Source organism: Moorena sp. SIO4A1 (assembly GCF_010672065.1).
Taxonomy (GTDB): domain Bacteria; phylum Cyanobacteriota; class Cyanobacteriia; order Cyanobacteriales; family Coleofasciculaceae; genus Moorena.
Genome location: NZ_JAAHHX010000052.1, coordinates 1 through 46,544 on the forward strand (window position 1 = coordinate 1; position 46,544 = coordinate 46,544).

Here is a 46,544-nt window from a genome sequence, read left to right on the forward strand (position 1 = left end):
ACATAGGCTCTTTGGCTAAATACATCGTAATGGTTGTGTTCAATCACATTGAGAATTTTCTGATAGAGCATCAACGCAGACCAAACCGGCCAACGGGCATCACGGCTTAGGGCTCTAATACCTCTTTCTGCTTTGGTATAGTAATCCCTTGCCCGTTGAATTTGGAAACGCATTAGTTCCTGCCAACGGTCATCAACCACACCTTTGAACAAATCATCCTCAGTGTAATTAAACCGTTGCAAATCTTCTAAGGGTATGTAAATACGACCTCGTCTAGCATCCTCTCCAATATCTCGGAGGATGTTAGTTAGCTGATTGGCAATACCTAATGCGATCGCTTCTCCCACCGGATTATAGGAGTTTGTTTGCTGATCCCAGGGTGCTTTACTAGTGGAGTTGTCAACCCCCAGCACAGCACTAGACATTAACCCCACCGTACCCGCCACCCGATAACAGTAAAGATTAAGTTCATCAAAGGTTTCATAGCGACTACGGTAGAGATCCATCTGCTGACCTGCAATCATATCCCGAAAGGGTTGAATATCTATTGGAAACCGTTCTAGGGTATCGACCAAAGCCACATCATAGTCATCGATGGGATGTCCGGCAAATATAGATTCCAGATGTTCTTCCCACTGATCTAGGGTTTCAGGGGTGGTTAAAGCCGCCTGGGGACCATCAACTAGTTCATCAGTTCGTCTGCACCAGACGTATATTGCCCAGATGGCTCGACGTTTGGCTTCTGGCATTAGTAGGGTGCCAAGATAAAACGTCTTAGAGTACTTCGCCGTAATCTGGCGGCATAATTCGTAGGATTTTGACCGGGAGGCCAGGTTTCTCATGGGCTGAGATTTGGGCAGTTGGAGCATTCTTAGCAACGTTGGAGATTGGAAGCTTTCAACTTTCATCCTTCAGCCCTCAGTACTCGCCCTTGGCATGGGTGAAGAGACTAACGGGATGTCAATCTCTGCTTTCTGATTGCCGGCTAGTGGTTGAGCGCTGGTTTGTGAAAGCCTAGTGCTGTTGTTATTTATTGCCTGCGATGTCAGCTTACCAGAAAGTACGGCTCCTTCCATACTTGCTAGGTATCGTTGCATAGTGTAATCCCCGCTTAGGAAGAAGTTGGCAATGGGTGTTTCTTGGGAGGGACGGTGCTGCTGCCGTCCTGGAGTTGCCTTATATACCGAACGGGGAGTCTTAACCACGTGGTATTTTAGCAGTTGAGCTGAGTTATCAGTACCAAAATGCTTGGGGAACAGTTTCTCCAGTTCTGCTAGGGTGGCATTCACAATTTCGAGATCGGATTTGCCAATCCAATATGACGCAGGTGCTAAGACCAATTCCAACATTGAGCGGTCAGGATTAGCGTACTCTTTGCAGGTATTGCTCATGTCAGCATAGACACTAAGCAGGGGTGATCGGGAAAATAACAGATGGTCAATATCCGTCAGTTTGCGGTCAAACCACATCTGCAGGTTAATTACCGGTACCCCCTCTAGCCCATCCAGCTGTGTGAAAAATTCCATGTCACCCCAAGGTTTGGGTATCATCAGCTTTAAAGGGTCTACCGGCATAGCTGATACATAAGCATCCGCTGTCAGAACTTGATCGGGTGCTCCATTCAATCCCCGGATCAAGAACCCACTGACAGTGTTGTCTGAATTGAGTAAAAATTCTTTAACTGGGGCATTCAAGCGTACTTCTCCACCCCGCTGTGTGATATAATCAACTAATGGTTGACAGAGTCGCTCCGTGGGAGAACCATCCAAGAATGCCATCTTGGAACCGTTTTTTTCCTGTAGGAAGCGGTTAAGAGCAGTCAAGATTACAGTGGACGAAATTTCATCAGGCCCAATAAAGTTTAGTGCCTTAGACATGGCGATGAAGACTTCCTTCTCTACTCGCGGTGGTACGTTCTGTTTTTTCAGCCATTCGGAGAAGGAGTATTTGTCCATTGCTTCCACATACTTTTGCCCTTGAAGCATGGCCGGAATCAACCCTATCCCAAAGCTAATCTTCTCGGGCCAGGTCAGCATGTCGTTATTGCGCAGAATTGCCACAATCCCATTGAGGGGAGCTGGTAGATCTGGGAAGTCAAACCGGGAGTAAGTTCCAGGTTGATTTGGCTGATTAAAAATCATGGTGTGCTCTTTCCACTGCAGCCGGTCTTCAATACCCAGTTCTTTAATTAGCTGCAGCATATTGGGATAGGCACCAAAAAATATATGGAGACCAGTTTCATACCAGTCTCCATCTTGATCTTTCCAGGCTGCCACTTTACCGCCTAAAACATTTCGGCGTTCTAGGACAATCGGGGTGTGACCAGCGTCTGTTAGATATTTAGCACAGGAAAGCCCTGCTAGTCCGGCTCCAGCGATCGCAACTCGCATGTGATAGTAATACTGTAAATTTTTCGCTTAGGGGTGTTCTTTTAATTATACTTTGCATTTCGTTACATTTTACATCTGACCCCCAGGTTTTTCCGGGGGGTGGTAAGAGCGGGAAGAGGGGGAAGAATGAAATTCTCTGGTCTGATCGAATCTTCCTGACCTCCTGTGACACTCTTTCTGCAACCATGGCATGCTCCCCCCTGTTAACTCAGGTTCGAGTTAAACCCTAGCGCTAGCTTAAATCACACGGAATATAAATGGGTAGCGGTAGGATACATTGGGATCCCCAAGAATCTTGAGAATTGCCATAATCGGCAGTACCAAACTTAAAATAAATAACAGAGGCAGGAAAAGCCAACCAATCAGGATAATAGTCAAAGTCCCAAAAATTACCTCATATAGCCAGACATTGAAGTGAAAATTAAGGGACTCTTTGGCATTATCTTTGACTACTTGATCATCGGAGATTAACAAGATAGCCAGGGGAATTAACACGGAGATAAATGAGACACTAATGAAAATTGCTCCGTGACATAATGCTGATAAAAGCTTGCGCTTGTCGGGGTCATAGTCGATGTTATTTTTTTGGTCATAAACCATAATAGAGCTCCTTTATTTCGATAATGTATTCAATTTTACTTACCTATAATCATAGCATTTATCTCCCTATACTATAGGTAGTAAATTCCGTCCAAAATCAGGTATGAAATCACCACATTATTGATTAGTTATTATTTAGTATAATTAGCAAAAGTATAGAACAGGGAATGGGAAAACGGGAATAGGTGAATTCGCCTCAGGGCTCAATTATCAAGACTAGTTTTGGACGGCAAGCTAATGGTCTATTAGTCATTAGTCATTTGTAACTACGAGCAGACTCTGGTCAATCAGAAAGGACTAATAACCATAAAATTATGTCAGAATGTAAAGGAAAGTCCCCTATCTAGTCTTTTCGGATGTCCACTGAACTTGAGGCAGAATTGCTCAACGCTGTTGAACACCGCCGTAACTTTGCGATTATTTCCCACCCGGACGCGGGTAAAACTACATTGACAGAAAAATTATTACTCTATGGTGGAGCAATTCACGAAGCCGGAGCAGTGAAGGCACGGCGAGCTCAGCGCAAGGCAACCTCGGACTGGATGGAAATGGAGCAACAACGGGGAATTTCGATTACCTCGACGGTGTTGCAGTTTGCCTATGAGGACTGTCAGATTAATTTACTGGACACACCCGGACACCAAGATTTCAGTGAAGATACCTATCGCACTCTGGCAGCAGCTGATAATGCGGTGATGCTGATTGATGCAGCAAAGGGTCTAGAGCCCCAAACCAGGAAATTGTTTGAAGTGTGCAAAATGCGATCGCTTCCTATATTTACCTTTGTCAACAAGCTTGACCGTCCCGCACGAGAACCCCTAGAACTACTCGATGAGATTGAGCAGGAGCTGGGGTTACAAACCTATGGGGTCAACTGGCCGATTGGCATGGGCGATCGCTTTAAAGGAGTTTTTGACCGCCGAAGACAACAAATCCACTTGTTTGAACGCACCGCTCACGGCTCCCGGGAGGCGAAGGATACGGTAGTTAATTTGGGGGACCCCCAGATTGAACAGCTGCTAGAACAAGACTTATATTATCAACTCAAGGAAGAGTTAGAAATTCTCGATGGTGTTGGTCCAGACCTGGATTTAGAGCTGATTCATGCTGGTCAAATGACCCCTGTGTTTTTTGGCAGTGCCATGACTAATTTTGGGGTGCAGCTTTTTCTAGATGCTTTTTTGGACTATGCCCTGAAACCAGAATCTCGGAAATCCACAGTGGGCGAGATTCCTCCAACTTATCCAGACTTTAGTGGCTTTGTGTTTAAGCTGCAAGCGAATATGGATCCCAAGCACCGGGATAGGGTGGCCTTTGTGCGGGTGTGTACGGGTAAGTTTGAAAAGGATATGACTGTCAGCCATGCTCGTACTGGTAAAACCGTTCGTTTGTCAAGACCCCAAAAGCTGTTTGCTCAAGACCGAGAATCCATTGATGTTGCCTATGCAGGGGATGTGATTGGTTTGAATAATCCGGGGGTGTTTGCGATTGGGGATACGATTTACAACGGTAAGAAGTTGGAGTATGAAGGTATTCCTTGTTTTTCCCCAGAATTGTTTGCTTATTTGAAGAATCCTAACCCCTCTAAGTTTAAGCAGTTCCAGAAAGGAGTCAAGGAGTTGCGGGAAGAAGGGGCTGTGCAAATTATGTATTCCGTTGATGAGTCGAAGCGGGACCCAATTCTGGCAGCAGTGGGACAGTTGCAATTTGAAGTAGTCCAGTTTCGCCTCAGAAATGAGTATGGCGTAGAAACCAGGTTGGATATGTTGCCCTATAGTGTGGCTCGTTGGGTAGCCGGTGGCTGGGGAGCCTTGGAAAAAGCTGGGCGTTTGTTTAATACTGTGACAGTCAAAGATAATTGGGGACGTCCAGTGCTATTGTTTAAAAATCAGTGGAATTTGCAGCAAGTCGCAGAAGATCATCCAGAGTTGGATTTGAATTCTAGCGCTCCTGTGGTGTCTGGTTCTGAACCCAAGTCTACATAGCATTTATGTGACGGGGTGATAAGCAGCCTTGTTAGCCTTACTGGGTGTGGGGTGTAGGGTATGGTTTCTAGCCAACGAATCCCACTACCCCTCTAGAAACTAGAGGATCCTAGGCACGAACGAGCTGCACACCGTTAATCCTTAACAAAACTCGCGGAATTCCCCACCTTCTTTCAAGGTGGGGAAAGAAGTTAGCGTAAGGTAGGGTCGCGGCTTGAGCGTCGGCAGGTTATGCATAAAAGGTAACGGCGCTTTTGTAATAAGGCGACCCAACAATCAGGTTTCGTCTCCGGGATGGATAGCGAAACGACAACCTATGAGATTGGTGCTAAAATGAACATGGTTGCTGACCCGCCTGACTGACTAAAAGGCTACCTTAAAAACGGTCTAATTATCGGATGTTTTAGATCCCAAGGTATAAAAGTACTAGCAGAGCTCAGGGAAGAGACTTGCCCCAGCTGGTTAGCCATAGATGCTGTAATTCCAAGGTAAGTCTGTCGTAAAAGTTATACGTCTGCGGAAGGCGGATGTCTGCCTGTGGACGCTGAGTAAGACCAACGCTAGCAGGCGTGCTTTCCAATGGCTGGGAAACCCGGCCTTGGCTTGCGCCTCTGGTTGAGGCATCGGCGGATGAAGCGGGAAATCCCAAAGACGAATAAAACCGTCCCTGATTAGATCTGAGAATTGGAAGCCCCAACCTCAGTGAAACAGGTTGGGGTACTTCACTAAGACCTTCGACGCCTAGAACTACGGGGACGTTGTCTCGAATAAGAGCGCTCTTCATCCCTCAATTTACGACTAACTTGGACAAAGACATCTCGTTGCACGTAAGGATAGTCATTTACCCAAATGTCTAAGCTAGGAATATATATATCACTGGTCTGGGCAATCTTCCCTAAGTCAGGCTGATTGGACATAACCAACATCTGAGCAATTTGTCCAGGTGAAATATTTTTGTGGAGGCGTTCTAGGGGAACTTGCAGCTGACTTATAAATCCAGTTTCATCTTCGACTTCTAGATTTAACCGTCTCTCCCGGTGTTCCACAATTACCAACTCACCCCGCTGATTGACTTGTTCTTCTGTACCAATCAACTCCTCCGTCACAAATACATCCTCGATTCGACCCTGCCAGAAGCCACTATAGCCATATCGGCGCATCTTTAGGTTTCGCATACTTGCCCAATATACGGGACCCCACAACCAGTAAAGCCCTGCAGTGATCTCGAATAATACCCGGAAGGGAGCAAAAGCTGAACCAAGCATCAAAGCTAAAATTAAAATCACCACAACTGCGATTAAAGAAATTAACAGTCGCCTTAAAAAATCTCGAAACTTGCCCCAGTAGTAGCGATACTGGAGCCCCGTGGCTAGGACGGGAACGATTTGTTCAAACTTCTGGCGAGTGATCGGAATTAGCATGGGTTTTGTACTTAGTTCTTAGTCCTTAGTCTTTAGTTAATTAATCTGTCTTTAGTGTTTAGTTTTTAGATTTATTGTGATTGATCTCAATTTTGACAAATCACGAATGACTAATGACTAATGACCAATAACTCGTCACAAGATTTTCTCTAACCCATATAGTAGACCTTTGAGCTGGGTAACTTTGCGAATCGCGAGCAGTACTCCTGGCATATAGCAGGAACGGTCGCTGGTGTCGTGACGTAGGGTGTAAATTTGACCAGGGGCACCGAAGATGACTTCTTGGTGAGCAATTAAGCCAGGTAAACGCACGCTATGAATCCGAATATTGTCTTCTGCAATACTTCCCCTGGCACCTTTTAGTTTTTCGGTTTCTTCCACCATTGCCGGATTATAGGTTTTACCTGCTCCAGCCATTCGTTGGGCGGTTTGAATGGCAGTACCGCTGGGAGCGTCGGCTTTTTGGTTGTGGTGGAGTTCTATGATTTCTAAGTGGTCAAAGTATTGGGAGGCTTGCACAGCTGCTTGTTGCAGTAATGCCATACCAATGGAGAAGTTGGGGATAATTAGGCAGCCAGTGCTGGCTTTTTCAGCAAATTCTGAGAGGTCTTTGATTTGGTCGGGACTAAGACCAGTGGTGCCAACTACGGGGCGGACACCGTATGCGATCGCAGTTCGGATGTTCTCGTATATGCTATCAGGGTGGGTAAAGTCTACCATCACCCCTTGGGTTTTTTCTTGGGTAGCAAGAACTAGATTGGCTTGCAGGTCATTGAGAATGGGAATTTCAACTGGTTCGCACCCCGCAACTTCTCCGGCGTCTTGACCTAGATACTTAGGATTGGTATCGATGGCACCGATTAGGGTTATGTCTTGGGCTTGAGATACAGCCTTAATCACCTCTCTACCCATTTTTCCGGCGGCACCGTTTACTACTACTGGAATGGGATTTGAATTGGACATGGTTTCAGGATAGTTTGGGGCTCTGCCAAGGTAATTCTAGTGTATATTGGGAGTTTTGGTGGGAGTGGGCTTAGGGGATGGAACCGTGAAGACCCGAGCGGACACCACGGATAGCACTAAGGGTAGATGGGTTCAAATCTTGCTTGTAGTTATAAGCCCCCGTTATTAGCCCCCAAATTCATCCCAAATTCAAGTTTACTATGCTCTTTATCGGTGAGGCTAATCCTGAAAGAAGCGATTAGTGCTGTAGTGGTAGGGTAGGGCGTGGGTCAGCATCTGGCTGAAATGAATTGTCACGGCTATACTAGCAAAGTCAGTATATGTTTGTAACTAGCTTAATTTGGTATATGAGTAGTGCTGTTAAAGTAGTTCAACCCACAGGCATTCTAGATGGTACACAAGCTGCCAGTTTTCGTCAAGAGGTTGCTGAGCTGGTGGAATCTAACGCAGATATTATTTTGATTGATTTTAAAGATGTTACTTTTATGGATAGTTCTGGTTTGGGAGCGTTGGTACTTGCTCTGAAAACTATTCGTGCTGCTGGGAGCAAGATGTATATCTGCTCAGTTAATGAGCAAATCAAAATGTTATTTGAACTGACCAGCATGGACAGAGTTTTTGAAATCTTTTCTACACGAGAAGATTTTGAAAGCGAGGTGCTTTCTACAAGATAATTCCAGGGAAGTCTATAGGGCGATCGCCCTTGGGCGTAGCCCTTTTCAAATCCTAGGTTTTGTTTCAGTAAAGGTAGGAAGATGGTTTAGGAAAATTCCCTAACCCTTAATTAACCTGAGTTCGACATAACCAACTATCCTCCGATTTAGGATTGAGGAGTCAGGATTATCCAGTCAAAAGTCAGGATTCATAATAATTAGTTCTCCAGTAATTTTGAACATAAATTGGCAAAAAAAGCCACCAATCGTTCTTTATCGGCCCACTAACCTGGCTGAATGCTTCTGATGATTGACTGCCATTGATTATCCTGTCTCCTCATTAAAATATGCCAATTTATTTCAGGTAAATGAGGTTGATTATTCCAGGGAAAGTGTTCATAAAAAATTGATTTCCAGTAACGATAAATCATCATCAAAATAGTGTTTAGGGTTCACGGCTTCCAGAGATTTCAAAATCAAATCTAGGTGACAAGCACCATTGTGATTTTGCTTACACTCTGCCAGTAACCTAATGAAGGGCTCAAGTCCCCAAACGTTCCCATTGGATTGGTTAATCTCGTAAATCCCATCGCTGAATATATATAGGGTGCTCGATTCAGTAATTTCACAGCACTGATCAATGTAATCGGCATCTGGGAACATACCAACGGGTAAGCCAGGGGTTTTTAGACGTTGTACTTCCATCAAGGAACCATGGGTCTGAGCAATTAATATTGCGGGTGGATGTCCTGCACTAGCATAGACCAGTTGACGCTTGACCTGGTTATATACCCCATACCAGACCGTGAAGTATTTATCATTTCGCTCAGTGATCTGGAAGGTTTGGTTCAACCCTCGTAGAACATCACTCGGTTGATAGTAGTTAATCGACTTTAGAGCCCGCGACCTGAGTAAATTTAGCACTGAAAGTGTGGGCAAGGCAGCTCGTAAGCCATGTCCAGCAGCATCCAGCAGATAAATTGCCAAATGCTCTGAGTCTAGCCAATAATAGTCAAAGCCATCACCTCCCAGTTTTCGGGAGGGAATAAATCGGGTGTCGATGGTCACCGATGGTTTGATCATCCGGTCTGGAAGAATCGAACTAACATACTCTGCTGCCTCGGCTAATTCTCCCTCCAACAACTGCTTTTGGTGCTGCAAATCATGACTTAGTTGATGTAACCTCAAGCCAGCTCTGACTCGTGCGTTCAACTCTGCTATTTCGATCGGCTTACACAGAAAGTCATCTGCTCCAGCATCTAACCCCTCTACCCGGTCTTCAATGGAATTTCGAGATGTCACCAGAATAAATATGGTGGTTGAGAGTCCCGGTGTTGCCTTGAGTTGACGACAGACATCCAATCCATTCATACCGGGCATAATCCAATCGCAAATGACTAGGGCTGGACGTAACTTTTGTACCTGCACCAAACCTTCTTCGCCGTTGCTAGCTACAGCTACCTCATAACCCTGCTTGTAAAGGGTTCGTTTCAGTAACATCTGAATGGCTGGATCATCATCAATAATCAGAATTTGGTTCATGGCACTGAGGTTGTACAAATTACTCTAGGATTTATCAATACACTGACTTACAATCAGGACAGCAAGTAGATTCTGACCGGCTGAATTTCACGAAACCTTGATCAGACCCCAAGGTAAGTTAGACTGAGTTACTTTTATTGATGGCATTCCCTATTGGCATACCGGATTTATTTGTTCCTAACTTCCTTCTCTTGCACCGCTTCCGGTTTCTTCCCCCTTTTCGCGCATCTCAATCAATCTTTCCGATTTTGGGCAACAGCTTCTAGGGGGCAAGACCCCCTAGAGGGCGAGACCCCCTGGCTTGATAGAAAACGGGAAAAGAAACCCCATTTGCCCCAATGGTTTTCCCAGTGCTTCTGGCAAAGCTTCTGGAAAAAATTTTCTTTGAAGGCATTGAGTATTAGTCCATGGTAGAGGGAGATATAAATCTAGGTTAAACTGGATTCCTTGATCTTAGAGTACCCTTTGGAGAGAATCAGGCTTCAATGTGGTTGATGTATGTGGTTGATGTATGTGGTTGATGTAAAAGATTTTGAGGAATTGAAAAAATTGAAAACATCTATCCAAAAATTTCCTAGCGACCTTAAGGCGTTAGAAAAGGCTTTGGGATGGTTTGACCAGTTCAAACCATCGTCTGTTCGCCAAAAAGTCTGGTTGCAGTGCCAATTAGCTCTCGCTGAAGGATTTACCAATGCTGTTCGCCATGCTCACAAAGATTTGCCAGAAGACGTTTCCATTGATGTTGAAGTTACTTTATTCCCCCAGCGCTTAGAGTTACGCATCTGGGATCAAGGACCTCCCTTTGATTTAGAACAGCGGCTGACAGACATCAAGCAGCAAATGAACCTTGAATCTGGTGGTGGACGTGGCATCGCAATACTAAAAAAAATTGCTGATCATCTCAGCTATACCCGTACCGATGACAACCGGAACTGTTTGTTAATTGTGAAGTGTTATCAGGAATTGGGAAAGAGCGATTTAAAAACTTTTTGTAAAGAAAATGTTAACGAGTCTCGATTACCAATTGTCCGACCGATGGAGTAGGATAGTTAGATGGGTGACCTAAGTGCCTGAAACTCTGATGCTGTGCTAGTTAGACTTTTGTTGACATTTATTTATACTCAGCAGAGAATAACACAAAATCTTTAATATTCTGAGTAATTCACTATTTTGTTTGGCAACACCATACCGGGTTTGGAAGAGTATGCTCACAAAATGCGATTGACGTTCCGTCACGCTACGCGATCGCATCCAACCGCCCTTTTCGGTAACCTTACTGGCCGCAAAGACTCTCGGTTATCACGGATAACCGTTTCTGTTGCTATGGGACAGTTACTTGCACAATTATTTTGATCCTAAATAGAATTTACGGTAGCAGGCTTTGGTGAATCCTTAGCAACACGTTGACCTGTCATCACCATAGGAACCCCATTTTCAGGAGCAATCGCGAATCCACGACGAGCTGGTTTAATGATTTTGTCTTGTGCTAGGGCTAAGTGATAATTAGACAATACCTTAGCCAAAACCAGTTTCATTTCCAACATCGCCAAAGTAGCACCAATACAGCGTCGGTTTCCACCACCAAAGGGAAAATACTCATAGGCAGAGTATTGACGCTCAAGGAATCGTTCTGGTTTAAACTGATCGGAGTCTGGATAGAGGTCTTCTCGACGATGGGTTAAATAGGGACAGGCAAAAAGGGTAGTATTGGCCTGATAGTGGTGACCCATAATAGTAATTGGGGCTGTGGTAATGCGGGCGAAGATCACAAACGCCACTGGGTAAATCCGCAGGGTTTCGTAGGCTACTGCTGTGAGATAGGGCAGTTGGGCAATTGCCATCGGGTCTGGATTATCCCCTAAGCTATCAATTTCCTCTAGCAGTTTTTGGCGCACTGTCGGTAATCGATGAATCCAGTAAAATGCCCAAGCTAAAGCGGTTGCAGTAGTCTCATGACCTGCAAACAAGAGAGTCATCAACTGATCTTGTAACTCGTGATCACTCATTAACTCACCATTTTCGTCCCGAGCGGACATCATTAAACTGAGAATGTCATTGCCCATATGCTCGGGTTGCTCTCGGCGCTGATTAATCTCTTCCTGAAGGAGGTTATAAATTTCCTGCCTACGCCGCACCAACTTGCCCCAAGGACTCCAAGCCCCTAAATCTCGTTGCAGGAACTTAAAAAACAGCATACTAGAGCGCAGGGGGGAACTAGTCATATCTAGCATGGCTGCCAGGAGTGGCTTCAGTTTTTGGTAACGGGGTCCGTGACCTAGACCGAAAACCCCCTGCATGATTACCTGGATGGTAATGTCTTGCATGGCAGTACGGGCAGTAAAGGCTTGACCGATTACCCACTGACTCGCTACTTGCTCAGTAATATCACAAATCAATTGACTGTAGGAATTAATTCGTTGCCCATGAAAGGGAGGAATCAAAAGTTTACGCTGCCGCTGGTGGGGTTGACCATCGAGTAAAGTCATTGAGGTTTCCCCCAGCAAGGGTCGTAGCAGCTTATTTCGTTCACCAGACTTAAACTGGCTAGGAGGAGCGGTCAAGACTTCCTGAATTGCTTGGGGATGGCTGAGGATGACTAACGGTCCGAAACCACTTAGCCGTATGGTAAATGTATCTCCATAGCGTTCTACACACTGATCCAAATATTTCAGAGGGTCAGCAACCCAATAGATTAACTGTAACCACTCAGGGATTTGAGGACCTTCAGGCAATTTACTCACACTCGTTTTCCTCTGTTACTTTCTTAAGACAAATTCATGGTCTAACCTAACTACCATATTGCAACAAAACCTTCGGTTAGCTCATTACTATCAGAAAAGCGCTTATTGACAAGCTATTAATAGGATTAAGGGTAATCAAAACTAGTCGATTAATCCTATTCTGTTAGTCTCTGGGAATTCAAATGAAGCAAGATTTGATCACAATCTCGACAAGGCAGGTATGACAATGGATCTAGAGTTGCAGATTCTCAAGTCGTCTCAATAGTAGTCTCAATCAATCTCATCCATAAGACATTTCACTGGTTAAAACCCCAAATTTACCCTTTATACTAATTCCGCACCAAGCCAGCTGATTGTAATATTTGTTTAATACTCGTAATAATTAGAAAAGGTTTCTGAGACTATGACAGTTGGTAGCAGGGTTCCGACATTTTGTCAAGGAATTCAGTATTTTGGCAACACCATACCGGGTTTTGATGCGGCTTCTGACCAATACGGGCAACAAGCAGCGATTGCCCTGGGGCAAAATGCGATCGCATCTCCTGAGGATCCAGCAGCTGTCTTCCAGACCTTACTGGCTGCTGATGCCCTACGCTACCTAACCCTGCACATCACTGCTAGTAAATCTTCTGGTCATCCAGGGGGATTTGCCAGCATTGCGGACGGGATTGCAGCTTTGGTGATGCTGGGTTACAAAAACATTATTACTGAAGTGGGACATCATGCCCCAGGCTTCTACAGTAACATGTTTCTGGACGGCTCCCTAGAGGAGATGGGCATTAAGACTGTAGAACAGATGGGGGAACGCTTCCGAGAAATGCACGGATTGCTCGGACACCTTTCTGGTCAAATTCCCGGACTCCTCAATCCGGCTGGCCCCCTCGGACAAGGGCAACACTTTGCCATGGCCGGGGCTTTGCTTCATCCAGGGGTACTATTCCCAGTTACCATAGGGGATGGGGGCTTGGGTGAACCTTATGTGATGAGCAGTTTTGGTCACTTCTCTACGGCTTATCCCCAGGTGACTAATTTTCTGCCCATATTAGTGTGGAATGGTTACAGCCAGGAACACCATAGTATGGTTTCCACAAAGTCCAATCAAGAGATGATTGCATACTGGCAGGGGAATGGTTTCCAAGAAGTAATCTTAATCAATGCTAAGGATTACGATGATGCTGACCAACCCGGTGAGTATATCGATAGCACAGAGTTTTCGTTCCAGAAGCGGTTGGCATTTACCCAAGGGGTTTTGGAAGCTACGGATAAAGCGGCTAAATCAGCGTTGAGTGGTAAGTTAACGGTGCTGATTGTTAAACAACTCAAAGGAGCGGGAGTCCACAAACGGGGAGCGAAAGCTCACAATCTCTACCCAGGAGATACCCTGGAAAAAGATTATATTGTTAGTGCCCTTAAAGCTCGGGCGTTGCCTTCTAAAGCCTGGGAATTAGTCAGGACAAATTTTGAGCGTTCTGGAGGAGGGTCAGCAGCCCATACTGTAGTCACAGAAAAGGAATTGCCTTTACCAGATTTAGGTGAATTACCTTTAGAGGAATTTGTGATTGACGCAGACAAGAAAATAGCGACTACCGCTATGGGAACGATAGTTGCTCATGTGGGGCAAAAAGACCCTAATTTTATTATTTCCAATGCTGATGGCAATGCTGCTTCTGGAATTAATAATATTAACCAAGCCCTAAAAATTATCCACCCCACCCCGGATGAAATTTACTTCCAAGGCCCAAAAGGTCAGGTGTACGAACCCTTGAGTGAAGATGCTTGTGCTGGATTAGCGGTAGGGTTAGCTTTGTTTGGCGCTCGTACTCTGTGGTGTTCTTATGAATCCTTTGCTATCAATGGGTTACCCATTTGGCAAACCGTTACCCAAGCCATGGCAGAATTGCGCCGTCCTACTCCGTCTACTATTACATTATTTACCGCTGGGGCACTGGAGCAAGGACGCAATGGTTGGACTCACCAGCGTCCTGAAATTGAAAATTACTTTGCTGCTATGATGCGCAATGGCAATATTTTCCCCTTGTTTCCCTGTGATGCTAATAGTATCCAAGTGTGTTATGAGTGGGCGCTGAGTACTAAGAATAAAGGAATTACCATTACTGCTAGTAAGTCACCCTTACCGGTGCGCACGACCTTTGAGCAAACCCGTCAAGGATTGCGAGATGGTGCAGTGGTGTTGCATGAAACTAAAGGTAGTAAAACTGTTGTGTTTGCGGTGATTGGGGATATGAGCCTGATGCCAGTGTTTGATGCTGCTTCGGATTTGGAAGAGCAAGGGATTGGGGTGCGGATTGTTTCGGTAATCAGTCCCCGCCGCTTGTACCGTCCTGATGATACGGCTTGGAAAACCTGTACTGAAGCTGATGGCGGTTTCTTAGATGATCAGGGGTTTGAACAGCTGTTTGGTGGGGATGGGTTGATTGGTGTTACTGGTGGTACCAGTGCGATGCTGGAACCGATTATGTTACGTAGTACTTGCCAGCGGGATGTGGTGGCTTGGAAGCGTGGTGAAACGGCTGGCAGTGCTGGTCAAATTATGGCGTTTAATGGTTTGACTGCTGAGGCTTTGGCTAAACGAGCGATTGACTTGGTTGGTTAAAATTTAGTTGGCTAGAATTTTTTGGTGTAGCCCTATCTTTAAGGATGGGGCTGCACTAATCAAGCCTCGCTGCCCGGAGCCAAGACTAAACGTTAATAGTTGTTAAATTAAGGCAGATTCATGTTCCAAGAGATTGCTGCTCAGATTGCTTTTTCCCCCTCCTTTCCCTATTTAGCCACAGCTCTAGGGATTACTAGCATCGGGGGACTACTGGGCTGGGGCTGGTGGCAACGAAAAAATACTTACAAATCTCTAGAGTTACTGCCGTGTCCTCCCAAACACTGGCTATTGGGAAATCTTCCTCAGGTATTAGCAGCAGTTAAACAGAAAAAATTCTTCCAATTATTGTTTGATTGGAGCAAGCAGCTAGGCCCGATTTATGTTTTATGGATTAACCCTCCAGTTCTGGTTTTGAGTCAACCAAAGGTGATAGAAAACACCATTGTGAATGGCATCAAAGATGGCAGCTTAGGTAGGTGTAAGCAATTGCGCCAAGTTTTCAACGACCTTGCTGGTGCTCCCGTTCTTATCGGAGAAAACGGGAGTGAGTGGCAGTGGCGACGGAAGGCTTGGAATCCTCAATTCAATTCTAGTGGTCTGTCCAAATACTTTGAGATTATTAACCTTGCCTGCGAACAAGTAATTGCCAGACTTCTGCAAGATGCACCGCAAACAGAGGTAAAGGTCGATTTCCTGTTTGTGGAACTAACTATGAGGGTGATTTTCTGTTTAGTGGTGGGAATTCCTGTAGATGGAAAATCCTCTAGTTCTGAAGGTCCACCCCTCGATATTCTTAAGGCTCACGAGGCGATGTCTATTATAGGATATCGGGTCTTACGGTTATTCGCTGGGGAGAAGATATGGATGAAATATTTGCCCACTAAGGCTTCACGAGATTACTGGAGAGCAATGGCATATTTAGAGGGTTTGATTGGTCCGAGAGTGGAATTAGCCTTGAAGATGAGAGCACAAAACCCGACTAATTGGGGGCAGGTAAGTCCAAACTTCCAGGAATCGATGTTAGTGAAAATAGCGGCTAAGGAACCAAAATACACTCGGAAAACACTGATAGCAGAAGCGATTGAAATCTTGATTGCTGGTACTGATACCACAGCTCATACTTTATCCTTTGCGGTAGCAGAGTTAGCATTAAATGCCAGGGTTTTTCAGAAAGCACAAGCTGTGGTTGACCAGAGTTGGCAAAGTAATGGTGGTATTAATACAGAAAGTCTGAAAAAACTGACTTACATCAGTGCCATTATCAAAGAAACTTTGCGCCTTTATTCAGTCGCCGAAGGTTCCACTTCCTTGGAGGCTGAAGGTGAAACCGTGATTGAGGGCAACTTGATTCCTCGTGGCACGATTATCTCCTGGTCAATACTTGGTGCTGGGCGAGACCCAGAGGTCTATGGCAACCCCGAGGAATTTTGGCCAGAGCGTTGGTTAGACCAGGGCAAGGGCAGCAGCCCACTTCCAATGATCACCTTTGGCTCAGGTTCTCATCGTTGCTTGGGAGAGCATCTGGCCATGGTGGAAGCAACGGTAATGCTAGCCATGCTGCTCCGTTATTTCGACTGGGAGTTGGTCAATGGTCGTTCATCTGTTGAACAGTTAGAACAGAACCTTTTGATTTATCCGTCCGATGGGATGCCAGTGCGTTTTAAGCCTAGAGACTTGCAGTGTATTGAGGAAACTTACTAGGTTTTAGGGAGTAGGGAGTAGGGAGTAGGGAGTAGGGATTAAGGGCAGTCATGGGGGTTTCCACGGGGCTGATAATGGTTTTTGGGTAACCTATCTCTTAATAAGAGACCTTCATGATATACCCAGTCGTGCCCCTGACCGTTAACAGGTGTGCTCCTCTTAACGGTAAGGTGTTAAGAGCATGTTAAGCTTATAGATTAAAAGGCTCCCGACCACTATCTTATCATAGGCACGGACAACTATGCGACCTGATTTGCAGGACTTGGTGATTTCAGAGGATTATCTAACCAATTTGATTGGGGAGAAGCCAGAGCGAGTCAGAGGTTTTTTCCTAGAGAAACCAAAAGAACCAGGAGATTTCCTGATCAAATTGGGTAGAGGGTCCTTTCTATGGCTGAAATATAAGGCAGTTAGACGGCTGGTGAAAGAGGTGGATCGATACAATACGGTGATTAGAGCTGTACACATTAATGATCAATTGGAAGAAGCTGGGAATCCAGGTGTTGGTCTCAGTAATCGGGAGCGAGTGCTCGAAGCCCTTAGGGTGATGAAAACGGATTTAGTGCGTGCCTTGAAGACAGAACGAATTCTCAGGGAGAATAAGCAGTTTATTACTAAGAATCCTCAGCTATTTACTACTAATTTAACCACCTTGACCGCCCTGCACTTGAGTGATCAGGCCAGTGAGTATGGACGAGTGCTAGACCAAGCCTTGCAGGTGGCAGTGGGGGTGCAAGAGGAAATGAGAAAATTGCAGAATCAGCGTTAGTGGACGCTAAAGTATTTAGTTTAGGGAGTCGGGAGTCGGGAGTCGGGAGTCGGGAGTCGGGAATAGGGAATCGGGAATCGGGAATCGGGAATCGGGAATCGGGAAAAATCCTGTGTACCTGAGGTGCGACCCGTGGGGAATTTAATTCTTAATGGGTCAAGGGCACCTGATAGTTATGACAAAACCTGTCAGAAGAGCAAATATTTAGTTAAAGAATAAAAGCAACTGATTATTGCTGTTATTAAAAAGCGATAATAATTAATTCTATTACCCCTTGGATAATATTTAATTATTTAAGTTACCGTAAAAAAATAGGTTAATTTTTAAGTTTTAATAGTAGTATATCGATTCCATAGTTGAGTGGTAATTCTAAGAATAGATGGCAAAAGCATAGGTCTGGCATGACGCTTCATTGTCATTATTCATTCAGAGAATTACAGGAATTGTACAATGCCTTATCAAAATATTACCGGTACTCTCTCCGAAAGAGATATCCAAGAAATCAAAACTGCCCTACAAACGATTGAATAAAAGCTGCCTTTCTTAGTTAATCTAACGGCTGAGGAACGACGCAACATGTTTAAAATGGGTTCAAAAAGTCTATCCTTTGTGAATAATAGCCTCACTGCTGCCCAATCTAACCCCAAAATTCTACCTGCTAGCTTTGACCTAGACGAGTTTGTACGGGACTATCAGCTCGCTGTGACTCTGACCGATGTCTTATTCCAACTGCGACAGTTAACTGAAAAGGTGGATGATACCTTAATGGCAGTCAGCTCTGAAGCGATGAACAGCAGTCTACAAGTCTATGATTACATCAAGACGGCTGCGAAAAGGACTCCCGGTCTAAAAACCATTGCCGAGAGTTTAGGGAAACGCTTTAAAAAAGTTAATCGTAATAAGTCTGCTAAAGCCAATTCTCAGGCTTAGGTTCCAACAAGGCTTTCGGTCGAAGTTCTGAGCTTCGTGGACGAGCCTCTGAGCTTCCTGGACGAGCCTCTGAGCTTCCTGGACGAGCCTCTGAGCTTCCTGGACGAGCCTCTGAGCTTCGTTTATATCCCCTAAATCCATAATCAGGACTTACAGACCAAGACCCTTGAACCCGTTTATCCTGATCCATCAAAAGCTGACATCGGTATCATTACGGTCAATAACCCGCTTGGCAGATTAGTCCTGATTATGTTGCTCGATCCTGTGCTAGGCATGATCCATAACATGATCCATAGTTAGTATGGATCATCAAATGAAGTACCGACATTTGCTTCTAGCCACTTAGCGATCGCGTAGCGTGACGTTCCGTCAATCGCATTTTGGCTTTCTTGGTCTGTTGCTAACCTTTCCATCATTACCACAACATCCATTTATGGGACATCTAGAGAATATCCATTTACTTCAAGGAAAGTTGCCATCACTGGGAAAGCGACCCTTTTATTGCCATCTATAAACGGATGGTTTTTTGCCAAACCATATCCATAGGCTGCTGCTAAATCAAATAAGGTTGGTTGACCATATGCAAATAGATGTCTAGGTCTGGCTAAACTAGCCGATAGCAGATTTTCGTCCCGAATTCCTGGACTTCCCCCATGTTGTGCAATTTGATCACTATGAATAGCTCTGGCTATAGCTTCCGATCTCCACAGCGGTTCCCTCACTTAGCCAGCTCCCTCAACGCATTTTCATACCTCTTGCTGACTTTCTGATAAGCTGCCATTACCGTTTCAAACTCAGGGTCTTTTGTGGTGATTTCAACACCATCAGCGGTTTCTGTGATAAATACAGTATCTCCTTGGCCTTTCGGCCACGCTACGCGAACACCAACATTAAGCTGTTGTAGGATCTCGTCAGGTAGGGTTATCCCTAAGGAATTACCAATCTTATTAATTTTGAGCTTGTACATAGTGTAAAGGGGGCGTTGCTGAATTAAGGAATTAATAGGAGTCGGGTGGGCATCCTACCTGCCGGAAAATTGTAACGGGCAAGATGCCCATTCCACCAAGATACCCGTTCTACAGCTATCGGTCACTCCCGATTCCCCATTCCCCATTCCCGACTCCCGATTCCCGACTCCCGACTCCCTACTCCCTACGGATCTATAATAATACATAAACCAAACAACAACTACCAATAACATGCTGGATTGGTTAGCACTTTGGGGACTTTCTAGTGCCGGTGGCTATCTTGCCAAAGAAGTGATCGGTCCCTTGGCCAAAGACGCTCTAGAAGACTACACTAAGGATTTTTTCAAAGAATCTATCAAAGATTATACCGGACTATCGGATCAAGATACCCAGAAAAAACTCTTGCTTAAAGCCTTAAAAGCTTTTGTGGCTTTAATGGAAAAGGAATTAAAAGTTGCTGACCTATCTAAGCAAGAGGTAAAACAATATACTAAACCCCTCAAGCAGTATATTAATAACCAATCCATTAAAGCTATCCTGGGAAGTGCCTTTAACTATGGCTGTAAAGAAATAGATACCGAAACATTAGCCAAGACTTGGGTTGAGCTGAAGTTATTACCATTACCGGAAGAATTTCGTTGGAAGTATATTGGTAGACAATATCTCAAGCAAGTACAAACTATCATTAAGCAATCGGATAAGTTACGGCCTATCCGCAATTTCGAAAATATTGAAGCGATCGCCAAAAACACTGAAGCTACAGCAGGCATTATCCCAGACTTTGACTTAAGGGAATATCAAGAAGCAATCCTAGAACGCTATGGTAATGTCAAATTAGATAGTTTAGATACCGACGGCTCTGCCTATAATCAACTAAAACTCTGGAATATATTTATCCCCCAAAATGTGCGAGAGGTTCATGACTTGATGCCAGAGGCGATTCATGAACTTCCTAAGGATTATGATCAAAAACTGCTAGAGACTGGTCAACTAGAACAGGAAATTGACCAACAGGAGCTGGAAAAAGCTAAAAAGCTTTATTATCAACAGCCAATTAAATCCGTATTGGATGTGATCAAGGACTCTCAACGCTATCGGTATTTGGTAGTTTTAGGAGACCCAGGCTCTGGTAAATCTACCTTGCTACAATATTTAGCATTGGAGTGGGCAAGAACAGATATAACTACTGCCTTTTCTCTACCAATTCCCTTACTGATTGAATTACGCACCTATATCCGGAATCGCGATAGTGGACAGTGTAATAACTTTTTGGAATTCTGTCATCAAAGCAGTGGCTCTATCTGTCATCTCAATCAACATCAAATTCATGACCAGTTAAAAGCTGGTAATGCCTTAGTGATGTTTGATGGCTTGGATGAAGTGTTTGATTTAGGGAAACGAGAAGATGTGATTACGGATATTCATCGCTTTACGAATAAGTATCCCAAGGTAAGAGTAATTGTAACATCTCGGGTAATTGGTTATAAACCCCAACGGCTACGGGATGCTGAATTTCGTCATGTTATGCTCCAAGACTTGGAGTCGGAACAAATTCAAACCTTTATCGAGCACTGGCATGATTTAACTTTTACGGATCAAGCCGATAAAGTTAGGAAACGGGAGCGCTTACAAAAAGCAATAGACACATCCTCCCCCATTCGACAACTGGCGCAAAATCCCCTATTACTAACGATGATGGCAATCCTGAATCGCAATCAAGAATTGCCTCGTGACCGTTCTGAACTCTATAACCAATCCTCTCGATTACTGCTCCATCAATGGGATTATGATTATGACCCTTATGGAAATGAGGCAAAGTTAGTCCGTGATATTCGCATTAAAGCTGTAGTAGCAGTAGCCACCCATTGGCAAGACCACCCAGATACCTTGCCCCTACTTCAAGAATTGGCTGGCTCTGATACTGATCTAGATCTGCGAGTTACAGCAATTAAACAGTTAGCTCAAGGTTACAAAGACCACCCAGATGCCTTCGCCACACTTCAAGAATTGGCTCGCTCTGATACTGATTCGTGGGTGCGGCGTACAGCAATTGAACAGTTAGCTCAATGTTACAAAGACCACCCAGATGCCTTCGCCACACTTCAACAATCGGCTCGCTCTGATACTGATCTAGATTTGCGAGTTACAGCAATTAAACAATTAGCTCAAGGTTACAAAGACCACCCAGATGCCTTCGCCACACTTCAACAATTGGCTTGCTCGGATATTTATGTGTTAGTGCGACGTACAGCAATTGAACAGTTAGCTCAAGGTTACCAAGACCACCCAGATACCTTAGCCCTACTTCAACAATCGGCTCGCTCTAATACTGATTCGCGGGTGCGAGCTACAGCAATTGAACAGTTAGCTCAAGGTTACCAAGACCACCCAGATACCTTAGCCCTACTTCAACAATCGGCTCGCTCTGATCCTGATTCGCGGGTGCGACGTACAGCAATTGAACAGTTAGCTCAATGTTACCAAGACCACCGAGATACTTTACCTCTACTTCAACAATCGGCTCGCTCTGATACTAATTGGGAGTTGCGAATTACAGCAATTGAACAGTTAGCTCAAGGTTACCAAGACCACCGAGATACTTTACCTCTACTTCAAGCATCGGTTCGCTCTGATACTGATTCGTGGGTACGAATTACAGCAATTGAACAGTTAGCTCAAGGTTACCAAGACCACCGAGATACCTTCGCCCTACTTCAACAATCGGCTCGCTTTGATACTGATTCGGATGTGCGAGTTACAGCAATTGAACAGTTAGCTCAAGGTTGGCACGATCGCGTAGCGTGGCCTACGGCCAATCAGCCTTGGTTATTTGAATTTTTATGCGATCGCATTCTCCATGACCCCTTTGAGCGTAAGGAACGCTGGGATGACAATCCTCGACAAGCAGCCCTTAAGGCCATCCTCGAATATTATCCTAACCATTTTCAAACCCGATCCTTATTGCAGGATAGAGCAGACCATGACTCCGATCCTAAACTGCGGAAGTTTGCTCAGAAGGAATTAGTCAAATTATCGAGCTTTTCATAGTAATCAAGTATATAGCAATTATCATAGCTATAAAAATTGCTATACATAATAAAACAATTAACCAAAATACCTATGAAAGCAATTCTATACACAAAATACGGATCACCCGATGTTCTTCAGCTCAAAGAAATAGAAAAACCCATCCCTAAGGAGGATGAAGTATTAGTAAAAATTCATAGCGCATCCGCCAATGCAGGTGATTGGCATTTACTCAGAGGAGAACCCTTATTGATCCGCATCATGGGCTTTGGACTCCTAAAACCAAAAAACCAGATACTGGGAGCAGACATAGCAGGGCGGGTTGAAGCCATTGGCAAAAACGTAAAGCAGTTTCAGCCAGGTGATGAAGTATTCGGGAACCTATCCGAGGGTGGTTTCGGGGGTTTTGCCGAGTATGTATGTGCTAAGGAAAGTGCATTGGTGTTGAAACCCGCCAATATCACCTTCGAGGAAGTGGCAGCAGTACCGGCAGCAGCACTCACCGCCCTGCAAGGTCTTCGGGACCAAGGGCAGATTCAGTCAGGGCAAAAGGTTTTAATTAATGGTGCCTCTGGTGGTGTAGGTACCTTTGCCGTCCAGATTGCCAAATCCTTCGGAGCGGAAGTGACTGGCGTGTGCAGCACCAGGAATTTAGACATGGTGCGCTCCATTGGTGCAGACCATGTGATTGATTACACTAAAGAAGATTTTACCAAAAATGGTCAGCATTATGACCTAATTCTTGATGCTGCGGCCTATCGTTCCATTTTGGATTACAAGAATATATTAACTCCCAACGGAATTTATGTCTTCGTCGGAGGTTCCACAGCTCAACTTTTCCAACTTATGTTCCTAGGACCATGGATTTCCATGACCGGAAGTAATAAAATCGTGTCCCTGTTTATGGAACCAAACAAGAAGGATTTGGTGTTTATCAAAGAGCTTCTTGAAACCGGCAAAATAGCAGCTGTTATCGATAGAAGATACAGCTTAAGTGAGGTGCCTGAAGCTATCAGATATCTTGAACAAGGACACGGGAGAGGTAAAGTTGTAATAACGTTGGAAGAGTAGGGAGTAGGGAGTAGGGAGTAGGGAGTAGGGAGTAGGGAGTAGGGAGTAGGGAGTAGGGAGTAGGGAGTAGGGAGTAGGGAGTAGGGAGTAGGGAGTAGGGAGTAGGGAAAAAATCCTGTGTACCTCATTAGGCTAAAAACCGCTATATAGGTAAAAACCAAAGGGCAAAAGGCAAGATTTTTAAACTAGTTAAGTTGATTAATATAGTGTTTTCCCTACTTATGAGGTACACAGATTTTATTCCCTATTCCCTATTCCCTGTTCCCTATTCCCTATGCTATCCCTTACCAAAGTAAAACCCTAGGATTCCTCCTCCACCGGATTATTAGCGACATCAAAAACAATCACAAATTTAGCATCCGGCATCAGCCGTTTCAGGGCTTTCAAATGACCCTCGGCATCAGAGCGATTGCGGAATCGACCAACAACGACTCTCTGCATTTCGGGTAATAGCCGCATGATCACCCATGGATAAAGGCGTTCAGAATACGTCATAATAAAAGTATCTCCTGTCATAGGGGACCCAAGGCTAGCCCGTAGATTTGAACTGGTTCCGGGCTAGCTCTTGACGCGGATGTTTTACCAACCACTCTTTTATAATAGCACAAATAATCTTTGATTGTAGCATATTTTGAAAATTTTTGTAACAAATTGTAGGAAGGAGGTAAAAGGGAATAGGGTCAAGATATCTGAGGAGTTTTTTGGGGTTTTGGTGATATCGTGATCTAGTTAGAGGTGGTATAGAAAAAATGCGATCGCTTTTTGAGAGCTTACTTATTTATAGTCATTACAATCCTACTGAGTTAACCTTGATAGAGGGCTGAAGGGGGGATGAAGAAGCGATCGCAGTATTTGGATTTTATGCCAATCGGTACAACTGAACTAACCAATGCCTGGGGAGTCTCTGCTATAATTATAAAATTATGCAAAGTTAATTCATAGATATGGGTTTTCGGGCTAAGAGTGCACAGGAAGTATATCGTTATGCTTTGAGGCTAGATGAGCCACATCGGAGTCTTACAGATAGGTTTGGCTTCAGCCTCGTTTTTGTCAATGATGGTTCGCCAGTGTGCATAGAATTCCTGCAACGTTATTTTGTTGACTTATGCCATCGAACAGCAGACCGCATTCGTTTTATCTTTTTTTCTAACCTTGATGAGCGAAAATTAGAACGAACGGTCATGAGAAGACGCGAAAGTCGGCTTCAAATCATTCTTAGAAGAATGCTTACTTCGGTGAGACGTCGCTATCCTTATTGGCAAGATGAATATCTTGACATGGAACCTTGGGATGAATTGCGACCAAGAGGATTTGATCCTGTTCATTCCCCTGAGCGAACACTCAGAAATTTAAATTGGAGGATTCAAAAACTTTCTACTGTGCCAGGAGTTAAAGAAGCATTTCGTTTTGCCCAACAACTAGGCATAGGTCGTCATGTTCCCTGTATTGTGGCATTTAATGATATTGGTTCTCTATCAGTTGATGTGATGCCAATCAGGGGAATGACTCCTAGGGAGATTTACGACCATGTTAGAGAATGGGTTGACAGTTTTTATGAGAAGAATCAGGTAATTTTTGATTATTGGTCAGAAGTTGAAAGAGAAATTAACCGGTTACATAAAAAATCGCAAATTCCTCTGCATAAAATTAATGAATGGGAATATCACTGTCGAAAGCTTTGGAATGAGTTAAGGATTATTGCTAATGTCATTTCTGAAATTTCATTACTAAATTACAATGATAGAGTTGAGTTTTTCCAAATAATTAATAAATACATTAGAATTAATGAATACATTAGAATACTCCCTAATAAAATTATTAAATATGTTAAAAATTTTCAACAAAATAATTATAACTATAATCCTTGTAGCAATCAAGTAATTATAAATAATTTATTAGATTTAGAAAACAAGTTGGTAAATAATCTAGATTTTGAACAACTATATAATCAATTAAAAATAATTCGTGAACAGCCAACATTTTATAGAAAATATTGTCAGGAACTTATAAAGTATCAAACTATTATTCACGAAAGATATATTCTCACTAAGGAGGTAAAATGGCCTGTTTACGAATATTTGGACTGGTGGAAAAAAGCTGCAAATATCGGACTTAGTTGGAAAAAGTTTAAAGATACTCGAAATGCTTGGATACATATTCTTGATCCATCTTACCATAATGTTCGGATTCGGGATGAATTTAAGTATATTTTCCAGTTTATTCGCCAGTTTCCTTTATCCATAAATCCTAATGAAGGTGCTGAAGCAGCAATCCTTGAACTTGCCAAATACTATACTGTTGATCCAGAGAATCAGCAGTGGCTTATTGCTACAGAAGAGTTTCGTGATCGGATAATTAACTACATCAATATAATCCAGAAAACTTGTCCAAGATGGCTCATAGAAAATAATCCAAATCTAACAATTCGTGATGCAATTCCCTTAGGGAATGAACCAGGGAGTTATGGTAAGATTGATAGTTTGCCAAAAGATCATCCATTACTCACTACAATCACTGCAATTTCAGAAAATCATGAAAGTCGTGATCAACAGAATAAACTAATTGCTGATGAATGTCGTAGTCAATGTTTACAAGCAATCAGAAAATATATTGAAAAATATACATTAGGTGATGATGAATTTAATCAAATGCGTTCTAATTTTATCAATCTTCTTCGGGAACATAGAAATCAATTAGAAGCTAAGGTTAATAAAAGTAAAGAATCAATCCTTTCAGTCGGTTTATTCCAGAAACAAATAACTCCTGAAGAAATCCAGAAACTTAAAAATGAACTAGATAACTATCAAGCTATTGTGAGGACAATTGTTTATCCTCACAAAGCAGATCCTAAAATTATTAATTTATCCGTATCCCAAAAAAAATTAGTAGAAGCTTTTGGTTTAAATTATACAGATCGAGATCTATCCAATAATAATATAAATCAAAATTATATTAATAATTTAAAACAAAAAATTGATGTTATTCCAAAAAAAGAACAAAAAAATTTAGAACGATATAATCAGGTTACTGAAATAGCTAAACTAGCTTCTCCACAAGATGCTTTATCCTATGCTTTAAAAGAAACAATTCCTCCATCCATAATTGAAAAAGCTTTTACTAATCCTGAAAACATAAATTTTAATGAAAATATTGGTACTTTAGTAAAATCTGGTAATATTGTTATACCATTACTCAAGTTAACTGAAAACGATTTAACTAAAGTTATTAAGGTACTTTCTAAATATACAGACCATCTTTTTATAAAATTTAATGACAAAACACACCCTGTTGAACAGATTATGATTTTGATTGGGGCAGATGTTATTCCAGCACTGAATCATATACAAAATATAAATATAAATATTAACCAAATTAAGGATAGTACAATGATCAATTCACAAACTAAAATCTTCTCTGAATTAGAGCAAGATGATATTGTAAAACTTGAATTATATTTATATAAAATATTTACAAATATTGATTCTATACAAGGAAGGAAAGGGCTTCTAAGTAACGGGGGCGTTAATCAATATTTTATTGGTAATCTTGATTTTAATATAAATATTAGTGAATTTATTACCATTTTAGTTGCAAAATTTAAACAATATAGAGTTTCTAGTCGAAAACCAGATTATCATCCTCTCATTAGCTTTTTAGAGTATCTGATTGAACAAGGAGAAAGATATAATTTAGATGATCAAGACATAGATATTTTATGTAAAATACTGGCTTTTGGTAAACAAAAACTTCAATTATTTACAACGGAAAATACCCAAATTAAACCTAATTTAGTTATTTCTAAAATTGGAAATTCAGAACCCGTTATTGGTATAATTACGGCACTACCAAAAGAATATGTAGCTGTTCAAGCTGTATTTGACCAAGGGCAAGAGGAAAAGAAACCAGGAAAAGGGGCGGGGCGACGATATTGGTTAACGGATGTTGCCGATAGTAATGGGACTCCTCAAATAGTAGCTGTAACTTTAGCTGATATGGGAAATAATGCAGCAGCCATGGGAGCAACAACTATGTTGTCCCATTATCCTATGGTACAATCAATTATTATGTGTGGGATTGCTGGAGGTGTTCCTCATCCTACCAAAGTTGAAGACCATGTACGTTTAGGTGATATTATTGTTTCTAACAAGAAGGGGATTGTGCAGTACGATTTTGATAAGGAGTCCCAACAGTTTACGGAAATTCGTGCTATGCCAGTTCCCGCTAGTGCAGAGTTAGTGGAAGCTGCAAAATATTTGCGTGTTAATGAAATGTTAGGGCAACGACCTTGGGAAGATGTTATTCTAAAAGCCTTACAAAAGCTAAACTGGCAACGTCCCCCTCAAGAAACGGATCTGCTTCATTCTTCTGAGCAACCAGATCAGGTAATTCCACATCCACAAGACTCAAAAAGACTCCAAGATCAGCCTAAAATTTTCTTAGGTGCCATTGGTTCTGCGAATAAACTCCTTAAAAATCCGCAGAAACGCGATATGTTACGGAAGCAATTTGGGGTTAAGGCTATTGAAATGGAAGGTTCTGGTGTTGCGGATGCCACTTGGAATCATGGAATAGGTTATATTGTGGTTCGTGGTATTTGTGACTATTGTGATTCTCACAAATCCGATACTTGGCAACAGTACGCGGCAGTCACAGCAGCTGCTTATGTGCGTACTTTATTGAGTTCAATGTGATGTTAATTAAGGGTTTAAAGTGGTTTCAACCACTTGTCTCAATCTTTTCCAGACTATTTCTCCTTTGAACTTTTCCCAGAATGATGAAGGTTGGTCATAAAAATAAAGTTGTTCGTCACTTAAGCAGTAAACAACAGGTACTCTGTACCATAATGTATCTGTCTCAAAATCCAAAGGATTTTCTGTTCGTATACTCTTCTTAATTTCTGGTTCTAAATCCTTAACAATAGCTATAGCAAAGCAAACATTAGAAGGAACTCTTGCATTAAGAACTTGTCCAAAACTAGATATAGTAGTTTTTTCTTTTCCATAGTCTAAGCATTGACTAGAATATTGTTGTAAAATTTTACTATTAATAGAGGGTAAGTAAGAGAATATGAAAAAAGCATCCCCTCTCATATTAAAGACTCCGAAAGGAATTTCAAAATTAGGAATTTTACTGACAAGCTTAAATTGTTGTTCTTCATGTTTAACATCATACTTAAAATCTAAACACCCTTGATATCTTAATTTTTCTTCAACCTTGTCCAAATAGTTATCAATTTTATCGTTAGTTTCACTAAAATTAGGATCATCACTAATTTTAGTGACTAAAGTTTTTATTTGTTCTCCGCCAATAGTACGGATTTTTTGAAATAGTTTGAGATCTTGTTCAGTTAAGTTATATTTTTGTGGAGGTTGTTGAAGGATATATTGTGAAAACAAGAGTAGGGGATGATAATATGGGTTTTGAAGGGATACTCGATAGTCTTTAAACTGAGAGACTAAACTAGTGATAAATTCATTAATGTTGGAATTAAAATTTAGCCTATTAATAAAGTATTCATCAACTCCAGCATTGGTAAGAATACCTCTTCTTCCTGCAATGCCATCAATATTAATAAAGATATTTAGTAATGATGCTTCTAGTTCGACAGTAAGATAGTCTTGTGATAGATATGAGAATATTTTAGTGTTTGGCACTTTCCTTAACCTCCACTAATTTAGTTTAAATTTAGTTTATAAGTTTTGAGAGTCGTCAGCATCCTGAAGGTTGGTCATAAAAAGCAAGGTTTCCTTGATTTTGCTATACACCCACTTCCCACTCCTTACCATGACTAGAGAATTTACCCCTCTCATAAATACTCCCTTTGGGGTGCATCTCTTCCTTCAAGTCAGTGAGATGAGCACGTACTGCCATGTATTCACCTTGAATTGCTATGAGGATAACCGCACAAGACATAGGTTGAACCTGTTAGTTGAATTAATTTACTTTATTGTAGCTATTTTTTTTAGCTGTGTGCTCTTAAATTATCATATTTACCAACATTAAAAAATTCTCTAACGGCAATTTAAATGATTAGCATTTAACTAATTATAGTATAATTTAAAGTATAAATTAACAAACTAACTTAAGCAACAACGAAAGGGCTATGGACGACCAACAGATACTCCAAGTGTTTATGCTCGAATACGAAAAATTGAAAGAAGAGCAAGCCCAGCGTATTGGCTTCCGAGACCAGATGATTTATATAACCCTAGGAATCTTTGGTGGTATTCTCTCCTTCGCCCTCTCCAATAAGACTAATTCCTATGCCCTTCTAGTAATTCCTTGGGTTTGTCTAATTCTAGGATGGACTTACTTAGTCAATGATGAAAAGATTTCCGCCATTGGCAAGTATCTTCGCTTAACTCTAACTGAAAAAATCAAAGCCCAGACCGGCCATACCGACCTTGAGTCTATCTTTGGCTGGGAAATCGCTCATAGAAGCGATCGACGCCGAGAGAGACGAAAAATAGAGCAATTAATTATTGACGAAATCACCTTTGTTTGCTCAGGTTTACTCGCCTTATTTACCTTCTGGTTTTCCGGAACTAATCTCCCCTGGATAGTTCATATCCTCTGCGCTATTGAGCTTATCCTATTGCTAATCTTAGGCATAGAAATTATAATTTATGCTGACTTAGCTAAAGGTCGATAGGGGGTCGGGAATCGGGAGTCGGGAGTCGAGAGTCGGGAGTGTGGGAATTTCCTGTAGGGTGGGCAGTGCATCAGACAGATCCCAAACCTTGCCATCGGGTTGCTAGCCACTGCCCACCATAGGATTAATCATAATGGTGCCACAGATGTAGGGTGGGCAGTGCATCAGACAGATCCCAAACCTTGCCATCCGGTTGCTAGGAACTGCCCACCATAGGATTAATCATAATGGTGCCACAGCTCAGTTAAAGGAGATTTATAACCCAGATTTACTAATCAAAAAAAAGTAGATACTGCATCAATACAATCTCTACCGAATCTGATAGTATTGGCCACAAATGATTAAGGCAATAGGCAATAGGCAATAGGCAATAGGCAAAGGGGTTTAAAGTAATCATCTCCCCATCTTATTAAGGGAGGGGGGATCTCTACTCCCTACTCCCTACTCCCTACTCCCTACTCCCTACTCCCTACTCCCTACTCCCTTTTCCCTACACAGTCACCGAAGGTTTACTGCTGACATTTTCCACTAAATTGTCAGCAATCCCAGTCTCAGGAAATGCGCGCTTAATCACATAGGATTCTAACAGTGTGCGGAGCCAACTTGGACACCAGCGACGCTGACAGAACTCCAATAACTTTCTCTCGAAACTCCCCTCTTGAGTTGACCACTTAGCTGGGAGTTGACGATTCTCAATCACCCACTTCCAAATCGACCACATTGAAGGATCATCTTTCCCCAAATTCCACTTTTTGACTTGACGATTGAACACATCTCGTACAGACTGTTCATTCCATTTAAATACATAAAATGGCACATCATCCTGGTCAAACCGAGTGATCTGTCGAGGATTGAGGAAAGTGATTCTAGATTTTGGTTCCAGGAAAATTGTTTCGCCTAAATCCGTTGCCTGCATACATAAATCAGTATGACTTGCCAAGCTATCAAAGACTTCATCCAGTTCAATAGACTTGATCAGAGAATGACGAGCTAGGATACAATGAAACTCTACAGAATCTACTGGGGTACGATCTAAATCCTGCTCAACATCCCGTAATGGAGTACCATAGAGCAACTGCTTTTGCTCAAACCACTTTTTACCATGCTTTCTTTGGTGAAACTTGGTTTTAATCCCAGCAACATGTACCTCAATATCAGGGGAGCCTGGTTGCCCCTGTAAAATTAGGGGAGCAACGATACCAGCTTGCTCTTCTTCAGCACACTCAACCAAACCTTTTAACCAACCAGGCTCTACAATCACATCATTGTCAATAAAAACAATGTAATCCGCATCCTTAACAAACGGTAGAGCTATGTTACGAGCAACATTGGATCTCAAATAGCGTCCGCGATGGATCAAACTCATAAATTCGTGTTTATCTGCCTGCTGTTGCAGATACTCATGCACTGGGGATGGACCGTTGCCATCTACATAGATTAGCTCAAACGGATAAGAGGAATAATCAGCAATAATACTGTCTAGGGAAGGCTTTGTTAAACTAAACCGCTCCCTCTGAGTCACGATTAATGTTACCTTAGATAAACCCATAAGCTGATAGATTAACCACGTTATGATTTGGTTCAAGTCTATCAGTTACAAACAAAAAAAGCCCACTACTTTAGTATTACTGAATCAAGCAATTCTGGATAATTATAGCCGTTCTTATACTAATTCTGACTCCCCATCACCCCATCACCCCATCTCCCCATCTCCCCATCTCCCCATCTCCCCATCTCCCCACACCTCCCACACTTCCCACACTTCCCTCTCTTTCCCGACTCCCTAAAACCTCTGACTCCCCATCTCCCCATCTCCCTATCTCCTTATCTCCCCATCTCCCCATCTCCCCATCTCCCCACACCTCCCACACTTCCCTCTCTTTCCCTACTTCCTACTCCCTACTCCACTAGTAACTTTATGCTGATCAGCTGGGGTTTGATCCACAGGGGTATCTACCGCTGAATACCCCCTGCCACTATCCACAGGAACAGGGGGTTGTAGCTGCTTGATATCGTTGATAACTGCTCCCAACAGTACCTCGTTTTCCTCTAACTCTTCGATCACCTGAGATAAAATACTGCCCTGGGTATAGCCTGGTCGAGTAACTAACACAATCCCATCAGTAAATGGTTGTAGTAATAGGGCATCATTACAACGGGACAGACTAGGGGAATCAACCACAACAAAATCAAAGCGACCACGAGCATCTTCCAGCAAATGCTTCATTTCACTCGATTCTAGGATCCCTGCAGCTTTGCGCAAGGGACCGAGACTAGGGAGAATGTAGAGATTTTCAAAATCTTGGGCTAAATGAATACATTCACTCTTAGAGCCATAGAAGCGCAAAGGTTCCAGTGGAGTGTCCATCAGGTGAATCACTTCTTGAGATTGAGCTACAGAATGCGATCGCAAATCCCCTTCTACCAACAGAGTACGCATACCGGCTTGGGCAGATGCGATCGCTAAATTGTAAGCCACGATCGTCTTTCCTTCATTCGCTGCTGTACTAGTCACCAACACCACTTTTACCGCAGGTTCCTCCCGCAGACGAAGATTAGTGCGAAACCGTTCGTAGAACTCCAACTCCAAAGCCTCTGGTCGGGTGATTATAGCAACTTCACCCCGGTAGGACTTGAGACCGATTGTCGGTAAATCCCCCAGTAATGGCACACCATTGTCCCGAAGTATGGGCTTAACATCCTCTGGCGTGTATAAGGTATTATCCAGGGTTGATAGCAGCAGAATCACACCAGCACCCACTACAATACCGATTACACCACCTATTGCCAAGGTAACGATCGGATTACTTGCTGTCTGGGTCATTATTGCTTTCGGTTCTGCAATTCCAGCGATCGCAAGACTACTCTCAGTCTCCGCCTCTGCTATTTTGCTATCTGCTAATGCTACCTGCAACTTATTGTAAAATTCCTGCTTAAAAGCAACTTGCTGAGCCAGTCGCCCTCGCTCCAGCTGCTTATTGGGCAGCTGCTGATATTGCTGTCTTAGTTCCTGTTCCGTTCTTTGGGTAGCTGCCAACTGCCGTTGAAGTGATTCCCGCTGGGTTTGCAGAGCTACCAACTGATTAGCCAGTGCCTGCCGTGCTGGGTCCAGGGTACTGTCTTGGCGGATTTGACTGGGCAATGGAGAGGTAAACCCATTACCACCGAGAACTTCAGCCCCACGTGCCTGAAGTAAGGTCTCATAAGTCTGTTGCTGTTTGCGCAACTCAATCATAGTTGGATGTTGCGGACGCAACTGCCCCTTTAGCAGTTCCATCTGTGTCTCAGTATCCAGAATCTGAGCTCGCAGACTAGCAATGATCGGGTCAGCACTGAGGGCAGAAGACGTATAGGCTTGGTCAGGGGTCAAACCTAGCCGTTCGATTAGGCTAGAATATTGAGCCTCAACCCCCTCTAGCTGTATCTCCAGACTACGTTGTTGCTGTTGGCTACCAGTAATCCCACCCACTAAGGTGCCATCTTTAGCAGCAAATAAAGCTGGTCCTTGTAGGCGGTCATACTGTTCCAGTTTTTGTTCCGCTTCCCTTAGTTCCGCCTCCGCCTTAGGTAAACGTTCTTCTATCACTTCAATAATCCGTCTTAGTTGTGATGTGTTGATAAAACGGCTCTGTTCCACCATTTTCTTCATCAGCATGTCAACGATGGCTGCAGAAATTTCCTTATTCTTATCCCTATAGATTACCGAAATAAATTGTGCTCCTTCTTTTGGCAATTTCACCTGTGTATTTTTAACAATGTCTTTGGAGCTGACTTGCATCCCAGCTGCTACTTCCTTAACCACATTGTCTGCCAGCAGCGTTCCCTGTGTCAGCAATTGTTTACCTTGTTCTGAAATCTCTACCCCTGTCTGGGAAAATACCTTAACAGGAGTGGTATATATCAAACGACCTTCAGCTCGATAAATAGGAGCTGGCGTTGGCTGTATAGCCACAATCCCCGATATGCCAGTAATCAGGAAAAACGTGGCAAAGCCGATTAACTTATGCTGATTGAGAGCAATCAGGTAACGTGTGACAAAAGGGGGAGTCATAAGTAATTTTCGCTATTGTTAAGGCAGCAGTAAGCTTACCCCCGGCTGAAGCACGGGGGCTTTCGCCCAGACTTCAGAACGTTGGTTTTCAGTAGCCCTAGCATACTTGACGCGCCTAGACTCCAAATTAATCGAATCCAAGGGTCAACCGCCGAACCTCCAGGCTGGCTTACTCTACGAATGCGAGGGATTGCTTGCATTCGTAGCTTCTACAACCGAGTCAATTCTCGGACAGCCCCAATACTTCGTTTTGCGCATCACTCGCCGACACTGACTTACTGGCCTAGCCGTTACTCTGAAGTTAAGAGTGCCTTTGCCTATTTCAGTCTTCTTTAATTATAGTTGACGGCTAAAAGCGCGCTATTACGCTTCCTCCCCGCTTTAAAAAGACGGGGATTCCGCGTTTTTTGATTTTTGTGATCGAAAAATCCTGTAGCCTATTCCTATTTTTACCGCTGAGTCAACAGGGACTCGGAGCACCAGTTACAAACCGAGACAGGTACTGGAGTTTTCTGTCCATTCATTAAGGTATCCGGAGATTTTTGTGCTGTCGATGGAAAAGCTAACCCACCAGGGGAGAGCTTCCATCGATTTCTGCTCCCGTCATACCCCAACCTTATCAAAACAGTTCTGGTATTTCCTCAAAAAACCTCCGGAATCCCAGAAAATCGTTGAAGGGTCGAGTCACTACACTCAGAGCGGCAGAAATCTTAGCAATAAGACTTCGACCCACCACGATCACATCTTCATCTTGAAGTGGTACGTTTTGGGAAACATCACCCTTTAGTAGCTTTTCCCCGTCTAGTTTTTGAGTCACCGCTTTGCCCTGTTCTGGATCAAAACGAATTAAGGCAATGCTATCCAAATCAGCATCATCTGGGTTAGGAGAAATTGCTGTTAAGGCATCAATAAACGTACTACCATTAGCTAATGTCAAGTTACCAATTGTGCCATTAGGATAGCTCAACACTCGAACGCTGATTTGTTGTTGAGCTAGATTAGAACGAGCTACCAGCTGCCTATCATAATCGGTAGTATTACCCACCTCCAACTTTCGCACAATAATAGCATCCCCATCCCGGAGGTTCAATTCCGATGGAGTTGTCCCATTTTGCAGCGGTGTCAGCAAGTCAATTTCTCGCTCAATGATGGAATTATTCACCACCGACTTACGACGAATCAAAATAGTCCGCAAATCAGCAATCGTAGTCGTACCACCCGCAGCAGTAAGGGCTTGATTCGGTTGAGTTCCTGCTGGCAGGGGGTAATAGCCTGGTCGAAACACCTCACCACTCACCGTAATCTGAACAGCCGGTGTACTCAGTAGGCTCACAACTACTTCAGGATCAATCACAAATTCATTTAAGACCTTTTGAATTAAATCTTGAGCCGCCTCTAGAGTAAGTCCCACCACTCGTAGCTTACCGAACAGCGGTACCACAATATTGCCGTCAGAATCAATAGCACTTTGAAAAGCCAGATTCGGAAAGTTGGTCACACTCACTGCGATTACATCTTCTCGCCCTAGGTAGTGGCGATTAAATTCATCAGATGGACTCACCTGTGACAGAGTCTCTGGATAGCCCAAAGGAGGTAACATTTCCTCCAACTGTTCCAGTCGATTCTCCTCTGAGACGGGTTCAGGGTTGCTCAACGGTGGTGGCGGTGGCAACGTTTCCGTTACCTCTATGGTCTCAGGGGTGGTCTCAGGGGTGGTCTCAGAGCTTTCCTGTTCAGTCGTTTCCCTTTCCCCTGATTCAACTGTTTCCGTTGTTTCCGGTTCAATGGAACTAAACGTAGGCAACTGAGCGCGATCGCTAATCTCATCCCCAAGATTTGGCACCGATGTCGGTAAATTTCCGACATGCTTAGCCAAACCAGGGCTAACCCAGACTCCAGAACTAACCAGCCAGAATAAGACGGTACCCCCAAAGAAAGATAAATTCAGAACTTGGTTGCCAAACCTGTGGGTGTCAGTTGTCATTTTCCAATGGTCACTTATCATCTTAAGTCGGAAGTGGCAAGTCGGAAGTGGCAAGTCGGAAGTATGACGTTTAACTCTTGGTTGTGGATCAAGCTTTTAGTCAACTCTAAGTGTTGCAGCAATAAACCCATTTCAGCCTTGACCCTTCAGCCTTGACCCTTCAGCCTTCAGCCTTAATCCTTGATAATTTGTATATTACTAGCTTCGTCTGCAAAAGGATCGCTCATCAAAGCAGTTTGAACCATTTTACTGAGAGATTCGGCTATTGGCCTAGAATTTTCAATATCACCCAAAGGTTCTATGGGAATTTGGATATTTACCGCAACCCAAGGCACCCGTTTGCGGTGTAACTGAGCCAGTTGATCAGCCCAGAACCAACGGCTAGGAGCAGGATTACCACCCTCTGGCCAGGCATACCATTGTACTATAGCGAAGGTTTGCCGCTGATTCCAGGCACGAAAGAAACGGGCGTTAACAACGGTTTTGGGCTGGGTTGTGATGGTCGGATCAGCCTGGGTCTTCCCCTCAACATCAGATCCGTTGACCACAAACTTGATATGGCCATAAGAATCCGTCTTCCATTGTCCCAATCGTTGTCTCATAAATCCGCTAATATCTTCCCATTCTACCTGTGGCTGGGATTTAGGACCATTTTGGGGAAGCAAAAATAACCACACTGGTTTTTGCTGATCCTGCTCTATGAACTGCAAAGACCATTTATGGCCGCCAATCCTGATGGTTTGTTGCTTAACAGTTTGCCAGTCAGATAGTTCTATTCCCGTCTTGCGGATAGCTTTTATCTTTTGGAGGTTAGTCACTGGTGGCAGTTTTGCCCAAGGCCAGTTTCCTGTCCAGTAACCCGGTACTGCTCCCATTATTACCAAGACTAACAGCAACACCAGTAAGACTCCCCTGGAGATTTGCCAGGGCTGGATTAACTTAATTAAACTTACTGATTTCATCATTCTCTAGCCTTTCTCAGACTTATGAGGTACCTTCAAGTTTCTTACCCCTGCTCCCTACTCCCTATTCCCTACTCCCTAAAATCCAGGAGTTTTTATCTCACCCCATTGAGAACTGCTATATAACGTTTAATCTTGATGGTTAGCCAAGGGAGTCAAGTTAGGGTCTGAGGGGAAGTATTTTTCAATGAACTTCATTAATAGAACCAGCATCACTAACATCATCGCTGAATACAGGTCGCCGCCCCAGCTTTCATGGAGCCAATGAAATGCCTGATCTTGCCCACTGCCATGGAAAAAGGTCAGCACAGTATTGCGGACAATATTAGCACTAACACTTATAATCACCGCACCGGATAGCAGCCAAATAGTCTTTAGGCGTGACTCAATAGCACCACTCCAGTAAAGCAACATCAAACTCACATACAGGCAAGTAAATAACATCTTAAGACCAGCACAGTGGGGCGCTACCTCCACAATTCGTTCACTTACGAACAAGTTAATCCCTTCTAGTGTGACATCCATGCCAAACTGAGTCAGAATAAAGGCAGCCATGGCAGCAATAAAGCGTTGTAGGGGCAAGATATAAGGTTCAATTAAATAGGGAACTGCTGTTGGAGTTGCCAAAACCACCAGCAGCAGGGGAAAACTTTGCAGCTTAAAGCCAGGAATCCCTTTTAACCATAGGCAAAGACCAGCTAAAACTATGGGAAACGATAAATTTACCAGTTCTGATTGACCGCTAAGATAGCTTACTGCTCCAATTATCAGTAAGACTACACCAAAGGGATGGGCTGTATCAGTCAGCTTATGCCACCGTCGTCGGTTCGTCCAAACAATATGGGCAGCAAACGGTAGCCCAATCAAACCATGGCTAAAGTATTCATGGGTAATGCTGATACTTTTGTTGAGCCAGCCATTATACCAATGCATCAGCACAGGACCATAAATAATGACTAGTAAAGCGATGATACAACCGTCCAGTAGATAGCGATCAATGGCAATAGGAATTTTGCGTCCAATTTGCATAGTTTAATGATTAATAACTAATGGCTCAAGCACGCCTAATAAATTAGCTAACCCATCAACAACCTGCTCAATCTGCTCCTTGCTCAAGTTGGGATAAATTGGTAGAGATAAAATCTCATTGCACAGAGCTTCGGCATGGGGAAAGTCACCGGCTTGATATCCCAAGTACTTGTAAGCTGGCTGGAGATGGCAAGGAATTGGATAATGAATACCAGTTTGAATTCCCACTGAGGCCAGAGCATCCTGGATGGTCTGTCGGTTAAAGGGACATTGTTTACCTACCCGAATCACATAAAGGTGGTAGACATGACCTGGCCCGCTGTGGTTTTCTATGGGCACAATCCCTTGACCTTCCAAAGCCTTGAGTAAATTGTCGTACTGCCCAGCTGCCCAGTAGCGTGACTGGTTCCACTCAGTCAAATAAGGCAGTTTGACATTGAGGATAGCAGCTTGTAACGTATCTAAACGGCTATTTTTGCCGATGTCGGTATGAAAATATTTGCGAGGTGCTCCGTAATTACGAAGCGATCGCACTTTTTCTGCCACCGTAGCATCATTAGTGATTACCATGCCACCGTTACCAAAGGCACCCAAGTTTTTACTGGGGTAGAAACTAAATGCTGCTGCCTTGCCCACAGAACCAGCACAATAATCCTCTCGCTGTGCTAAGTGAGCTTGTGCTGCGTCTTCAAAAATCAGTAAGTTGTGGGCATCAGCAAATGCGATTAACTCACTCGGGGATACCATCTGACCGTAAAGATGCACAGGGACAATTGCCTTGGTTTTCTCTGTAATTGCTTGTTTGGCAGTATTGAGATCAATTAGGGCAGTACGGGGGTTACAATCCACCAAAATTGGCGTAGCACCAGCAGCTATGATCCCCATCACTGTAGCGATAAAGGTGTTAGCAGGACAAATCACTTCATCCCCAGCACTAATGCCACAGGCTTGTAATCCGAGTGCGATCGCATCGGTGCCAGATCCCACCCCGATACCGTATTCGACACCACAAGCAGCCGCAAATGCTTCCTCAAAATTGATCAACGCTTTACCGAGAACAAAATCTCCCTGCTGCACTACAGCTTGAATTGCCTGGTCTAGCTCAGTTTGAATAGGTCGGTGTTGTTGAGCTAGTGAAACGAAAGGAACTTTGACCGGAACTTGGTAACTCATCTATTTGTATAGGAATTGATAGTACACTGTATCGGTATTAACAGCACAGATTCACATCATTCTTCTCTTCTTGAATGTATGTTGAATCTAGATGAGTTAACACACTATAACTGTCAAGATTTGGTAAAGTTTTAGCCACTGGTAGGAGTGAGGAATTGGGGCTTTGACCATAGCAGAAGTTCACTGACTCTCGGAAAATGGTATATATAGCGCTACGCGCAAGTCAGAAGTCAGAAGTCAGAAGTCAGAAGTAAGCGATTACTTACGTTTCGGAGTTTAGGAATGTCAAACATCTGAATGCGTAGTGCTATAAATAAAGCGATCAGCCAATCAGGTCTAAGCTTAAGAGTTTTGTTTGTCCGCCATTGTCCCATCCCCGGTTTACCCATCCCTACCGTTCTTGATTACAGCGTTCCCAAAACCATCGCGGCATCACACATCATCACCAAAAACCATCAAACATCTTACCCAAAAGTGGGCTTTTCCTTTACTTTAGGGGTAATTGGGTAAGATTTTAGGGTTCTGAATTCCTCTGGTTTACCAAACTTAGTACTGAAGGAATGCTGAGTACGGAGTGTGGTGAGTATCCCCTGCGGTAACGTTGGACTAAGCACCGTGCTGTTGCGATCGCTTATTTTTGTAAGCCTTACTGGGTCTTATCTCCCCCTTTTCTTTACCATTTATTCACAAATTTCTTCACAAAGTCTTTACTGATTTTTTATTTTGGGCTAACCACTTAAGTCAAGATAGTTAGGAGAGCCCTTTCCTTGATAGCCTGATTCCAAATCCAGGTTTATAACCCCCTGTCAGCCATGCAAAGCGCGAGTGGGGGTTTCCACGTCAGTGCGGTCATGAACCGCACTGGTTCCCCAAGACCACGCTGCATCGCTTTGCTGAAGTTTGGAGGTAATTCGGCAACACTGTTAATTTTCAAACACCGTTAGAGCAGGGCAAAAGCATTCAAAGAATCCGTGCTCATTTTTTCCTCAACAGCTTATAAATTCTATAGCTGATTAATCCAGTATTATTTACCAAAACTAGCTCCTAGCTAGGTAAGGATTTCAGATTTCCCTATAGAGTGTTATAATAAGTCTATATTTTCACATTTACTTCACACAATCTTTAAAATTATATAATTGAAAATTACTAGCTGTTTCTGATAAGCTTTCCGTTAGTTCCTTTAGAAAAACAGGTAGTTGGGCATGGTAACATAGCTCGACTCAATTTTTGCCTATGGTCTTATATAGTTTCCATTTGATTTGTGAACAAAGCACCCTCTTGAAATAAGACTTTCAGCTAGTTTTCCGTTCACAACTCATGTATAACTATATATAAAATATATACCCTTATAATATAGCGATGCATCGCTAGGAAAACATCAACACTTAAAAAAGTATCTAAAATAACAGCAGGAGTGCCATTTATGAATCTATTTACATCGTTTATGTATCTGCCTACGAATCTAGTGGTCAGTGCAGTTAATCCCTTAAAGTATCCAGAGAGTAATTTATTTAAATAAATATTGGCTTCATTTTTTTTTATTTAGCGCAAATTTCCATCGTTATGGAATGGTATTTTGACCAAAGTGATCATCAATAATAAAGAAGGTAGCATATCAAGTATTTATATTATAAAATTGACGATGGCTAAGATGGGAGCAGGAGTCCAACCAGTGAGTCTGATAGTTTTGATACCTATATGAATAGAACCAATAAAAGGGAATGAGCAGCAGGAGCTATCCTAAGCCTGAGGATTAATTATTGCCTGCTAAAGAAGGTCATAATAATTTAGTTTTTCTGTCTGTATTCTTAGAGATAAGAGCGCCTAAGCGCGTCTGTCTAACCTACTGCTCTATTGAGAGTAATAGCTTTTGGTATATTCGGTGTTGGTTTAGTGCATAAGCATCAACAGACAAAGCCGATTGAGTATCTAGTCATCAAGGCTATAACGTCGAAAATTAAACCAAACGCTTTGAATGAGTAAAGTTTAAATTTTTCTCTTAAAGGTGAAAATTCAAACACTAAATTATCTAGGATAATTAGACACCAGTTGCTAAGTAACTGATAGATAGAACTAACTAGATATAGTGTTTCGTGTCGGAATTGTAAAAAGCGATGCATCGCTTGTCCACCTGTCAAATCTTAACTTGACAGACTACTCGCTCTACCAATAACGTTCATGCGCATATTAATCTACTCCTATAATTATCATCCTGAACCCATAGGCATTGCCCCATTAATGACGGAACTAGCAGAAGGTTTGGTCAAGGCAGGACATCAAGTACGAGTCGTCACTAGTATGCCCAACTATCCCCAGCGCTGTATCTATGATAAATATCAGGGTAAGTGGTATCAGACTGAAGAAAGAAATGGAGTAATAATTCAACGCTCCTATGTCTGGATTCGACCAAAGCCTGGTGTAGTGACACGGATACTACTGGATGGTAGCTTCGTGGTGACTAGTTTGATTCAGGCTTTCCAGGGCTGGCGACCTGATGTGATTCTACTGACAGTACCGTCCCTGGCCGTTAGTGTACCAGCTGCTTTACTCGGTTGGTTGTACAACTGCCCAGTATTACTGAATTTACAGGATATTTTGCCAGAAGCTGCTGTACAGGTTGGTCTAATTAGAAACAAACTAGCCATCCGTATCTTTGAAGCTTTAGAGAAGTTTGCCTACCACACTGCTCATACAATCACTGTTATTTCTGAGGGATTCGTTGACAATTTAGTCAGTAAAGGAATACCTAAAGACAAAATTACCTGTATCCCCAACTGGGCGAATGTTAATGTTATCCGTCCCTTACCCAAACAAGGAAATTCCTTTCGCACTGCTTACCATCTTGATGGCAAGTTTGTAGTACTGTATTCCGGTAATATTGCCCTGACTCAGGGACTGGAAACAGTAGTGAAGGCGGCTACTCTGGTCAGGCATATTCCAGAAATTGTCTTCGTCATTGTTGGAGAATCTAAGGCTCTACAGCAGCTACAGCAAGACTGTCAGACTTGCAAGGCTAGTAATGTCAAGCTTTTACCTTTCCAACCCCGAGAGAAGTTACCAGAAATGTTGGCAGCAGCAGATATAGGTTTAGTTGTGCAAAAGCGTAACGTTGTTTCCTTTAATATGCCCTCAAAAATTCAAGTGCTATTGGCTTGCGGACGACCCATCATTGCTTCTGTGCCTTTGAATGGAACTGCAGCGCGAGTTGTTCGACAAAGTGGTGGCGGTGTAGTGGTACCACCACAAAAGCCCCAGGTTTTAGCATCTGCAATTGTCGAATTGTATGAAAATCCTGAGCAGGGGGTATCTCTAGGTAAACAAGGTAGAAAATTTGCTCTGAAGCACTTCGCCTATCAAAACGCTCTCAACCGCTATGAAGCACTATTAACTCAAATTACTAAGAAGCCTAACCATAATTCACTGATTGAATTACAGCAGTTTTCAGATTTATAACCTAGGTGAGACCAGATACATCAAATCAGATCCTGTCCCGTGGTACGTGGTAATTTTTACCGATACTACCGGACTGGATATCATAACCCAATTTAGAACTTCCATATATTTAGATGTTTTCCCCTTTGCCTTTTCCACCTAAGCCTTTTGACTTATTTCGTGCTGCTTCCAAGAGTAAACGTTGCTCAGCACGGGTAATTGCCTGGTAAGTCGCTTCCACATCTTTAACATCAACAGAAATCGAAGTAATTCCCCACTGCACCAACAGATCAATCAGTTCCGGATCTTGAACCGTAGCTTGACCACAAATTGAGCAAGGAATACCAGCTTCTTTTGCCATTTCGATTAGTTGCTGAATTGCTTGCTTGACCACTGGATGGCACCCTCCCACCAGTGTTTCCAACTGCCTTTGCTCCCGATCAGCTCCTAGTAAAAGTTGCGTCAAATCATTAGTACCAATAGAAATTCCTTGAACACCTGCCTTAACATAGTCTGGTAGCAGAAACAACACAGATGGCACTTCTGCCATAATCCAAAGTTGAAAATCAGGATTATCAGTAAGTCCTACCTGTTCTACCCGACGGCGGCAAAAGGTAAACTCTTCCACAGTACGTACAAAGGGCAAAATCAGCCGTAAATTCCTGCAGCCGTAAGCATAAACCTCCTGTAAAGCTGCCAGTTCCAGATCAAAGCTAGCTGGGTCACTCAGATAGCGACGAGTGCCACGTAGGCCAAGCATCGGGTTAACTTCCGCTTCCGTTACCAAGTGATCCCCACTCAGGGATGGAAATTCATGGGAGCGCCAATCCGTGGAGCGATAAAATACAGGACGTGGTGCCAAGGTAACCGTAAATTGAACAATTAACTGAGCCAAGCGTTCTACTAACTCACGCTCATGGCCTTGTCTGTGCCACTGACTGGGGTGCAGATTATTCAAAATCTCTAACATCATCAGTTCTGAACGCAATAACCCCACTCCATCCACTGGCAAACCCACAATTTTTTCTAGGGAGTCCGGCTGGCTAAGATTAACCAATAATTGAGTAGCAATGGGGAAAGTATTTTGAAAGTTAGAAGCTTGAAAGTTGACTTTTGCTTTCCTTTTTCTTAATCCTGAGCCATGCAACTTTTCAACCGGAAACCCTTGCTTAGTTCCTAGCCGATAAACTTCCCCCTGTCCCCCATCCACGAGTATAGACTCGCCAGTTTGTAAAATTTGGGTAATACCAGCCGCACCCACAACACAGGGAATACCAAGTTCTCTAGCAATAATCCCAGCATGACTAGTTATCCCTCCTTGTTCAGTAATAATAGCGGCTACGTGCTTGAGCCCAGGTAGCCAGTCAGGAGAAACACTTTGGGCAACCAAAATTCTACCAGAGAGGATTGCTGAGACGTTTTTGCCCTCACCCGATATCACATGAGCAGTTGCTGTAACTCTTCCTGGTGCTGCGGGTAATCCTCTCACAAGCATAGGCGTCATGGATGGGTTGACAGTGTGTTCACTAGAGTTGCTCTTAATGGAGTCCGATGAGGCTTCAGCCACATTGGGTCGGCTACCCACTTGTAGAGAGGTAAACAACTTGCCGTAGGAGGTAGTAGAACCCACAGAGAGTTTGGAAGCATGATGTGACGGTTCAACCCTCAACTGGCTAGCATCCCACTTTTGCCCAGTTTCAGGACTAAATTTCGTAATTTGTAACTGTGGTTCTGAGTTTTCTGAGGTTTGCCATAGTGTCCACTCTAGGGAAAAGCTAGGACTAATATCAGCAACTAGACGCTGACTGATATTAATTAGCTGTTGGAGGTATTTGTCCTTTAGGGTGTACTGTTTTTGTTGCTCCTCACTGAGTAGATAGGCTTGCACAGTGTTCTGGGTTAGTGATAATGAGTCCGGTTCCAGACACAAGCCATAGGCACGGGTTTTACGACCCAGTCGTGAGGCTAGCACAATACCAGTTTCGATCTCAATTTGGTAATAGTCTGGCACTACTTCCCCCTTCGCCCATGCAGTACCTAACCCCCACGTGGCTTGGATGTAACCCTCAGCTTGGTTAATCTGGAGTGTACCAGAAGCGATCGCATCCCACATTGGTTGTATCAAGACTGCCAAATTAAGCTGCTGGAGACCAATACTATGCCGTTGCCAGTAAAATTGACTTCTGGCGCGAAATAGTTCTGCCCAAACCTGTTTTAAAGACAGTTCCATTGCTAGTGGTTGCCTAGGGCAAATATAGGATCCCAAAATTTTATCTGGTAAGGTTGAAAAAATCTGGGGTTGCTCTAATCTTCCCACTTCAGTTTTCCCAGTGTCCTCCTCAATTCCCGACCCTGGTGATGTCATGGATAAGGAAGGGTGAAAAATTGTTGCTGGGGCGAGTGTAGTTTCTGCTATCTCGGATAGGGTTGATGCCAACACCGAAGCTAAAGTCGCCCCTTGAATTTTGTGACGAATTTGCTGAGCCACTTGCTGTAGCTGGCGAGGATTGTCTACATCTACGTAAAGATAAGAAGAAGGTAAATCAGCTAACAGGGGTTCAGACTCACCTAAAATTGCGATAAATTCCCACAATGCCTTTGCACTCACCACAAAGCCAGGTACAACCGGATAATCCCGTTGCAACAGCTGACTTAAGTTCAAGGCTTCATTGCCCACGAAGGGATACTCTGAAGGTTGAATCAGATCAAGAGAGTAAAGATTATCCACAAATCGCCGCCTAATCCTGTTATTGCTCCGGGATTTTGGCATCATATCTCGAAGGCATAATATCTCTTACCATTAATCACGTCGTATTCACCTAAATCGTTAATTAAAAATTGACTCTCAACCAAGAATGATAAGTAGTCAACTGGACATGATATTATTAATCCTTCCTGTGCTTTGCATCACGCTCTTAGAGACAGAAAACGGTAGAAATACTGAGGGATTCTCATGGTCAGTCTTGGCATCTTTATAAATATAATGCCAGATAAATCCCCAAAATCATGTTACAGGGAATTCAGACTCTTAAAAAGGGTCTATTAAGTCTCTTTCTGAAATCGAACTGTCCCCTATGTGAGCGCCCTGCCACTGATGAATTGTGTGATTATTGCGAGCAGCAGTTACTCCGCTGCCAACTTGACAAAAATCAATTTTTATGTAATCAAAATCTCCCAGTGTTTGTCTGGGGCAATTACGGTGGTCCATTAAAACGAGTACTCGCTGCCCTGAAATATGAAAACCAACCCCAGCTAGCACATCCCTTGGGCCATTGGCTGGGTAAAGCTTGGTTAAAATCCTCTGCCACCCGTAGCCACAACCAAAAATTAATAGTAGTTCCCATTCCTATGCACCCTACAAAACAGCGACAAAGAGGTTACAACCAGGCAGAGCTGATTGCCCAAAGTTTTTGTGAATTCACTGGTTACAAACAAGCACCACTGGGTTTAGAAAGAGTCCGGGCAACTCAACCTCAGTTTGGTTTATCTGTCCAAGAGCGAGCGCAAAACCTAGCAGATGCCTTTATTATTGGTAAACACTTTCTCAGACATCATAGCACCTCACCCGTACTAATCCTAGATGATATCTACACCAGCGGAGCTACAGTCAAATCAGCCACCCAAACCCTGAGGAAGCATGGAATAAGCGTATATGGGTCAGTTGCGATCGCAACCAGCGCGACTATCGGTAAAGTAATGACAAAACGTGGGTCAGTTGATGATGGGGTGATAGGGTAATGGAAATCTATAGATTTTCTGGGCTTTGTTGCATGAATGATGAAGGGGTCAAAATGCTCCCCCTCTCAGGAGCAGTTTTAAGCATTATGGGCATAGCTATCAGGCATACCCAAATGGGTCATAGGATTGAGGGCAGCACAAGCAAGTA

General features: G+C 43.2%; 42 protein-coding genes. 16 read left to right on the top strand and 26 right to left on the bottom strand.

Annotated features, from left to right (window positions below; translation table 11 throughout):
- The 3 genes from crtB (F6K53_RS26410) to F6K53_RS26420 all read right to left on the bottom strand — a co-directional run.
- On the bottom strand, nucleotides 1-869 hold an 869-nt coding region (gene crtB, locus F6K53_RS26410; RefSeq protein WP_293082698.1), incomplete at its 3' end, for a 15-cis-phytoene synthase CrtB.
- Between the two features lie 42 nt (nucleotides 870-911).
- A complete protein-coding gene (gene pds / locus F6K53_RS26415; RefSeq protein ID WP_293064661.1) occupies nucleotides 912-2,390 on the bottom strand; it encodes a 15-cis-phytoene desaturase in 1,479 nt (492 codons plus the stop codon).
- Nucleotides 2,391-2,627: 237 nt separating this feature from the next.
- Nucleotides 2,628-2,990, bottom strand: a complete 363-nt coding sequence (locus F6K53_RS26420) for a DUF4870 domain-containing protein (protein WP_293036197.1) — start codon at nucleotides 2,988-2,990, stop codon at nucleotides 2,628-2,630.
- Between the two features lie 356 nt (nucleotides 2,991-3,346).
- On the opposite strand from F6K53_RS26420, the gene prfC reads away from it, so the two are divergent.
- Nucleotides 3,347-4,975 (top strand): peptide chain release factor 3, encoded by a 1,629-nt coding sequence (gene prfC / locus F6K53_RS26425; protein ID WP_293044921.1) that lies wholly within the window; start codon nucleotides 3,347-3,349, stop codon nucleotides 4,973-4,975.
- A gap of 725 nt (nucleotides 4,976-5,700) precedes the next feature.
- On the opposite strand, the gene F6K53_RS26430 is transcribed toward prfC, so the two are convergent.
- A complete protein-coding gene (locus F6K53_RS26430) occupies nucleotides 5,701-6,396 on the bottom strand; it encodes a phosphate ABC transporter permease (RefSeq protein WP_293044919.1) in 696 nt (231 codons plus the stop codon).
- A 135-nt stretch (nucleotides 6,397-6,531) separates the two neighbouring features.
- Nucleotides 6,532-7,359, bottom strand: a complete 828-nt coding sequence (gene dapB, locus F6K53_RS26435) for a 4-hydroxy-tetrahydrodipicolinate reductase (protein WP_293018848.1) — start codon at nucleotides 7,357-7,359, stop codon at nucleotides 6,532-6,534.
- Between the two features lie 347 nt (nucleotides 7,360-7,706).
- On the opposite strand from dapB, the gene F6K53_RS26440 reads away from it, so the two are divergent.
- A complete protein-coding gene (locus F6K53_RS26440) occupies nucleotides 7,707-8,033 on the top strand; it encodes an STAS domain-containing protein (RefSeq protein WP_293018849.1) in 327 nt (108 codons plus the stop codon).
- Between the two features lie 375 nt (nucleotides 8,034-8,408).
- Here the strand turns inward: F6K53_RS26440 and F6K53_RS26445 are convergent, their stop codons facing one another.
- Nucleotides 8,409-9,554 carry a SpoIIE family protein phosphatase gene (locus F6K53_RS26445; RefSeq protein ID WP_293018850.1) on the bottom strand — a complete coding sequence of 382 codons (1,146 nt, stop codon included), beginning with the start codon at nucleotides 9,552-9,554 and terminating at the stop codon, nucleotides 8,409-8,411.
- Nucleotides 9,555-10,103: 549 nt separating this feature from the next.
- On the opposite strand from F6K53_RS26445, the gene F6K53_RS26450 reads away from it, so the two are divergent.
- Together F6K53_RS26450 and F6K53_RS26455 are read left to right on the top strand one after the other, a co-directional pair.
- Nucleotides 10,104-10,598 carry an ATP-binding protein gene (locus F6K53_RS26450; protein ID WP_293018852.1) on the top strand — a complete coding sequence of 165 codons (495 nt, stop codon included), beginning with the start codon at nucleotides 10,104-10,106 and terminating at the stop codon, nucleotides 10,596-10,598.
- A gap of 126 nt (nucleotides 10,599-10,724) precedes the next feature.
- A complete protein-coding gene (locus F6K53_RS26455) occupies nucleotides 10,725-10,907 on the top strand; it encodes a hypothetical protein (RefSeq protein WP_293018854.1) in 183 nt (60 codons plus the stop codon).
- 2 nt (nucleotides 10,908-10,909) lie between these two features.
- Here F6K53_RS26455 and F6K53_RS26460 read toward each other — a convergent pair whose 3' ends face one another.
- On the bottom strand, nucleotides 10,910-12,295 hold the full coding sequence (locus F6K53_RS26460; protein WP_293018855.1) for a cytochrome P450: 1,386 nt from the start codon (nucleotides 12,293-12,295) through the stop codon (nucleotides 10,910-10,912).
- A gap of 403 nt (nucleotides 12,296-12,698) precedes the next feature.
- Here F6K53_RS26460 and F6K53_RS26465 point away from each other — a divergent pair, with 403 nt between their 5' ends.
- From F6K53_RS26465 to F6K53_RS26485, 5 genes are all read left to right on the top strand, one after another.
- Nucleotides 12,699-14,909: a phosphoketolase gene (locus tag F6K53_RS26465; RefSeq protein ID WP_293018857.1), complete on the top strand. Its 2,211-nt coding sequence runs from the start codon at nucleotides 12,699-12,701 to the stop codon at nucleotides 14,907-14,909.
- A gap of 120 nt (nucleotides 14,910-15,029) precedes the next feature.
- A complete protein-coding gene (locus F6K53_RS26470; RefSeq protein ID WP_293064673.1) occupies nucleotides 15,030-16,610 on the top strand; it encodes a cytochrome P450 in 1,581 nt (526 codons plus the stop codon).
- Nucleotides 16,611-16,851: 241 nt separating this feature from the next.
- Complete coding sequence (locus tag F6K53_RS26475) at nucleotides 16,852-17,379, top strand: hypothetical protein (protein ID WP_293018859.1); 528 nt, start codon at nucleotides 16,852-16,854, stop codon at nucleotides 17,377-17,379.
- Complete coding sequence (locus F6K53_RS26480; RefSeq protein WP_293030813.1) at nucleotides 17,379-17,501, top strand: hypothetical protein; 123 nt, start codon at nucleotides 17,379-17,381, stop codon at nucleotides 17,499-17,501. The genes F6K53_RS26475 and F6K53_RS26480 overlap by 1 nt, the downstream gene beginning before the upstream one ends.
- 454 nt (nucleotides 17,502-17,955) lie before the next feature.
- Nucleotides 17,956-18,309 (top strand): hypothetical protein, encoded by a 354-nt coding sequence (locus F6K53_RS26485; protein ID WP_293082683.1) that lies wholly within the window; start codon nucleotides 17,956-17,958, stop codon nucleotides 18,307-18,309.
- Here the strand turns inward: F6K53_RS26485 and F6K53_RS26490 are convergent.
- The 4 genes from F6K53_RS26490 to F6K53_RS26500 form a co-directional block, all read right to left on the bottom strand.
- Nucleotides 18,287-18,499 (bottom strand): hypothetical protein, encoded by a 213-nt coding sequence (locus tag F6K53_RS26490; RefSeq protein WP_293064678.1) that lies wholly within the window; start codon nucleotides 18,497-18,499, stop codon nucleotides 18,287-18,289. The two genes, F6K53_RS26485 and F6K53_RS26490, sit on opposite strands and share 23 nt — an antisense overlap.
- A gap of 106 nt (nucleotides 18,500-18,605) precedes the next feature.
- The gene (locus F6K53_RS46040; protein ID WP_364300990.1) at nucleotides 18,606-18,740 is read right to left on the bottom strand and encodes a hypothetical protein; all 135 of its coding nucleotides are present in this window, start codon (nucleotides 18,738-18,740) and stop codon (nucleotides 18,606-18,608) included.
- Entirely contained in the window at nucleotides 18,741-19,031 is a 291-nt protein-coding gene (locus F6K53_RS26495) for a type II toxin-antitoxin system death-on-curing family toxin (protein ID WP_293046767.1), read from the bottom strand.
- Nucleotides 19,028-19,276 carry an AbrB/MazE/SpoVT family DNA-binding domain-containing protein gene (locus F6K53_RS26500; RefSeq protein ID WP_293046766.1) on the bottom strand — a complete coding sequence of 83 codons (249 nt, stop codon included), beginning with the start codon at nucleotides 19,274-19,276 and terminating at the stop codon, nucleotides 19,028-19,030. Before F6K53_RS26500 ends, F6K53_RS26495 begins: the two co-directional genes overlap by 4 nt.
- Before the next feature lie 83 nt (nucleotides 19,277-19,359).
- Here F6K53_RS26500 and F6K53_RS26505 point away from each other — a divergent pair, with 83 nt between their 5' ends.
- The 3 genes from F6K53_RS26505 to F6K53_RS26515 all read left to right on the top strand — a co-directional run bounded on the left by F6K53_RS26505 (nucleotide 19,360) and on the right by F6K53_RS26515 (nucleotide 23,375).
- Complete coding sequence (locus F6K53_RS26505) at nucleotides 19,360-19,485, top strand: hypothetical protein (RefSeq protein ID WP_293064680.1); 126 nt, start codon at nucleotides 19,360-19,362, stop codon at nucleotides 19,483-19,485.
- A gap of 23 nt (nucleotides 19,486-19,508) precedes the next feature.
- Nucleotides 19,509-22,325 (top strand): HEAT repeat domain-containing protein, encoded by a 2,817-nt coding sequence (locus tag F6K53_RS26510; protein ID WP_293064682.1) that lies wholly within the window; start codon nucleotides 19,509-19,511, stop codon nucleotides 22,323-22,325.
- Nucleotides 22,326-22,397: 72 nt separating this feature from the next.
- Nucleotides 22,398-23,375, top strand: a complete 978-nt coding sequence (locus F6K53_RS26515; protein ID WP_293064684.1) for an NAD(P)-dependent alcohol dehydrogenase — start codon at nucleotides 22,398-22,400, stop codon at nucleotides 23,373-23,375.
- A 300-nt stretch (nucleotides 23,376-23,675) separates the two neighbouring features.
- Here F6K53_RS26515 and F6K53_RS26520 read toward each other — a convergent pair whose 3' ends face one another.
- Together F6K53_RS26520 and F6K53_RS26525 are read right to left on the bottom strand one after the other, a co-directional pair.
- A complete protein-coding gene (locus F6K53_RS26520; protein WP_293064686.1) occupies nucleotides 23,676-23,870 on the bottom strand; it encodes a hypothetical protein in 195 nt (64 codons plus the stop codon).
- A gap of 308 nt (nucleotides 23,871-24,178) precedes the next feature.
- Nucleotides 24,179-24,304 (bottom strand): hypothetical protein, encoded by a 126-nt coding sequence (locus F6K53_RS26525; RefSeq protein ID WP_293082686.1) that lies wholly within the window; start codon nucleotides 24,302-24,304, stop codon nucleotides 24,179-24,181.
- A 15-nt stretch (nucleotides 24,305-24,319) separates the two neighbouring features.
- Between F6K53_RS26525 and F6K53_RS26530 the strand changes: the two genes are divergently transcribed.
- Nucleotides 24,320-28,066 carry a hypothetical protein gene (locus F6K53_RS26530; protein WP_293064689.1) on the top strand — a complete coding sequence of 1,249 codons (3,747 nt, stop codon included), beginning with the start codon at nucleotides 24,320-24,322 and terminating at the stop codon, nucleotides 28,064-28,066.
- 6 nt (nucleotides 28,067-28,072) lie between these two features.
- Here F6K53_RS26530 and F6K53_RS26535 read toward each other — a convergent pair whose 3' ends face one another.
- Both F6K53_RS26535 and F6K53_RS26540 read right to left on the bottom strand, forming a co-directional pair.
- Nucleotides 28,073-29,029, bottom strand: a complete 957-nt coding sequence (locus F6K53_RS26535; RefSeq protein WP_293047619.1) for a hypothetical protein — start codon at nucleotides 29,027-29,029, stop codon at nucleotides 28,073-28,075.
- A 103-nt stretch (nucleotides 29,030-29,132) separates the two neighbouring features.
- On the bottom strand, nucleotides 29,133-29,288 hold the full coding sequence (locus tag F6K53_RS26540) for a hypothetical protein (protein WP_293030026.1): 156 nt from the start codon (nucleotides 29,286-29,288) through the stop codon (nucleotides 29,133-29,135).
- Nucleotides 29,289-29,478: 190 nt separating this feature from the next.
- On the opposite strand from F6K53_RS26540, the gene F6K53_RS26545 reads away from it, so the two are divergent.
- Nucleotides 29,479-30,027, top strand: coding sequence for a hypothetical protein (locus tag F6K53_RS26545; RefSeq protein WP_293043833.1), 549 nt, complete (start codon nucleotides 29,479-29,481; stop codon nucleotides 30,025-30,027).
- Here F6K53_RS26545 and F6K53_RS26550 read toward each other — a convergent pair.
- The 10 genes from F6K53_RS26550 to F6K53_RS26595 form a co-directional block, all read right to left on the bottom strand.
- Nucleotides 30,000-30,137: a hypothetical protein gene (locus F6K53_RS26550; protein ID WP_293026679.1), complete on the bottom strand. Its 138-nt coding sequence runs from the start codon at nucleotides 30,135-30,137 to the stop codon at nucleotides 30,000-30,002. The two genes, F6K53_RS26545 and F6K53_RS26550, sit on opposite strands and share 28 nt — an antisense overlap.
- Before the next feature lie 161 nt (nucleotides 30,138-30,298).
- The gene (locus F6K53_RS26555; RefSeq protein WP_293064694.1) at nucleotides 30,299-30,424 is read right to left on the bottom strand and encodes a hypothetical protein; all 126 of its coding nucleotides are present in this window, start codon (nucleotides 30,422-30,424) and stop codon (nucleotides 30,299-30,301) included.
- A gap of 93 nt (nucleotides 30,425-30,517) precedes the next feature.
- Nucleotides 30,518-31,549: a glycosyltransferase gene (locus F6K53_RS26560; RefSeq protein WP_293064697.1), complete on the bottom strand. Its 1,032-nt coding sequence runs from the start codon at nucleotides 31,547-31,549 to the stop codon at nucleotides 30,518-30,520.
- A 163-nt stretch (nucleotides 31,550-31,712) separates the two neighbouring features.
- A complete protein-coding gene (locus F6K53_RS26565; RefSeq protein ID WP_293082689.1) occupies nucleotides 31,713-31,871 on the bottom strand; it encodes a hypothetical protein in 159 nt (52 codons plus the stop codon).
- A gap of 41 nt (nucleotides 31,872-31,912) precedes the next feature.
- The gene (locus tag F6K53_RS26570; RefSeq protein ID WP_293082692.1) at nucleotides 31,913-34,078 is read right to left on the bottom strand and encodes a tyrosine-protein kinase domain-containing protein; all 2,166 of its coding nucleotides are present in this window, start codon (nucleotides 34,076-34,078) and stop codon (nucleotides 31,913-31,915) included.
- Between the two features lie 619 nt (nucleotides 34,079-34,697).
- Nucleotides 34,698-36,062, bottom strand: coding sequence for a polysaccharide biosynthesis/export family protein (locus tag F6K53_RS26575; RefSeq protein ID WP_293026691.1), 1,365 nt, complete (start codon nucleotides 36,060-36,062; stop codon nucleotides 34,698-34,700).
- Nucleotides 36,063-36,235: 173 nt separating this feature from the next.
- Nucleotides 36,236-37,027, bottom strand: coding sequence for a cyanoexosortase B system-associated protein (locus F6K53_RS26580; protein WP_293026694.1), 792 nt, complete (start codon nucleotides 37,025-37,027; stop codon nucleotides 36,236-36,238).
- Between the two features lie 126 nt (nucleotides 37,028-37,153).
- On the bottom strand, nucleotides 37,154-38,053 hold the full coding sequence (crtB, locus tag F6K53_RS26585; RefSeq protein ID WP_293026697.1) for a cyanoexosortase B: 900 nt from the start codon (nucleotides 38,051-38,053) through the stop codon (nucleotides 37,154-37,156).
- Between the two features lie 3 nt (nucleotides 38,054-38,056).
- Nucleotides 38,057-39,226, bottom strand: coding sequence for a DegT/DnrJ/EryC1/StrS family aminotransferase (locus tag F6K53_RS26590; protein WP_293026699.1), 1,170 nt, complete (start codon nucleotides 39,224-39,226; stop codon nucleotides 38,057-38,059).
- 230 nt (nucleotides 39,227-39,456) lie between these two features.
- A complete protein-coding gene (locus tag F6K53_RS26595) occupies nucleotides 39,457-39,615 on the bottom strand; it encodes a hypothetical protein (protein WP_158069656.1) in 159 nt (52 codons plus the stop codon).
- A 1,789-nt stretch (nucleotides 39,616-41,404) separates the two neighbouring features.
- Here F6K53_RS26595 and F6K53_RS26600 point away from each other — a divergent pair.
- The gene (locus F6K53_RS26600; RefSeq protein ID WP_293026706.1) at nucleotides 41,405-42,679 is read left to right on the top strand and encodes a glycosyltransferase family 4 protein; all 1,275 of its coding nucleotides are present in this window, start codon (nucleotides 41,405-41,407) and stop codon (nucleotides 42,677-42,679) included.
- A gap of 109 nt (nucleotides 42,680-42,788) precedes the next feature.
- Here F6K53_RS26600 and F6K53_RS26605 read toward each other — a convergent pair whose 3' ends face one another.
- Complete coding sequence (locus tag F6K53_RS26605) at nucleotides 42,789-45,386, bottom strand: putative PEP-binding protein (protein ID WP_293082695.1); 2,598 nt, start codon at nucleotides 45,384-45,386, stop codon at nucleotides 42,789-42,791.
- Nucleotides 45,387-45,664: 278 nt separating this feature from the next.
- On the opposite strand from F6K53_RS26605, the gene F6K53_RS26610 reads away from it, so the two are divergent.
- Complete coding sequence (locus F6K53_RS26610) at nucleotides 45,665-46,396, top strand: ComF family protein (RefSeq protein WP_293026713.1); 732 nt, start codon at nucleotides 45,665-45,667, stop codon at nucleotides 46,394-46,396.
- Nucleotides 46,397-46,544 lie beyond the last annotated feature (148 nt).

What these genes read in the sequence shown, in the direction of transcription:
- F6K53_RS26545 (WP_293043833.1), top strand. Translation starts at nt 29,479, where the DNA reads ATGGACGACCAACAGATACTCCAAGTGTTTATGCTCGAATACGAAAAA.
- F6K53_RS26420 (WP_293036197.1), bottom strand. Translation starts at nt 2,990, where the DNA reads ATGGTTTATGACCAAAAAAATAACATCGACTATGACCCCGACAAGCGC.
- F6K53_RS46040 (WP_364300990.1), bottom strand. Translation starts at nt 18,740, where the DNA reads ATGGATGTTGTGGTAATGATGGAAAGGTTAGCAACAGACCAAGAAAGC.
- F6K53_RS26555 (WP_293064694.1), bottom strand. Translation starts at nt 30,424, where the DNA reads ATGATTACTTTAAACCCCTTTGCCTATTGCCTATTGCCTATTGCCTAT.
- F6K53_RS26510 (WP_293064682.1), top strand. Translation starts at nt 19,509, where the DNA reads ATGCTGGATTGGTTAGCACTTTGGGGACTTTCTAGTGCCGGTGGCTAT.
- F6K53_RS26490 (WP_293064678.1), bottom strand. Translation starts at nt 18,499, where the DNA reads ATGGATCAGGATAAACGGGTTCAAGGGTCTTGGTCTGTAAGTCCTGAT.
- F6K53_RS26600 (WP_293026706.1), top strand. Translation starts at nt 41,405, where the DNA reads ATGCGCATATTAATCTACTCCTATAATTATCATCCTGAACCCATAGGC.
- F6K53_RS26575 (WP_293026691.1), bottom strand. Translation starts at nt 36,062, where the DNA reads ATGACAACTGACACCCACAGGTTTGGCAACCAAGTTCTGAATTTATCT.
- F6K53_RS26505 (WP_293064680.1), top strand. Translation starts at nt 19,360, where the DNA reads ATGCCCATTCCACCAAGATACCCGTTCTACAGCTATCGGTCACTCCCG.
- F6K53_RS26515 (WP_293064684.1), top strand. Translation starts at nt 22,398, where the DNA reads ATGAAAGCAATTCTATACACAAAATACGGATCACCCGATGTTCTTCAG.
- crtB (WP_293026697.1), bottom strand. Translation starts at nt 38,053, where the DNA reads ATGCAAATTGGACGCAAAATTCCTATTGCCATTGATCGCTATCTACTG.
- F6K53_RS26465 (WP_293018857.1), top strand. Translation starts at nt 12,699, where the DNA reads ATGACAGTTGGTAGCAGGGTTCCGACATTTTGTCAAGGAATTCAGTAT.
- dapB (WP_293018848.1), bottom strand. Translation starts at nt 7,359, where the DNA reads ATGTCCAATTCAAATCCCATTCCAGTAGTAGTAAACGGTGCCGCCGGA.
- F6K53_RS26430 (WP_293044919.1), bottom strand. Translation starts at nt 6,396, where the DNA reads ATGCTAATTCCGATCACTCGCCAGAAGTTTGAACAAATCGTTCCCGTC.
- F6K53_RS26565 (WP_293082689.1), bottom strand. Translation starts at nt 31,871, where the DNA reads ATGGGGAGATGGGGAGATAAGGAGATAGGGAGATGGGGAGATGGGGAG.
- F6K53_RS26530 (WP_293064689.1), top strand. Translation starts at nt 24,320, where the DNA reads ATGGGTTTTCGGGCTAAGAGTGCACAGGAAGTATATCGTTATGCTTTG.
- F6K53_RS26500 (WP_293046766.1), bottom strand. Translation starts at nt 19,276, where the DNA reads ATGTACAAGCTCAAAATTAATAAGATTGGTAATTCCTTAGGGATAACC.
- F6K53_RS26610 (WP_293026713.1), top strand. Translation starts at nt 45,665, where the DNA reads ATGTTACAGGGAATTCAGACTCTTAAAAAGGGTCTATTAAGTCTCTTT.
- F6K53_RS26440 (WP_293018849.1), top strand. Translation starts at nt 7,707, where the DNA reads ATGAGTAGTGCTGTTAAAGTAGTTCAACCCACAGGCATTCTAGATGGT.
- F6K53_RS26595 (WP_158069656.1), bottom strand. Translation starts at nt 39,615, where the DNA reads ATGGGTAAACCGGGGATGGGACAATGGCGGACAAACAAAACTCTTAAG.
- F6K53_RS26520 (WP_293064686.1), bottom strand. Translation starts at nt 23,870, where the DNA reads ATGACGTATTCTGAACGCCTTTATCCATGGGTGATCATGCGGCTATTA.
- F6K53_RS26485 (WP_293082683.1), top strand. Translation starts at nt 17,956, where the DNA reads ATGTTTAAAATGGGTTCAAAAAGTCTATCCTTTGTGAATAATAGCCTC.
- F6K53_RS26470 (WP_293064673.1), top strand. Translation starts at nt 15,030, where the DNA reads ATGTTCCAAGAGATTGCTGCTCAGATTGCTTTTTCCCCCTCCTTTCCC.
- F6K53_RS26475 (WP_293018859.1), top strand. Translation starts at nt 16,852, where the DNA reads ATGCGACCTGATTTGCAGGACTTGGTGATTTCAGAGGATTATCTAACC.
- F6K53_RS26570 (WP_293082692.1), bottom strand. Translation starts at nt 34,078, where the DNA reads ATGACTCCCCCTTTTGTCACACGTTACCTGATTGCTCTCAATCAGCAT.
- prfC (WP_293044921.1), top strand. Translation starts at nt 3,347, where the DNA reads ATGTCCACTGAACTTGAGGCAGAATTGCTCAACGCTGTTGAACACCGC.
- F6K53_RS26540 (WP_293030026.1), bottom strand. Translation starts at nt 29,288, where the DNA reads ATGTCTTGTGCGGTTATCCTCATAGCAATTCAAGGTGAATACATGGCA.
- F6K53_RS26580 (WP_293026694.1), bottom strand. Translation starts at nt 37,027, where the DNA reads ATGATGAAATCAGTAAGTTTAATTAAGTTAATCCAGCCCTGGCAAATC.
- F6K53_RS26445 (WP_293018850.1), bottom strand. Translation starts at nt 9,554, where the DNA reads ATGAACCAAATTCTGATTATTGATGATGATCCAGCCATTCAGATGTTA.
- F6K53_RS26590 (WP_293026699.1), bottom strand. Translation starts at nt 39,226, where the DNA reads ATGAGTTACCAAGTTCCGGTCAAAGTTCCTTTCGTTTCACTAGCTCAA.
- pds (WP_293064661.1), bottom strand. Translation starts at nt 2,390, where the DNA reads ATGCGAGTTGCGATCGCTGGAGCCGGACTAGCAGGGCTTTCCTGTGCT.